Below are 56,606 nucleotides of genomic sequence, written 5' to 3' on the forward strand. Positions count from 1 at the left end.
ACCAGCCAGGTCCGCGCGACCGCCCACGCCCGAAACCCCACCAGCCAGGTCCGCGCGACCGCCCACGCCTGAATCCGCGCCAGCCAGCTCCCCGCGACCGGCCACACCTGAACCCCCGCCCGCCGCGTCGCCCGGCGCCGCAGCCCGGCGCACCACCGCGGGCACGATCAGGCTGCTCCCGGAATCCGGCCGAAACCCGATCGCTCCCACCACAACCGGATCGGCAACCCCCGCCAGCACAGCGGCTTCCAACGCCTCAGCAGCCGCCGCGGCCCGGTTGCCCGGCGTGCCTCGGACGCACGAGTGCACCCCGTCGGCAAGCAGCACCCCGCGGGCCGACGAGTAGTAGAACGACCCCGGCAAGTACGCGGCCAGGAGATCCGCCGCCCGGTGGACCGGCCGCGGACGGGCCGGAGCAGGTGAGGACACGAGGTGAATTCCCTTTCGCACACGCGCAGGCGGCCGAGCCGCCCCGTCCGTTCCTTGAGCAAGGTTCTTTGCGCAAGGTCCAGACCTTGACTGTTCGGTTAGCCTAACCTAATGGACACTAACGTATCCGGACGAAAAGGAAAAGCCGCCCGGAGGGTCGACCCGGGTCACGCGCGAAGCGTGGCCCCGCCGTCGACGTAGAGGTTCTGCATGGTGATGTGCCGCGCCCGGTCGGACGCGAGGAAGAGCACCGCGTCCGCGATATCGGCCGGGTCGGCGATCCGCCCGAGCGGAATCCCGACACGGAATTCCCCCGGATTCCCCGCGATCACCCGGGCTTCGCCGGAGTCGTCCGTCCACAGTAGACGTTGCATGTCGGTGTCCGTCGACCCCGGCGAGACGATATTGCACCGAATCCCCGACCCGGCGAGTTCCAGCCCGAGACAGCGGGTGAGCATGGTCGCCGCCGCCTTCGAAGCCGCATAAGCAGCCATCCCGGTCCGCGGGACACCAGCCGCGTTCGACCCCACAGTCACGAGCGCCCCGCTCCCCCGCGGCTGCATCCGCCGGGAGATCTCGCGCAGCACAGTGAAAACGCCGGTCGAGTTGACCGCGAAGGTCGCCGCCCAGTCCGCGTCTGTGGTCTCGCCGACCGTCCCGGGCCGCAACACCCCCGCGACAGACACACCGATCCCGATCGGGCCCAGCTCCCGTTCAACGTCCGCCACGACCCGCGCGACCGCCTGCGGATCCCCGACGTTCGCCACGAACGGCACCACCCGCCCGACTCCGCCGCCACGCGCCCTGCCATCCGAAGCAGCGCCGACGTCTACCCGACCCGACTCCGCCCCGAGGCCCAACGCGACGCCGCCAAGCGCCCCACCGTCCGAGACACTCCCGGCATCAACCCCACTCGACTCCGCCACGACGCCCGACGCGACGCCGCCGAACACCCCACCATCCGAGACGCCCCCGGCACGAGCCCTACCCGGCTCCGCCACGAAGCCCGACGCCACACCGTCAAGCGCCCCACCGTCCGAGCCGCTCCCGGCACCAGCCCCACTCGGCTCCGCCGCGAAGCCCGACGTGGCCCCGCCACTCGAACCGCCCCAGGTGTCAGCCCGAGCCGGCTCCGCGCCGTAGTCCCGCGCGGCGACCTCCCGCAACCCCTCCTCGTCAATGTCGACCGCGGCCACCACGGCGCCGGCGCGGGCGAGCGCCTCCACGACGGCCGCCCCGATCCCGCGCGCACCGCCGGTGACCAGCGCGACCCGCCCCTCGATCCCGGCTTCCGCGTCCCGCGTCACCGCGCACCTCACCCTCCGTCGCCGAATGATTAGGCAAACCTAACCTAATCGAGTGAGCGACGGCCAGGGTGATCCCGCCCACCTCCGGTTCAGCGGCCGGGCGCGAAATTCCGCAGCCGCAAGCTGTTGGCCACCACCAGCACCGACGACAGCGACATCGCGGCCCCCGCGATCAGCGGATTCAGCAGTCCGCACGCGGCGAGCGGTAATGCGGCCACGTTGTACCCGAACGCCCAGACGAGATTGCCGCGGATCGTGCGCAACGTCCGCTGAGCGAGACGGATCGCGTCCGGCAGCACCGACAGATCGTCACGGACCAGGATGATGTCGGCCGAACGCAAAGCCAAATCGGTACCCTCCGCGACGGCCAGCCCGAGATCAGCGGTCGCCAGCGCCGGAGCGTCGTTCACTCCGTCGCCGACCATCGCTACCCGATGTCCCTTGCGCTGCAACGCGGACACCGCCGCCGCCTTCTCGCTCGGCAAAACCCCGGCGAGCACCTCGGGAATCCCGACCTCCGCCGCGACCGCCTGCGCCGTCGCCTCGTTATCGCCGGTCAGCAGCACCGTCTTCAACCCCAGCCGATGCAACTGCGCGACCGCCGCCTGCGCCGACGGCTTCACCTCGTCCCGCACAACGAGCATGCCCGCGACCTCGCCGGCTTTCGCCACAAGCACGACCGTCGCCCCGCCAGCCTCCGCCGACACCACTTCGGCCTCGACCTCCGGGCCAACCGAAACCCCTTCGCCGACCAGCAACCTCGGCCTTCCGACCACTACCGCCGCACCCTCGACCACGCCGCGCGCACCCAGCCCCGGCAAGGCCTCGAACTCAGCGGCTGCTGGAAGAACCTCCGGCCCACCGGCGACAATCGCTGCTGCAATCGGGTGTTCCGACGATGCTTCCACCGCGGCGGCGAGACGCAGCACGTCCGCCGACGAGTACGACCCGAACGCCCTGATCTCGGCGAGAGTCATCCGCCCCTGAGTCACCGTGCCGGTCTTGTCCAGCACGACAGTGTCGACCGTGCGACTCGCCTCGAGCGCGTCCGGCCCCTTCACCAGAATCCCGAGCTGCGCACCCCGCCCGACGCCGACCATCAACGCCGTCGGGGTCGCCAGCCCCAGCGCACACGGGCACGCGATGATCAGCACGGACACCGCCGCCCCGAACGCGTCCCGCACCGGGTTCCCGGTGAGCAGCCACCCCGCCAGCGTGAGCACCGCGAGCGCCGAGACCACCGGGACGAACACCGCGCACACCCGGTCGGCCAGCCGCTGCACCGCCGCCTTCCGCTCCTGCGCCCGCTCGGCCAGCGCGCTCATCTGCGCCAGCTGCGACCGTGCCCCGACTGCCTCCGCACGCACGACCAGCCGGCCGTTCAGGTTGATGCTCCCGCCGATCACCCGGTTTCCCGGTCCGACCTCCGCCGGAACCGGTTCTCCCGTGATGGCACTGACATCCACTGTGGACAGACCGCTGTCGACAGTTCCGTCAGCGGCGACCTTCTCCCCCGGCCGCACCACGAACCGGTCGCCGACCACCAGTTCGCCGATTCCGACCAGCACTTCGCAGTCCGCGCGCAGAATCCGCACGTCCTTCGCCGCCAGCGCGTCCAGTGCGCCGAGCAGGTCCGCCGCACCTCGCCGGGACCGCGCCTCGAAGTACCTGCCAGCGAGCAAGAACGTCGTCACGCCTGCGGCGACATCGAGGTACACCGAATCCGCGCCCGGCGCGGTCGCGCCGAATCCGATCCAGTAGCCCGCCTCGGTGCCGGATCCGATCAGCACCGAAGCCGCCGACCACAGGTAAGAAGCCAGCACTCCCAAGGAAACGAGAGTGTCCATACTGGACGATCGGTGCCGCAGATTGCGCAGTGCGGCACGGTGGAACGGTGCCGCCGACCAGAACACCGCCGGCGTCGCGAGCAGCAGGCACACCAGCTCCCACAACGGGAATCGCAACGACGGCACGAGCGCGAGCGTGATCGACAGGTTTCCGAGCGGGACCGCCAGCACCGCGGCGACGATCAGCCGGCGGCGCAGATCGCGCACCCGCGCGTCGCGGTTTTCCGGAGTCGTTTCGCCGCGGACAGTCGCGGTGTAGCCCGCCCGCTCGATCGTCGCGATCAGCGAGGCGGGGTCAAGGTCAGGCGGATAGTGGACGGTCGCGCGTTCGGTCGCATAGTTCACCGTGGCGCGGACGCCGTCGAGCTTGCCGAGGGAACGCTCGACGCGCGCCGCGCAAGCGGCACAGGTCATCCCGCCGACGGCAAGATCGAGGTGACGGGTCGGGGTCGCCGCGGGGGCGGCGGTGTGCGTAGACATGGTTCTCCGGTTCCAGGACGGGCACTAAGGCGGTGGCAGTGCCGACGCCGGAAGGCGGACTGATTTCCATAGTACGCCTGGTTTTCCGTCGCCACTCCTTCGGGTGACTTGGGAACCTTTCGGCCCTCCCCGACGACTATCCAGATGGTGGCAGTGCCCGACCCGACCCCGATCAGACAGGAGCGAAGATGTCCGAAACCTTTGCCGCATCAGGAGATCTGCGGCATGTGACCACGTTCTGCGGCAACTGCGACTGCGGCTGCCCGGAGCTGTTCCTCGACGATGCCGCCCCGCCGGAACGTCGCGTCGTCCTGACCGACGACTTCGGGCAGCGTGTGCAGATGAGCTTGGCACAGCTGAAAGTTCTCGTCGCGGACGTCAAGGACGGAGCCTTGGACAAGGTGGTGACAGCCGTGGTTTAGCGACGGAATCGGTGTGATGCACCGAGATCGCGGCTTCCCAAGGTGGGACGCGTGATTGGCGGGCTGCCAGATTTCAGTGTGCGGCGGGCCGATGCCGGTCGAGCGGAACCAGGAGTGACCGAACCTGATTCGCCCAGGCAGGCATCGAGCCTCGGCTACTGCCTTCTGGCCGCCAGGTCGGCGAGCATCGCGTTGTAGGCGGCGAAATCGTCGTCGTCGCCTTGGTCGAAGCGACGGTCCAGCCGTGCGGCTTCGCGGTCGTCGTGGCGGCCCCACTGCACCAGCAGCGCCACGACGACCACGATCATCGGGATTTCCCCGGTGGCCCAGGCGATGCCGCCGCCAAGGCGTTGATCAGAGAGGAGGTCGGGCATCCACGGAAGGGACAAGTAGCGGTAGAACGTCTCGGCGATCACCGTCTGCTTGTTCATCAGGATGACGCCGAAGAAGGCGTGGAACGGCATCACCGCGAACATCATGCCGAGCCGCGCGAGATGCGGCAGCGAGCGCGGCGGGCGGTCGACGCCGATCACCAGCCAGAAGAAAACGTAGCCGGACACGAGGAAATGGAGGTTCATCAGCTGGTGCGCCCAGTGGTAGCGCATCGCCTCGCCGAACAGGCCCGAGAAGTACAGCGCGTAGTACGAGCCGACGAACACCACCGACGCCACCAGCGGGTGCGCGACCAGGCGCGTGAACCGCGAGTGCAGCAGCGCCACCAGCCACTCGCGCGGACCGTCCGGTCGCTTGCCCGCCACTGGCAAGGCGCGTAGCGCAAGGGCCACCGGGCCGCCGAGCACGAGCAGGACCGGGGCGAGCATGGCCAGCGTCATGTGGATGACAATGTGCAGGCTGAAGGTTCCGGACGAGTACTTGCCCAGGCCGGACGACGTCGCGATCAGCACCGTCGCCCAGCCGCAGGTCCACGCCCAGAACCGGCCACGGGGCCAGTCGTCCCCGCGAATGCGCAGACGGCGTGCCCCGACCGCGTAGGCCACGACGGCGAGCACTGCCACGACACCGAGCAGCAAGTCCGGACGCCAATCGAGGAAGAGCCGGGCGAACGTCGGAGGGTCAGGCAGGTCGTAGCCGAGCACGGTCTCGCCGACGGTCGCCGGATCGTCCACGAACGCCGGCGGCACCAGGTGCGCCAGCCCGGCAGAGACGCCCATAGCCCCAGCCAGCACTACGACCTCAACCACGAGAGCCGCTTTCCCGCCGTCCCACCGACGGCGCGTGACGGCGATCAGCACCGCCAACGCCACCGTGATCACGACCTTCACTCCGAGGAGAGAGCCATAGCCATTAGACAATCCAGCCGGACGGGCGAGTGCGAGACCGTCGACTATTCCGGAGGCGGCTAGGACGACGAGACAGCAGGTCGCCAACCGTCGGTACCGACGCAGCGCGACTTCTCGTGCCGAGCCCGAACCGCGGACGTGGAGCAGCAGCGCAACCAGGGTGCCAGTCCACAGTGCTGCCGCGATCACGTGCCACACCAGGGCATTCGTGGCCAGGTCGTGCCACGCGCCAATGGAAACATGCCCGGCGATCGCCCGCGGCAGCAACCCGACGACGGCGAGGCCCAGCCACCACACCGTGGTGCGCCAGGTCAGCGTGCGCCAGACGCCGATCGCTACGGTCGTCGCTACCGCCAGGACGCAGAGCCAGGCTTTGGGTTCCTCCATGGCGTCCACGAGGACGGCGAGGTCCGCCAGGCGCCAGGCCTCGGAAACCGGCCGCCCGGACGCGTCCGCGGCGTCGAACGGCACCAGCACCGCGGCAGCGAGCGCCCAGACGACCGCGGCACCCGCTGCGGTGCGGGTCGCCGCGTAGCCGTCCGGGGAGAGCCGTCCCGATTCGCCTGGCGGGCTCAGGAACGCCGCGAACGCAAGCCCGCCGACGCAGACCACACCGGCCGCGTCGGCGATCAACCGGAGCAAGGAGGTGCCAAAGGACGTCAACGGGCCGGGAGCCGGGTTGCCGACAGCGGCATAGACATCGCCCGCCGCGGCGACCACCGCCACGACGGCGACCGCGGCGAACCCCGCGGCGGCAAGCAAACCCCGCCGGTGCGGGGCCGGAATAGTGCGCACAGCAGAGTGGTCGGGCGGAGACGACCGGGAGTTCCCGCGATCTGGATCACGGTCGAGATCCCGGCGGTCGCCAGCGGGCTGCGGCTGGTTCAGTCCGCACTGGAGCATTCCGTCAGGCACCAGCGGACTGCGCGAACGACACCCCAGGCTCAGACCGAGCTGAAGCACTCCACGAGGCACCAGCGGACTGCGGGAGACAGCCCCTGGTTGAGACCGCGCTGGAGCATTCCGCCAGGCACCAACGGACTGCGCGAACGACAGCCCCTGGTTGAGACCACATTGGAGCATTCCGCCAGGCACCGACGGGCTACTGGAACGACGCCCCTGGTTCAGACCGCGCTGAAGCACGCCACCAGACACCAACGGACCACGCGAACAACACTCCAAGCTGAGACCGAGCTGAAGCACTCCACTAGGCACCAGCGGACTGCGGGAACGACACCCCAGCCTCAGACCACACAGAAACACGCCACCAGACACCAACGGACCACGCGAACAACACCCCAGCCTCAGACCACACAGAAGCACTCCGCCGGTCAAGGCGTACGCGCCGCGGACTGTCGGCAAAGGACCTTTGCCGACAGTCCACCCCAGCCGCCAGCCGGAGGGGGCTGGCCGTGTGACACCCGACCAGCCAGGAGATCCTGCATTCCCTGGTTCGGGAAGCACCTGTGCTCGGCCTGCCCCTCGGCGCTGACGTGGCTCCACGGCCATCGAGGCCTTGAGCCGCTGGTTGCCACCGGCTGGCTCGCTGTCCGTCTGGACGACGGCGGAAGGCAGCGAAAGGCAACGGACAGCTATGGCCTCGCGTCCAGCGGCGGGCGGCACCGGCTCAGCCGCCGTGGTCTGGTCCGGACACGGTGTGGATCGGCAGCAGAGTCAGCGCCGCTGGTGCGTCGGCGGGGACGGCGGGAGTTTTCGGTGCCACGGGTGCGATCCGGACGTAGCCGCGGCCCTGGTCTGGTCTCGGGTCGGTGTCGCCCTTGTTCGGCCAGAGGGCGGCGGCGCGCTCGGCTTGGGCGGTGATCGTGAGCGACGGGTTGACGCCGAGGTTGGCGGAGACAGCGGCACCGTCGACCACGCTGAGGGTCGGGTAGCCGAACACGCGGTGGTAGGCGTCGATGACGCCGTGCTCGCGGTCCGCGCCGATGGTCGCGCCGCCTAGGAAGTGCGCGGTGGTGGGGATGTTGACCAGTTCGCCCCAGGAACCTCGTGCGTCGCCGTCGAGTTCGGTGGCTACGCGGCGGGTGAAGTCGTTGCCTTCTGGAATCCAGGTCGGATTCGGTTCGCCGTGGCCCTGTTTGGAGGTCATTCTGCGGCCGCCGAACAGGGTGCGCCTGGTGTAAGTGGTGAGCGAGTTGTCGCGATGTTGCATCACCAGGGTGACGATGGAACGTTCGCTCATCCGGCGCACGTTCAGCGCGCGCACCAGCCGCATCGGCCGGATCAGCACTGTGAGCAGGAATTTCAGCCAGCGCGGGAGAGTGCCGCCGCCGTCGACCATCACGGTTTGCAGCAGGCCCAGGAAGTTCGAACCCTTGCCGAACCGGACCGGTTCCAGGTGGGTGTCGGGGGTCGGGTGCAGTGACGAGGTGATCGCCACGCCCCGGCACAGGTCGCGGGCTGGGTCGATCTTCTTGCCGACGGCGGCGACCACGGCTTCCGAGTTGGTGCGGGTGAGTTCGCCCAGCCGGTCCGACAGGTTCGGCAGCACGCCTCGATCACGCATGGCGTGCAACAGTTTCTGCGTACCCATCGTGCCGGCGGCGAGCACGACGTGCCGCGCGGTGAGGGTCGTGCGGTGCTTGCGTGTCCAGGCGCCGCTGCGTTCGGTGGTGACCGACCAGGAGCTGTCGGGCAGTTGCCGGAATTCGGTGACCGTGGTCATCGGCAGGATTTGCGCGCCGGCTTTTTCGGCCAGGTACAGATAGTTTTTGACCAGGGTGTTCTTGGCGCCGACCTTGCAGCCGGCCATGCAGTCGCCGCATTCGGTGCAGCCGGTGCGGTCGGGGCCGGCGCCGCCGAAGTAGGGATCGGCGACGGTTTCGCCTGGCTCGCCGAAATAGACGCCGACCGGGGTCCGCACGAAGGTGTCGCCGAAGCCCAGGGTGTCGGCGACCCGGCGGAAAACCTCGTCGGCGGGCGTAACACGAGGGTTCTGGACCACGCCGAGCATCTTCTGCGCCTGCCGGTAAAAGGGCGCTAGTTCGGCCTGCCAATCGGTGATGTCGCGCCACTGCGGGTCCCGAAAGAACGGTTCCGGCGGCACGTAAAGAGTGTTGGCGTAGTTCAGCGAACCCCCGCCGACGCCCGCGCCGCCGGCGATGAGCGCGTCGCGGATCAGGTGGATGCGCTGGATGCCGTAACAGCCGAGCTTGGGAGCCCACAGAAAGGTGCGCAGCCGCCAATTCGTCGCGGGAAGCTCCTCGTCGGCGAAACGGCGACCGGCTTCGACGACGCCCACCGAATAGCCCTTCTCCGCGAGGCGCAGCGCGGTGACACTGCCACCGAAACCAGACCCGATGATCAGGACGTCGAAGTCGGTCATCGAGGTCTCCTGTGCTCGGCAGGCGTCCGCGGACGAGGTGACGGTAGGGCCGGAGAACGGCCGCGCCCAGGACCGGCCCGAGCGTCCGGGGGGACCGAAACGAGCGGCCGGAACCGGAGGACACGATGATGGACGAATAAGCAAAAAGTGTCTAGCCTTCTACTCCGGTGCCAGCGGAAAGCCGCGCTCCCCAGCCCGGGTCAGGAGGACGACATGACGACGCCGTCACGCCGGACAACTCGCGATCAAGTCGCCGCGCGCTTGCTCGGCGGTTCGATCCGGCGATCGCACAACTCGCTGGTCGAGATCGACTGGGACGCGCCCCAGGATCCCGACCTCTTCTACATGCCGCCGGAGACGATCAGCCTCTACGGAACGCCGCTGTGGGAGGAGATGTCCCATCGCGAGCGGGTGGAGCTCTCGCGGCAGGAGGTCGCCAACACGTTCAGCCGCGCGGTGTGGTTCGAGAACACGCTCAACCAGGGCCTGCTGCGGACGATGCTCTATCAGGACCCCACCTCGCCGCACGTGCACTACGCCCTGACCGAACTGGGCGACGAGACCCGGCACATGGTGATGTTCGGCAAGATGGTCAGCGCGATCGGCGCCGAGCCCTACCGGTTGTCCCGCCTGCAAGTCCTGGCCGTCCAGGCGATGCCGTTCCTGTATCGCGGCCTGATGCTCTACGTCGCGGCGCTGTGCGGCGAGGAAGTCATCGACGACGTGCAGCGCAAATACCTCGCCCACCCGGGACTGCAGCCGATCGTGGCCCAGACCATGCGCATTCACATCGCCGAGGAAGCCCGCCACATCCGCTTCGCCCGCGAAGGCGTGCGCCGGCGCATGCAGACCGCGCCTTGGTGGTCACGGACCTTCTGCGCGACCGCGAACGGCGCCGCCGCCTTCATCCTCGACAAGATGTTCAATGACAAGCGCGCGTACGAACGCTGCGGGCTGCCGGTCAGGGAAGCGGTTCGCCAGGCCAAGGCCAACGAGTACAACCGGGCCGGCCGCCGGGCCGCGTTCGCCGACTTCCGGGAATTCCTGGAGGACAACAACCTGCTCAACGTCGTGTCCCGGGCCGCGTGGCGCCGATACGGATTCCTCGCGTGAGCGCGCCGGAAGCGCCCGTCTTCGAAGTCCTGGTCATCGGCACCGGGTTCGGTGGCCTCTGCGCCGCCGTGAAACTTCGCGAGGCGGGCATCGACAACTTCGTGGTGCTCGAGAAGGCCGACGACGTGGGCGGGACGTGGCGCGAGAACACCTATCCCGGCGCGGCCTGCGACGTGATGTCGTTGATGTACTCGTTCTCGTTCGCGCCGAATCCGGACTGGACACGGGGATACGCCCAGCAGCCCGAGATTCTCGGCTATCTGCGCGGCGTCGCCGATTCGTACGATCTGCGCCGCAGCATCGTCTTCGGCGCGGAAGTGGTCTCGCAGATTTTCGACGACGACACCGACACCTGGACAGTGCGGACCGCCAGCCGCGGCACCTTCACCGCCCGGTCCATCATTTCGGGCACCGGACCGCTGCACATTCCCAGCGTGCCTGACCTGCCGGGCGTCGGGCGTTTCGCGGGCACCGCCTTCCATTCCTCGCAGTGGGACCACGATTTCGACTTCGCGGGCAAGCGGGTCGCCGTCATCGGCACCGGCGCCAGCGCGGTGCAGTTCATCCCCGAGGTCGCCAAGCAGGCCGGGCATTTGTCGGTGTTCCAGCGCACCCCCAACTGGTGCCTGCCCAAATTCGACCGTTCCATCGGGATCGTCGAGCGGGCGGCTTACCGGGCGGTTCCGGGCCTGCGCCGGTTGGTGCGCGCCGGAATCTATTTCAGTCACGAGGCGGCGACCGCGGCGTTCCTGAACCCGAAGTACATGCCGATCCTGCGCCGGGTCGCGCAGTGGCATCTGGACCGCCAGGTCCCCGACCCGGCGTTGCGCGCCAAACTTCAGCCCGACTACGAGATGGGCTGCAAGCGCATCGTCATGGACAACGGCTACTTTCCGGCTCTGCAGCGGGACAATGTGGACCTGGTGACCGAGCCGATCCGGGAGGTCGCCGAAGACGGGGTCATCAGCGCGGACGGATCGCGTCATCCGGTCGACGCGATCGTGTACGGCACCGGATTCAAAGTGACCGACGCGGCCGCCGACCTGGTGCTGACCGGCCGGAACGGGCGCACCATCCAGGACCTGTGGGCGGACGGGCCCGAAGGCTATCTGGGAGTCGCCGCCCATGGGCTGCCGAACTACTTCACCCTGGTCGGACCGAATACCGGCGTCGGCAACCAGTCGATCGTCTTCATCATCGAGGCCCAGGTCCGCTACATCGTGCAGCTGCTCGCCGCGATGAACCGCCGCGAGCACACCCGGGTCGAGGTCAAGGCGCACGTGCAGGCGCAGTTCAACCGGCAGCTGCAACGCAAGTCCGAAGGCACGGTCTGGACCGCGGGCGGGTGCAGCAGCTGGTATCTGGACGCCAACGGCGTCAACCGGGCCATCTGGCCGGAAACCACGCTGGCCTACTGGAAACGCACCCGCACCGCCAACCTCGGCGACTTCGAGTTCAGCCGGCTCGACGACCGGGAAGAAGACGAGGACTACTCCGGCCCGGCCGAGCTGATCGCCCAGGACGGAACCCGCCACCCGGTGCAGGTCCACGTGCAGGCGACTTACGAGCCGGTGGAGAACACGATCCGCTGGTACGGCCGGGTCGCGCCGTCGCCGCGGCTGGCAGAGCTGCACGTGCGCAACAACTTGCCGGTCCAGCTGCGCATCGAGGACAACGAGCCGGTCGACGGCCTGCTCGTCGACGTCGACCCGTGGGGCGGCTCGCGGATCCACGGTCGCGGGGCGTACCCGTACCCGCCGCCGATGGACGCCGAACTCGACCTGCTGTTCAACCTTCCCAGCCCCGCCGAGCACGGAGACCCTGATGCGTGATTATCGTGGCCGCGTCGTCGCCATCACGGGTGCTGGCAGCGGCATCGGCCGGGCGCTGGCCTGCCGGCTGGCTTACCAGGGCGCCCGGCTGGCCCTGTCCGACATCAACGCCGACGCGGTCGCCGAGACCGCGCGGGAATGCCAGCTCCGCCGCGCGGCCGACGTCGAGCACTTCGCGCTCGACGTGTCCGATCGAGACGCGGTCTACGCGCACGCCGACGCCGTCGCCAACCGCTTCGGCGCGGTGCATCTGGTGATCAACAACGCCGGCGTGGCGGTGCACGCCGGGGTGCGGGCGATGACCGACGAGGACATGGCCTGGATCATGGGCATCAACTTCTGGGGCGTGGTGCACGGAACCCGCGCGTTCCTGCCGCACCTGATCGCCTCCGGCTCGGGTCAGGTGGCGAACGTGTCGTCGGTGTTCGGGCTGATCTCGGCGCCGAAGGACTCGGCGTACAACGCGTCCAAGTTCGCGGTCCGGGGATTCACCGAGTCGATCCGGCAGGAACTGCGGATCGAACGGCAGCCCGTGTCCGTCAGCTGCGTCCACCCCGGCGGGATCAAAACCGCGATCGCCCGCACCGCGCGAGTCGGCGACGGCGACGACCAGGCGGCGGTGGCGGCGTTGTTCGACCGGGTCTCCCTCACCACGCCCGATTCCGCCGCGCGCACCATCATCGCCGGGCTGCGGCGCGACCGGGCCCGCATTCTCGTCGGCCCCGACGCCTGGGCGATCGCGGCCCTGCCCCGGCTGCTCGGCGCGCGTTATTCCTTCGCTGTCGAGAAAGCCGCTCGCCTGCTCTCGGTGTGACTCCCTTCCCCGGCAAGGATTGACATGGCCTACGTCATCACCCAGAACTGCTGCAACGACGCGTCGTGCCTGGCGGCTTGCCCGATCGGCTGCATCCACCCGGCCCCCGGCGAGCCGGGATTCGCGACCGCGGAAATGCTCTACATCGATCCGGACACGTGCATCGACTGCGGCGCCTGCGCGGACCGGTGCCCGGTCGACGCGATCAAAGCCGACACCGCGCTGACCCCGGAGCAGTCGCCCTACGCGGAGATGAACGCGGCTTATTACGCCGACAACCCGGTCGAGCCGGGCTGGCGCTACCAGGTGCCGCCGCCTTATGTCACCCTCGGCCGGGAGCCGCTGCGCGTCGCGATCGTCGGGGCCGGTCCGGCCGCGTGGTACTGCGCGAAGGAACTGCTTGCCCAGCCGGACGTCCGCATCGCGATGTTCGATCGGCTGCCGACCCCGTTCGGACTCGTCCGGCACGGCGTCGCGCCCGATCATCCGGCGACCAAGCAGGTGGTCGGCCAGTTCCGGTTCGACCGCGAGCAGTCCGAGCGGTTCGCGCTGTTCCTCAACGTCGAGGTCGGCACGCAGGTGAGCCACGCCGAGCTGATGCGCCATCACCACGCGGTCGTCTACGCCTACGGAGCCTCGGCCGACCGCCGGTTGGGCATCGCCGGCGAGGAGCTGCCCGGTTCGGTGGCCGCGACGCGCTTCGTCGCTTGGTACAACGGGCATCCTGACCACTCGTCGCTCGATCCGGACCTGACGGGACGGCGCGCGGTGATCGTCGGCAACGGCAACGTCGCACTCGACATGGCCCGGTTGCTGGTGACCGAACCGGACCAGCTGGCGACCACCGACATGGCCGACCACGCTCTGGAAACGTTGCGACGCAGCACTATCGAGGAGGTAGTGATCCTCGGCCGCCGGGGTGCCGCCGATGCCGCGTTCACGACGCCTGAGCTGCTCGCGTTGACCCAGCTGCGCGGTGTAGACGTCGTCGTCGACTCGCCGCAGCCGGTCGGGGAAATCGCCGCCGACGACGAAACCACGCGGCAAAAGCTGAAACTGCTGGCCGGTCTGCCTGCCGCCCAGCAGCCGCGCGAACCGGGGCGCAAGCGGATTGTGTTTCGTTTCAACACTGTTCCGGTGGAGATCGTCGGTGACGAGCGCGTCGAGGGTGTCGTGGTCGCCGCGACCGAAGTCCGTGTCGACGCCGACGGAACTCGCCGCGCCGTCGCCGGCGACCGCACCGAGACTCTGGAGACCGGCCTGGTCATCCGTTCGATCGGGTTCCAGGGCACCGAATTGCCCGGCGTTCCCTTCGACGCGGCCACCGGCACGGTGCCCAACCGGGCGGGCCGGGTCGTCGACGGCACGAGCGTGCTGCCCGGCGTGTACGCCAGCGGCTGGATCAAGCGCGGCCCCTCGGGTGTCATCGGCACGAATCGCTTGTGTGCACAGGAAACGGTCGCGAATCTGCTGGAGGACTTCGTCGCGGACCGGCTGACCGCGCCTCAGGCCGGGGAAAAAGAGCTGGCGCGCCTGGTTCGCGGACGGCAGCCCGAGGTCGTCGACAGCCGAGGCTGGGCGGAGATCGACGCCGCGGAACGCGCGGCCGCGGCGGTCGGCCGTCCGCGCCGCAAACTGGTCGACCGTTCCTCGATGCTCTCCGCGGCCCGCCCGCGCCGCCTCAGACTGCTGCCCCGCTCTCGCTGACCGCCGCGCGAGTCACTCCGCCCGGCCGGTGCGGTAGTCGATCGGCGCGCTGCCGGTCCATCGGTGAAACGCCCGGCGGAACGCACTGGGCTCGGAATAGCCCAGGCGCACGGCGATGTCCGCGATCGGCTCGGAGCCGTGGACCAGAGCGGTGACCGCGCGGTCGCGAAGGATCTCCTCCTGGATCCGGCGCTGTGCCGTCCCTTCGGCGCGCAGCAGCCGCCGCATGTGCGGGGCGCTGATCGACAGCCGCCGGGCCAGTTCGTCGGCGGCGAGCCACGGCCCGTCCGGGTTTCGCTCCAGGATCGTGCGGACACGTGCCGCGGCGGTAGCCAATTGTTCCTGCGTGTAGAACAGCGCGCCCGGTGCGTCGCGCAGGAGCTGCTTGAGATCGGCCTCGTCCCGGATCACCGGTGCGGGCAGCAGCGAAGCGTCGAAGGACGCGGCGATCCGCGCCGCGCGGAACGTCGGCTGCGCACCGAAAATCAGCGCGTACTCGGCGCCAAGGTGCTCCGCGTCGAACGGGAATTCGAGGGACCGCAGCGTGATCGGCGCTCCGATCAACCAGCCCGCGAACCGTTGCATGCCACCGACCATCGAAAACGCCACGAACGGATCGATGCGGGCGCCCGGGGGCAGGTCGCTGCTGAGGGTGACGACGCCGGCGTCGTCGGTTCGCAGCGTCCACGCGATGCCCGTGCTCACCGTGGACAGCTCCAGCATGCGAGCCAGCGCGGTGCGCAGATCGCGGGTGTGGATGATCGTCAGGCCGGCCAGCCGCAACGTCCCGCGAGGCATCGGCCGCGGCCCCAGGCCCAGCAATTCGTCGTCGGTGTCCGCCCACAAGGCCCGCACCACGCGGGTCGCCTGCTCCGGGGTCATCCGCGCCCGGTCCTCGGCATACAGCTGCCAGTCCAGGCCCGCGCTGCGCAACGCGTGCTGTACATCGATGCCGCGCTTCACCAGCGACTCGACCGTCGCCCGGAAAAACCGCATCGGAATCGTGTACGCCACCTGGCTCCTTCAGCGTCGGAGGTTCGGACCGAACTGTACCTGCGCCGAGGATCGTTTCGGTCCCCCAAGAAGCCCGTCGCGGTCCTCGGTTCGAGCCGGCCGGGCTCCTAGCGTCGAAACCGCCGCCGGAACGGCGGCCGACAGAGAGGAACTGCCCGTGACACGTCGCGTATTCGTCATCGGCGTCGGCATGACGAAATTCGAGAAGCCGGGCCGCAGGCTGAACGACGACGGCAGCGTGTGGGACTACCCGGACATGGCCCGCGAATCCGGCTCCAACGCCCTCGCCGACGCGGGCATCGGCTACGACCAGGTGCAGCAGGCCTACGTCGGATACGTCTACGGCGAGTCCACCTCCGGGCAGCGCGCCGTCTACGAACTCGGGATGACCGGCATCCCGGTCGTCAACGTGAACAACAACTGCTCGACCGGCTCGACCGCCCTGTACCTCGCGGCGCAGGCGATCCGCGGCGGCTCGGCGGAGTGCGCGCTGGCGCTCGGTTTCGAGAAGATGCAGCCGGGTTCGCTCGGCTCCACTTTCGACGACCGCGAGCAGCCGATGGCCAACCACATGCAGGCGCTGGCCGAAATCTCCGAGGTGCTGTTCCCGCCCGCGCCGTGGATGTTCGGCGCGGCCGGTCGCGAGCACATGAAGGAGCACGGGACCACTGCCGAGCATTTCGCGCAGATCGGGTTCAAAAACCACCAGCACTCGGTCAACAACCCGTACTCGCAATTCCGCGACGAGTACACCATGGACGAGATTCTCGGCTCGCGGATGATCTACGACCCGCTCACCAAACTGCAGTGCTCGCCGACCTCGGACGGCTCCGGCGCGGCGATCGTGGCGAGCGAGGACTTCGTGGACCAGCACGGTCTCGCCGGCCAGGCGGTCGAGATCGTCGGCCAGGCGATGACCACCGACTTCCGGTCCACGTTCGACGGCACGGCCAAGAACATCATCGGCTACGACATGAATGTCCAAGCGGCCCGCCAGGTCTACGCGCAGGCGGGGCTGGGCGCGGAGGACTTCCAGGTCATCGAACTGCACGATTGCTTCTCCGCCAACGAGTTGCTGCTGTACGAGGCCCTCGGGATGTGCGCGCCCGGCGAGGCCGGCCGTCTGCTCGACGACAACCAGACCACCTACGGCGGCAAGTGGGTCGTCAACCCGTCCGGCGGCCTGATCTCGAAAGGCCATCCGCTCGGCGCCACCGGGCTGGCGCAATGCTCCGAGCTCACTTGGCAGCTGCGCGGCACCGCAGGCAAGCGCCAGGTCGACAACGTGACCGCCGCGCTGCAGCACAACATCGGCCTCGGCGGCGCCGCGGTCGTGACCGCCTACCAGCGCGCCGACCGCTGACCCTTTTTCCCTGAACAGCACCGAATTCCAGGAGAACGAGCATGGGACACATCGAAAAGTCCGCCACCCTCGCCGCGCCCGCCGAGAAGCTGATGGGCGTCATCACCGACCCGGCCACGTGGGGCGACTGGTTCACCATTCACGAGCGCTGGATGGTGGAGCCGCCCGCCGCGCTGACCGCCGGGGCCGCCCTGACCGCGAAGATCTTCATGCTGGGCATGGCCAACAAAATCGAATGGGTGGTCCAGGAGGTCTCCGACACCAGGGTGGTCCTGTCCGGCACCGGCATGGCGGGAGTGAAGGCGACCTTCTCCTTCGGGCTGACCCCGAACGGCGGCTCCACCGACGTGCAGGTCTCGGGCGAGTTCGAGGGCGCATTGATCAAGGGTGCGCTGGGCAAGGCGGTCGAGAAGGACGGCGCCAAGCAGCTGCAGGCCTCGCTGGACAAGCTCGCCGCCCTCGCCGGAGCCTGACATGGCCGACACGTACGAATTCGACCGCGACGGGCTGAACCTGTGGTCGGACCAGGAACGGTTCGAGGTCACCCGCGAACGGCTGGCCGACTACGCCGCCGCCACCAACGACCCGATCCCGGCGCACCGCGCGGGCGACGTCGGCTCGCCGGTGTTCGCCGTCGTCCCGGCCTTCGACGCCCTGATGGCGCCCGCCGTCGACGTGGTGCCGATGGACATCTTCGGCCGGATCGCCCACGGAGAGCAGGACTTCCGCTTCCACCGCCCGATCAAGCCCGGCGACGTGCTGGTCTCCCAGGGCCGGGTCATCGGCTGGGAGACCAAATCGACCGGCTCGCTCGTGTACATCCACCTCGTCTGCCGCGCCGAGAGCTCCGGCGAACTGGTCAACGAGCAGTACCTGTCCGGCTTCTTCCGGAACGTCGACGCAGGCGAGAAGGTGGGGGACGCGATTCCGGCGATCGCGCCGCACGCCGAGATCAAGCAGACCGCGCCGCTGGCGAAGGCCGCCCACCACGTCGACGACGACCAGACCTTCCGGTACGCGCCCGCCTCCGGCGATCCGGTGCCGATCCACCTGGACGAGGAGGTCGCCAAGGACGCCGGGCTGCCCGGGATCATCGCCCACGGCCTGTGCACGATGGCGATGGCCGGGTGGGGGGTGCTCGCCGAGGTCGCGGACTCCGAGGTGGCGCGCGTCAAGCGATTCGCCGTCCGGTTCTCGAAGTTCGTGTTCCCCGGCGACGATCTGGAGACCCGCATCTGGAAGGCGGGCACCGAAAACGGCGTCACCACTTATGCGTTCGAGACCGTGCGCGGAACCGATGTGGTTCTCAGCAACGGCATCGCCGAGATCGCGGACTGAGGACAGTCCTCGATTCCGCCGCCGCGGCGGCCAAGACAACGAAGGAGTACGCATGGGTACTTTGGAAGGCCGGGTCGCCGTCATCACCGGTGCCGGGCGCGGAATCGGCCGTGAGCACGCGCTGCTGTTCGCCCGGGAGGGCGCCGCGGTCGTGGTGAACGACCTCGGCGGCAGCAACAGCGGCGACGGGACCGACGCCGGACCCGCGCAGGAAGTGGTGAACGAGATCGCCGCCGCCGGCGGCCGCGCGGTCGCCAACACCGACAACGTCGCCGCTTGGGCGGGCGCGGAAGCGCTGATCGCGCAGTCGGTCTCGGAGTTCGGCGGGCTGGACATCGTGGTCAACAACGCGGGCATCCTGCGCGACGGCTTCATCCCCACCCTGTCCGAGTCCGACTGGGACGCAGTGGTCGGAGTGCACCTCAAGGGCCACTTCGCGGTCCTCCACCACGCCTCGGCGTACTGGAAGGCCGAATCCAAGGCCGGCCGGCAGCCGAACGCGGCCGTCGTCAACACCGCCTCGGCGTCCGGCCTCACCGTCCCGAACGCGGGCCAGGCCAACTACGGCGCGGCCAAGGCGGCGATCGCCGCGCTGACCCAGGTCGCGGCCGACGAACTGCAGCGCTACGGGGTGCGGGCCAACGCGATCGCCCCGATCGCCCGGACCCGGCTGACCCTGGCCACCCCGGGCATGGGCGCGCTGATGGCGGCCGAGGCCGCCGAAGCCGAGGCCGAAGGCGGCTTCGACGCGTTCAACCCGGCCAACATCTCGCCGCTGGTCGCCTACCTGGCGACGGAGAAGTGCCCGATCACCGGCAAGGTGTTCGCGGTGCAGGGCGGAGCGATCAGCGAACTCGCCGGCTGGCACGACGTGAAGACCATCGAAACCGACGAGGCGTGGGCGATCGACGACATCGCCGCCCGGCTCCCTTGAACCGCGAATTCCGGAGTGACGACGATGTTCGAATGGTCCGAGACCGACGAAATGATCCGCGAATCGGTCCGCGCATTCATCGAGAAGGAAATCCGTCCGCATCTCGACGAGCTGGAACACGGCGACCTGCCGCCCTACGACATCATGCGGAAACTGTTCAGCCAGTTCGGCATCGATGCCATGGCCGGCGAAGCCGTGGACAAGATGCTGGCCAAACAGCAAGCGCAAGCCGACCGCGTCGCCGCGGGCGAACCGGCGCCGGAGAAGCCGGGCAAGAAGGCCGGCGCCAATCCGCTCGCGGCGCAGGGCAGCATGGCCGCGGTCGTGGTCAGCGAGCTGACCGGGGTGACGCTGGGCAGCGTCGCGGCCGTCGGGGTCAGCCTCGGCCTCGGCGCGGCGACCATCGCCTCGCGCGGCACGCTGGCGCAGAAACAGCGCTGGCTCAAAGACATCGTCACGCTGCGGAAGATCGCGGCGTGGGCGATCACCGAGCCCGACTCCGGCTCGGACGCCTTCGGCGGCATGAAGACCTACGTCAAGCGGGACGGCGACGGCTACCTCCTCAACGGGCAGAAGACGTTCATCACCAACGGGCCGTTCGCCGACACAATCGTCGTCTACGCCAAACTCGACGAAGGCGACGGTGCCGACAAGCGCGAACGCAAGGTGCTGACCTTCGTGCTCGACAAGGGAATGGAAGGCCTCACCCAAGGCAAGCCATTCAAAAAGATGGGCATGCACTCCTCGCCCACCGGCGAACTGTTCTTCGACAATGTGCGCCTGAGCAAAGACCGGCTGCTCGGCGAGACCGAGAACCACACCGGCGGCGACGGCCGCGAAAGCGCCCGGTCGAGCTTCACCGTCGAGCGAGTCGGCTGTGCGATTCTGTCGATGGGAATCATCAACGAGTGCCACCGCTTATGCGTCGACTACGCCAAGTCGCGCACGCTGTGGGGCCAGGAGATCGGCCGTTTCCAGCTGGTTCAGCTGAAGCTGGCCGAAATGGAAGTGGCCCGGCTCAACGTCGAGAACATGGTCTTCACCGCACTGGAGAGTTTCGCGGCGGGCAAGATGCCGACGCTGGCGCAGGCGTCGGCGATGAAGCTGTATTCGACCAGAGCGGCCACCGACGTCGCCATGGAAGCGGTGCAGTTGTTCGGCGGCAACGGTTACATGGCCGAGTACCGGGTCGAACAGCTGGCCCGGGACGCCAAGTCGCTGATGATCTACGCCGGCAGCAACGAGATCCAGGTGACCCACGTCGCCAAGGGCTTGCTGAGCGCTCGCTGACCGTCGCGTCCCGGCGGTCAGCGGGCCACCGCCTCCGGGGCGTTCCCGAGCAGATGATTGCGCACCGGGACCAGGAACTGCCGCGCGAAGTCCTCCGCCCCGCCGGGCGCGTCCAGGTCGGCCAGCGTGCTCGGGATCAGGATGTAGGTGTGGAACATCCGCGCGACGTGCTCGGCGAACAGCGAGCGGGTCTCGGCGGGCAGGTCCTCGGCGCCCATCGTGGACTCGACCAGGGTCCGGCCCAGCCGCAGCGCGTGGCTGTCCCCGAGAATCGCGGGATGCAGGATCTGCGGGTTGATCTCGAGGACGGTGCGCAGCGCCCGGTTGGCGCGCAGCAGCCGGAAAGCGTGGGCGAACCCGAAAATCAGCCGGTCCTCGAGGTCGTCGTAGCGTTCGAGCACTTCCCGGACGTCGCCGAGAAACTGGGCCAGCTGGTCCTCGATCATCGCCGAAACGAGATTTTCGCGACCGGAGAAATGCAGGTACAGCGTGGCTCGCCCGACCTTCGCGGTGCGGGCGATCTCGTCCATCGACAATTTGCGGAGCCCGGTCCTGGCCGCCATGTCGACCGCCGCGTCGAGGATCCGCTGACGGGTGCCTGATCCGGCGGAGCCACTCGGAGTCTTCGGACGCGGTCTCATCCGGCACATCCTAACCTCGCCGCCGCCCGCGCGACGCGGCAGAACCCGGCGTCACATCGCGGTGTCGTTCTCCTCCTGCGCCCGCAGCAGATCGTCGCGGGCGCGGGACACCCGGGAACGCACCGTGCCGACCGGGCAGCCGCAGACCTCGGCCGCCTCCGCGTACGACAGGCCCAGGAATTGGGTCAGCACCAGGGCTTCCCGGCGATCCTCGTCCAGGGTGTCGAGCAGCAGGCCCAGTTCGATGAGGTCTTCGAAGCCCGCTGTGCGCGTCCGGGCCGATTGCTCTTCGACGGCGCGCTGCCAGTCGGCCGTCGTGGATTCGCGGGGGCGGACCGAGCGCGCGCGGATGCGGTCGACGACGACCCGGCGGGCGATGGACAGCAGCCACGTCCGCGACGACGACCGGCCAGCGAAGCGCGGCAGCGAGCCGAACGCGCGCAGGTAGGTTTCCTGGGTGAGGTCGTCCGCGTCGGCCGGGCTGGTGCGGTGGGCCAGGAAGCGCCACGCGTCGGCTTGCGTCGCGCGGACCCAGGCTTCCAAGGCGGCCTGGTCACCGCGGCCTGCGGCGAGGGCCAGCGCGGTGATCCGCTCGTCGTCGTTGTCGCGGCCGGTGGACACGGACGTCACGGTAGTCCATGCCGATCGGCGGCGGTTCCACGACCAGGTACCGGGAAAAATCGCCGAACCCGCCGGGAACTCGGGCGGGCATCCGAGCGACTATGACAGACGTGAGCTGTGAAATCTTCCGCGAAGCGCTGTCCGCGCGACTCGACGGCGAAGCGGGCCCGCTGCCCGAACCGCAGGTCGACCAGCACCTCGAGACCTGCGCGTCGTGCCGGAGCTGGTACGAGCGAAGCGCGGCGCTGCGGCGCACCCTGCTGGTCCGCAGCGCGCCCGAAGTGCCCGACCTCACCGACCGGATCCTCGCCCGAACCCCGGCCCCGCCCCGGGAAAAATGGGGGCTGCGGGTCGCGCTGGGGCTGGTCGGGCTGGTCCAGTGCGGGCTCGCGTTCGCGCAACTGCTCGGCATGGACCACGCTCACGGCGGCGGTTTCATGGAAGGCCACCTCATCAACGAAAGCGCGGCCTGGAACCTCGCGGTCGGCGTCGGCCTGCTGTGGGCCGCGCTGCGCACCCGGGCGGCGGCCGGGCAGCTGCCGATGATCACCGGGTTCGTGATCGTCCTCGCCGTGCTGACGACCAGCGACCTGATCGGCGACCGGGTGACCGTCGCCCGAGTGCTGTCGCACGTTTTCCTCGTCGTCGGGCTGGCGCTGCTCTACGCGGTCCACCGCCAGCACCGGCTCCGGCACCAGCCTGGCCCGGATCTCGCGGACACCGCCGACGATCCGGACCAGACCGCTGTGACGACGCACGGCGCACTCGCCCTGGTCCGCCCGCATCCGAAGCGCGGCCGCGACTCCCAACGTCCGACCGGACGGCACCGCGCCGCCTGACGTCCGTCCCCGCTCACGCGTTCCGGCCAAGCAGCTCACCTGGCCGGACACGCGCGAGCACGGGATCTCGCAGCGCTGCGAATCGCACGCCACGCACTGCTCATTCGCAGCACGCGGCTCAGATCATCGCGACCGCCATCACCGCCATGCCCAAACTCATCACGCCCTCCATCGCCAGCCCGGCCTCCCGCCGTCCAGGCCGGGCGACCGTCCGAGCGTGATCGATCGCCCGGGCCAGCCACGCGACCCCGGCGATCAGAAAGACCACCGCCAGCACAGCCGCGACCACCACCACGTGCGCGGGCGCATTCCCGGTCATCGTCATGCCCGCGTCGCCCATGTCCATTCCGGCGTGCTCGCCGCCCATCGCCGTCGCGGACATCGTCATGCCCGCCATCGCCGACGGCATCACGAACGCCATCCACGCCATCCCGGCCATCATCAGCGCGTGGTGCGCTCCCGGCAGCCGTCCGTGCCCGATGCCGAGCGCCGCGCTCACCGCGAACCATCCGGCCGCCGCCGCGAACAGCACGACCTGCGGCATCCGCGCGAAGGTCATCGTCGCCGGCCAAGCCATCGTGACCATCCCGGCGCACATCGCCGCGTGCAGCGCGTCCGCCACTCGCCCGCTGACGCCGGGCCGCCGCGCGCAGCGGTACAGGCAGAACGCCCCGGCCGCCGCGAACAGCAGCGTGAGAATCCACCGCAGACCCGCTTCGGCGATCATCGCGCGACCTCCCGGCGCAAGCCCAGCAGGCAGTCCACGGCCAGGAACCCCAGCAGCGACACTCCGAACACCGGCAGGAACCACCCCACGACCGCCGCCACGACCAGCACCGGAGCCAGCACTCGTCCAGGGATTCGCCGCCACGCGCCGCGCGTCGGCAACCGGCCGAACCGGCCCCCGCCGCCCGCCGATCGCCCGGAGCGGCCCCGCAGCCACCACATCCGATACCCCCAAGCCACAACACAAACCAGCGCCGCCCCCAGCACCGTCAGCACCACCTGGTTCGCGACCCCGAACAGCAGCCCCATGTGCGCGTCGATCCCCCACCGGCTCAGCTTCGCGGCGAGCGGATAGTCGGCGAATCTCAGCGTCCCCGTGATCGCCCCGGTACCGGGATCGACCGCCATCGAGTCCTGTTTGGACGGCCAGCCCCGCCCGGTCTGCTGCACCACGTAGCCGCTCCCGGAAGGCGGCCGGATCTCCACCGGGTCGGACAATCCGGCCCGCACGGTCGCGTCACGGACAGCCTGCCAGCCGACGTCTCCCGGAGTCCTGGAGGCAGCCGACGAAACCGACGGGGTCGTCCAGTCCAAAGAGGACCGCAGATCGGTGATGTTCGCACCCGCGTGCAGCGACCACGTCAGCCCAGTGGCGGAAAGAAACAGCAGCCCCGCGGCGATCCACAGCCCCGCCGAGCCGTGCCAGGAACGCAGCCGCCGCCGTCCGGGCTTGCCGCCGGAAGGCAGCAGCACGACCCGCAAGCGCCGACGCCGGCCAAGCCACAAAGCCAGCCCGGCAAGGGTGATCACCCACAACCAACTTGCCGCCAGCTCGCTGTACAACCGGCCGAAGTCGCCGAGATGGAGGTTGCGGTGCAGGGTGTCGATCCAGCCGCGGACCGGCATCGCCTGGCCCGAACCGTAGGTCTCCAGCGCGCCGCGGACCTCGCCGTCGTGCGGGTTGACGAACACTGTGTACCGATAACTCGGAGCCAGACCCGGACGGTCGAAGATCACCTGAGTGGAGTCGGTCGCGGACGGCGCCGGGCGGACGCCGATCACCTTCCCGTCCGGCACCTGACCGCGTGCGACAAGAACCTGCTGGTCCAGCGACACCGCGCCAGTGGCGGCCGGGACGTGCAACTCCTGCGAGTAGACAGCCTGCTCCAGCTGCGGCGTCCACGCGTACGCGATCCCGGTCAGCGCGCCGACCAGCAGGAACGGGCCGACGAACACTCCCGCGTAGAAGTGCAGCCGCAACACCAGCGGACGCAGCGCCGCCCATCCGGTCGCCGGTTCTCGTTCGATGCGTGGCGCGTCGTCTGTGCCGATGGCCATCCTGCTCCCTTCGCGTGGTCCGCCTCCTGAGGAGTCGGGCGAGCGGGGCAGTCGGTTCCCGGCGTCCGCGAACACCCATTCGGGTGTCCCGCGCGGACCGGCCATTGCTTCTGGCACTGGGTGACAGTAATCTCGCCGTCACATTCGACACCAAGTGTCAAATATCGCCGAGCGGGACAAGGGAGTCACGATGAGCGAGACGACAGCCGCAGCCGAGACGCAGGCCGAAGAGGTCGTAGCCGACGAATTGCTCGTCGAGGAGGTCTCGATCGACGGAATGTGCGGTGTCTACTGACCGCGACGCCGCGGCGTTCGATCTGGACGGTGCTTGGGAACTGGACAGCCGGGTCTCCATCCGGCCGGAGCGGTTCGGCGCACTGCTGTACCACTTCGGCACCCGCCGGCTGTCCTTTCTCAAGAGCCGCACCATGCTCGCCGCGGTGCAGGCGCTGACCGACCACCCCTCCGCCCGCGCGGCGTGTGCGCAGGCCGGGGTCGCGCAGGCGGAATTGCCCCGCTACCGCGCCGCCCTCGCCGCGCTCGCGGCGTCGGACATGATCCATCCGAGGAGCGTGTGATGCCGCTTGTCGACGAATTCCAGTTCGGGCTCGACGCGCCGATCTGCCTCACCTGGGAACTCACCTACGCCTGCAACCTCTCCTGCGTGCACTGCCTTTCCTCGTCCGGCCGCCGCGATCCGCGCGAGCTGAGCACCGCCGAATGCAAGGCGCTGATCGACGAATTCGAGCGCATGCAGGTGTTCTACGTGAACATCGGCGGCGGCGAACCGACCGTCCGGCCCGATTTCTGGGAGCTGGTCGACTACGCGACCGAGCACCACGTCGGCGTCAAGTTCTCCACCAACGGCGTCAAGATCACCGAGGACGTCGCGAAACGGCTCGCCGGCAGCGATTACGTCGACGTCCAGATCTCCCTCGACGGCGCCACCGAGGAGGTAAACGACCACGTCCGCGGCCCCGGCTCCTACCGCACCGCCGTCCGGGCGATGGAGAACCTTTCCGCCGCGGGGTTCGGGAACTTCAAGATTTCTGTCGTGGTGACCCGGCAGAATGCGGGGCAGCTCGACGACTTCAAAGCCATTGCCGACCGCTACGGCGCCCAGCTGCGGCTCACCCGGCTCCGCCCGTCCGGCCGCGGCGCGGACGTCTGGGACGAGCTGCACCCCACCGCGCAGCAGCAACGGGAGCTGTACGAGTGGCTGGTCGAGCACGGCGAAAACGTGCTCACCGGCGATTCGTTCTTCCACCTGGCGGGCTACGGCGACGGCGGCCTGCCCGGGCTCAACCTGTGCGGGGCGGGCCGGGTGGTGTGCCTGGTCGACCCGGTCGGCGACGTCTACGCGTGCCCGTTCGCCATCCACGACACCTTCCTCGCCGGGAACATCCGGGGCGAGGGCGGATTCACCGGCGTGTGGCGGGAATCCGAGCTGTTCGCCGAGCTGCGCAGCCCGCAGAGCGGCGGGGCCTGCACGTCGTGTTCGGCGTTCGACGCGTGCCGCGGCGGGTGCATGGCGGCGAAGTTCTTCACCGGGCTGCCGCTCGACGGCCCGGACCCGGAATGCGTGCGCGGCCACGGCGAACGCGCGCTGGCCGGAGTCGCTGCGGGCAGCGCGCCGAAACCGTCACTGGACCACTCGCACCGCACACGCAAGCGCGAACCCGTGCCGGTGACCATCGGCATGCGCCGCCCGCCGGACCGGGCCTGCGACGAAAACCCGCTCGCCGGCTTCGCACCGGGCCCGGGTCGCTGAGATGCGCCTGGCCGATCTGTCGTCGCCGGACGTCGCCGAATACGCGGCGTCCGGCGCGATCCTCGCCGCGCCGCTCGGGGCCACCGAGCAGCACGGCCCGCATCTGCCGTTGACCACGGACACCGACATCGCGACGGCGTTGTGCGATCGGCTCGCGGACGAACGTCCGGACGTGCTGGTCGCGCCGGCGGTGCCGTACGGGTCGAGCGGCGAGCACGCCGGGTTCGCCGGGACGCTGTCGATCGGGCAGGCGGCCACGGAACTCCTGCTCATCGAACTGGGCCGCTCAGCCTGCGAAACGTTCCGGCGGCTGCTTTTCGTGTCCGCACACGGCGGAAACGCGGCCTCGGTGACCCGCGCGGTCGCGACTCTGCGCACCGAGTCGCGGGATGTCTCGATGTTCGAGCCGCGCTGGCAAGGCGATCCGCACGCCGGGCGGCCGGAAACCGCTCTGCAGCTGGCACTTCGGCCGGAGGCAGTGCAGATGGAGAAAGCAGTACCGGGCGATAGCCGTCCGCTGGGCGAGTTGCTTCCAGTGCTGCGCAAGGGCGGCGTGCGAGCGGTGACCGACACCGGAATCCTCGGCGATCCCACCGGAGCCACCGCGGAGGAAGGGCGGGACCTCCTCGACGTCCTCACCGCGCAGTTGCGCGCACACGTGCGCGACTGGACTTCCGTGGTGACGCCGTGAAAGTCGCCCTCGTGACCGGCGCGGCGCGCGGCATCGGCGCGGCCACCGCGGCGAAGCTGGCCGAACAGGGCTGGGCAGTGCTCGCGGTCGACGCCGCCGAAGACAACCCCGCCCTCCCCTACCCGATGGGCACCGCCGAAGAACTGTCCACAGTGGTCGCCACGATCCGGGAAAACGGCGGTACGGCGGAGGAATTTCGCGCAGACGTCCGCGACCGCGCTCGACTGGCCGCAGCCGTCGCGGAAGCAGAACAACGTTGGGGCGGACTCGATGCGGCTATCGCGGCAGCAGGAGTGATCGCAGGCGGCGTACCGCTGTGGGAAATGCCGCCGGAGCAGGAAGACGCCGTCCTCGACGTCAACCTCCGTGGCGTCCTCAACCTTGCCCACACGGCGATTCCCGCTATGCTGCGCCGTCCGAAACCGCGCTCCGGACGGTTCCTGGCCGTCGCGTCCGCCGCCGCGACGCGCGGGCTGCCGACGCTCGCCGCGTACTGCGCGGCGAAAGCCGGAGTCGCCGGGTTGATCCGCGCGCTGGGCAAGGAATTGGGTGACTCCGGCGTCACCGCGAACGCCGTCAGCCCCGGCTCGACCGACACGCCGATCCTCGCCGAGAGCGCCCGGCTGTACGACCTTCCGGCGGCGCAAACGTTTGCCGCGCAACAACCTCAGCAACGGCTGCTCGATCCCGCCGAAGTCGCCGCAGTACTAGCCTTCCTCGCCGGGCCGGAAAGCAGCGCGATGACCGGCGCGGTCGTCCCGGTGGACGGAGGGCTGGCGCTGTGACCACCCCGCTGCCCGCCGGATTCCGCCTCGCCGTCGACCCGAGCGTCAAACAGCTCTCCGACAGCCTCCTCTTCGGCGGCTCCCCCGCCCGCGTTTTGCGCCTGACCAAAGCCGGACGAACCGCGTGGGCTCGCCTGGCGGACCACCCCGTCGAGACTGCCGCAGAAGGCGTCCTAGCCCGGCTGCTCACCGACGCCGGGTTCGCGCACCCGTTGCCACCAGCCAAAACCGCCGAGGTCACCGTCGTCATCCCGGTCCGCGACCGCGCCGAACTGCTCGGCCGCTGCCTCTCCGGACTCGACAGCCGATACCCCGCGCTGGTCGTCGACGACGCGTCCGCCGACCCCGCCGCCATCGCCGCGGCAGCCTCCGCGCACGGCGCGAAACTCGTCCGCCGCGACGTCAACGGTGGCCCTGGAGCAGCACGAAACACCGCGCTGGAGCACGTTTCCACCGACCTGATTGCCTTCCTGGACAGCGATTGCGTGCCCTCGCCGGACTGGATCGACCAGCTGGCCGGGCATTTCGCCGACCCGCTCGTCGCCGCCGTCGCGCCGCGCGTGCGTCCGCTCGCTCCGGACACGTGGGCTGGCCGCTACACCCGCGCTGCCAGCAGCCTCGACCTAGGCACTGCTGCCGCCCGCGTCGCGCCCGGCACACGACTGTCCTATGTGCCCACTGCCGCGCTGCTGGTTCGCCGGTCCGCAGTGGAATCCGTCGCCCTCGACGGGGCGGTTTTCGACCCGGCGATGCGCGTCGGCGAGGACGTCGACCTCGGCTGGCGACTCCACGACGCTGGATTCCGGATCCGCTACGACCCGTCCGCGCACGTCGACCACCACGAGCCGACCGCCTGGCGTACGTTGCTCCGCCGTCGCGCCAGTTACGGCACTTCCGCCGCGCCGTTAGCTCTGCGTCGCCCGGCCGCGATGGCCCCGCTCGTCCTGCACCCGTGGCCGACGCTGACCGTCGCCGCGCTTCTGGCCCGCCGTCCGCTTCCGGCTGCCGCCGCCTTCGCGGGCGCCGTGCTGACTATGGCCCGCGTACTACGCCGCAGCGACGTGCCGACAGGCGGTGTCGTGCGCGCGATGGGCACAGCGGTCGGTCAAACCTGGCTCGGCTTAGGCCGCTACAGCACGCAATTCACCGCTCCCCTGCTCGCCGCGCTTTTGGTGCCTGGCGGTCGAAAGCGCTGGGGACGACGGGCTGCGATCGCGTCGCTGCTCGCCGGACCGCCGCTGACCGCCTGGCTGCGGCAACGACCCGACCTAGACCCGCTCCGCTACACCACCGGCGCGATCGCCGACGACCTCGCGTACGGCGCCGGGGTGTGGGCGGGCTGTCTCGACTACCGGACCGCGGTCCCGCTGCGGCCGCGCATCACCTGGCGCCCTCTGCGCGTCGACCCGAAGGGAAAACGATGAGCACCACCTGGTTCGAATCCGTCGCCGAAGCACAGCGGCGGGCGAAGAAGCGCCTGCCCGCGTCCGTCTACTCGGCGCTGATCGCCGGTTCGGAAAAAGGGCTGACGCTGCAGGACAATCTGGCCGCGTACGACGAACTGCGCTTCGCCCCGCGCACCGCCGGCCTGCCCGGCGAACGCGATCTGAGCACGAACGTCCTCGGCCGGGACGTCGCGCTGCCGGTGCTGATTTCGCCGACCGGCGTGCAGGCCGTGCACCCCGACGGCGAGGTCGCGGTCGCCCGCGCCGCCGCCGCTCGCGGGACGTCGATGGGGCTGTCGTCCTTCGCCAGCAAACCCGTCGAGGACGTGGTGGCGGCCAACCCCAACACGTACTTCCAGGTGTACTGGACCGGCAGCCGCGACGACATCCTCCGCCGGCTGGACCGGGCTCGTTCCGCGGGGGCGGTCGGGATCATCCTGACGCTCGACTGGTCGTTCTCGCACAGCCGCGACTGGGGCAGCCCGCACATCCCGGACAAGCTGACGCTGCGCGAACTGATCCGGTTCGCGCCCGAGGGCATGATGCATCCGCGGTGGCTGCTCGCCTACGCACGGACCAAGAAACTGCCCGACCTCAGCGTCCCGAACATGGCTGAGCCCGGGACGCCGGTGCCGTCGTTCTTCGGCGCGTACGGCCAGTGGATGCAGACCGCGCCGCCGAGCTGGGAAGACGTGAGCTGGCTGCGGAAGCAGTGGGACGGGCCGTTCCTGCTGAAGGGCGTGTACCGCGTCGACGAGGCGCGCCGCGCGGTGGACGCCGGGGTCAGCGCGATCTCGGTGTCCAACCACGGCGGCAACAACCTCGACGGCACTCCCGCCACGATCCGCGCGCTGCCCGCAGTCGCGGAAGCGGTGGGAAGCGAAGTGGAAGTGCTGCTGGACGGCGGAATCCGCCGCGGCAGCGACGTCGTAAAGGCGCTCGCCCTAGGGGCACGCGCGGTCCTGATCGGGCGGGCATACCTGTGGGGCCTCGCGGCGGGCGGGCAGGCCGGGGTGGAGAACGTGCTGGACGTGCTGCGCAACGGCATCGACTCGACGCTGCTCGCGTTGGGGCATCGCAGCGTGCACGACCTGAGCCGGGACGACCTGATCGTCCCAGAGGGCTTCGAACGCCGGATCGGCGGTTGATCGGTTTGTCCGTGAGGGGACCCCAGAGGGACTCTGATTCCCTCAGGGTTCCCCTCACGGACAGTCTTCGGGGCGCAACTCGCCTTCATCGCGGCGCGGCGTTGGGCGTGAAGCCGTTACGCCGCAGGGACTTTCGCTATCGGCCGCGCGGTGCCGGGTTCTGCTGGAACTGCCCCTGCCAGCTGGCTTGGGCACCGGTGTCGCCGATCCGCACGATGTCGTAGACCGCTGCCCCGGCAGCCAGGATCGAAAGCACGATCAACGTCACGCTGACCGCTTTCGAGGCAGGCGCGAGAAACACTCGGCGGTTCGCCGCAGCTTTGCTCGCGCTGGCACCGCTCACAGCGGGGCCAGCCTGGCGCGCACCAGCCGCGGCCACACCAGACGCAGCGGCCTCGGGCGACGCCACCACGGAACCGCCAGACACCGCAGCATCAGCGTCCGCCCCGGCACTCCCAGGCGCACCGACACCACCGCGCGCCGACGTCGCGCCGGACGCTCCCGCAGCAGCACCACCGCTTCCGGGCACGCCAGCGCCCGCCGCAGCAACCCGGCCCGAGCCAACGCCACCAGCCCCAGGCTTGGCCGCCGCAGCTCCGCCACCTGTAGCGGCATCAACGCCGCTGGGCACCGCTGGTCCGCCAGGCACTGCCGCACCCGCATCCGCACCGGTCACCGCCGCAACGGAACTGCCAGCCGCCGCAGCACCCGCGCTCACCGCAGACGCACCAGACGCACCAGCCTCTCGCTGTCGCCACCACAGCGCCAAAGCCAGCACCGCCACCGGGATCGCCGCCCAGATCGCCGTGTCGCCGATTTCCGTGTGGGCCCGGACCAGCGGCGTCCGCGCCACGCGCCGTTCCAGCCACTCGCCCGCATTCGTCGTTATCGGCACCAGGATAACCACCAGCACCGACAAAATCGCGTTCGCGCCGGTCAGCCGCCTCCGCACCGAAGGCAAGCAAGCAGTCAGCACCAGCACCAGCGCCGACAACGGCAGCAGCACGACAATCGCGTGCACGAGCAGAATATGAGCGGGCAACCCGTTGACCGTCGTCATGCAGCCTTTCCCATCACCGAACCACAATCGGCCACAACTCTGGCCGAGTCCCGTTAGCCCCGGGCAAGATCAAGGTGTGAATCAGGTAAGAGCCACCGTGAAGCCGACCACCGCGCCGCCCCCGTCGCGCGGTCCGGCGAACGCCTCGCCGCCGTGCGAGAGCGCGACTTCCCGCACGATCGACAGCCCCAGCCCCGACCCGGGCAGGGACCGCGCGGCCGCCGCTCGGTAGAACCGGTCAAAAATCCGGTCAGCGTCCTCGATCCCCGGCCCGCGGTCCAGCGCCTCGACCCGTCCGTCCCGCACGCGCAATTCCACCGGGCCCGAGCTGAACTTCACCGCGTTCTCCAGCAGGTTCGTCATCGCCCGCTCCAAAGCCTTCTCACGGCCGGAGACCGTCGTGCCATCGGCGTCCACGGCAACCGCACGACCGGACCGCCGACGCACCCGCGCGGCAGCTCGCTCCGCAGGCTCGCGCAGTTCGACCGGAACCAGCGGCTCGTCGTCGTACTGTCCGGTCGCCAATTCCACCAGCTCCGTGACCAGGTGCGTCAGCTCGCGCGTCTCGCCGTCGACGTCCGCGAGCAGCCGGTTCCGCGCGTCCGGCGACAACTCCTCGAACCGCCGCAATACGCTCGCGTTGGTGCGCAGGCTGGTCAACGGAGTGCGCAGCTCGTGCGCGGCGTCCTGGACCAGCCGTTCCTGATCATCACGGGCACGGGCGAGCCGATCGAGCATCCCGGCGAACGAGACCGACAGCCGGCCGACCTCGTCTCGGCCGCGGTCCGGGACGCCGAGCCCTGGCCTGCTTCCCGCGCTCACTTCCTCGGTCAGCCGGGTGAGCCGGACGAGCCGCCGGGTGATCTGCCGCGCCAGCAGCCAGCCCGCCAGCGCCGCCCCGGCCAGCACCGCGAGGCTGACCCAGGTCATCCGCTCGGCGAGGTCGCCGAGGACGTGTCGGGTTTCGTCCACGTCGATGCCGAGCTGCAGCGACCCGCGCCCGGAGCCGAGCGCGACAGTGAGCACACGGTAGTCGTCCGGACCGACACTCGCGTCCGCATAGCGAGTGCCGACAACAAGCTCCCGATCAGCAGCAGTGACCGGCAGCGCGACCGGCCGTCCGCCGACCCGACGCACAGTCCCGTCCGGCGCGATCGACTGCGCGACCATCGGCTGTGCTTCGTCGTGGTCGTCGTCCCCCGGACCGCGGGTGAGCGGGCTCGGCGCGAGCAGTTGCACCGCGCCCGCCGACACCTGCGACGCCGTGCTCAGCAGCGAACGGTCGAGTTCCGCGCTGATCCGCTGGGAAGCCGTGTGATAGCCCAGCACGCCCACGAGAATCGCCGCGCCGCCGCCGACCGCGGCGAACGCGATCGCCAGCTTCCCGCGCAGATTCATGCCGGCCGCACCACATAGCCGACGCCGCGCACGGTGTGGATCAGCTCGTCCGCCCCCGCGCTCTCCAGTTTCCGCCGCAGGTATCCGATGTAGACCGCCAGATTCTTCGACTCCGGACCGAATTCGTACCCCCAGATCCGCTGGTGGATCGTGTCGCGGCCGAGCACGATCCCGGCATTGCGCACCAGCAGCTCCAGCAGGTCGAATTCGGTCTTGGACAACGCCACCTCGGTGTCCTGCCACCACACCCGGCGCGCGCCGGCGTCGACCGCCAGCCCGCCCAGCCGCACGACGCGCTGAGCCTGCTCGCCCGGATCCGCGCTCCGCCGCAGCAGTGCGCGCAACCGGGCGAGCAGTTCGTCCAGTTCGAACGGTTTCGGCAGGTAGTCGTCAGCCCCCGCGTCCAATCCGGCGACCCGGTCGGCGGTCTCGACGCGCGCGGTCAGCATGAGCACCGGGGTGCGGTCGCCGCCCGCGCGCAGCACGCGGCACACGCCGAGCCCGTCGACGCCGGGCATCATCACGTCGACGATCAGGACGTCGAACTCCTCGCTCCGCGCGATCGCGAGCGCCTCGACGCCGTCGGCGACCTCGCTGACCCGGTAGCCCTCCAATTCGAGCGCGCGGACCAGCGATTCCCGGATCGCCCGGTCGTCGTCCGCCAGCAGAACGCGGTTCGCCATGCCGCCATCATGCCTCGCGGGCGCCCGCGATCACGGGAGCGGACGCGTCCCCGGCACCACCCATTCGCGGTCCACCCGGCCGTCGACCGCGACCAGCACCGACAACCCGCCGCGCGCGCCGTCCGACCAGATGCCGGCGACGGTTTGCCGCACCGGGTCGAGCACCAGTTCGCCGTGCCACGGGTGCGCATCCGTTGCCAGGGCGCGCAATCCGTCGCGATCCAGGTCGCCTTCGCCCGGTCCGTCCGGCAGCGGCGACCGGCCGTCCGGCGAGGGAATTGTCCAGTTCCGCGCGACTTTCCCGCCGGAGAGGACACACAGGTCGGCTCCGGTGATGACCACGCCGTCGCGGCGGGTGACGTCCCAGGTGAAGGCGAGCCGTTCGGTTCCGTCGATGACGAAGGTGCGCGGGACGAACACATTCCCGACCTCGCGCTGGTACTTCGCGATGAACGCCTCGGCGTCCGCGGGGCCGATCAGCGGGTCGAGGCCGGGTTTGGTGCCGGACCACTGGCGGCCTTCGGCGGTGAGCAGCCGGTGCGCGAGCGAGGCGTCCTCGTTCCACATGCGACACCAGAGGGCGGGGATTTCTTCGGGGTTCAGTTCTTTCGGCATGCGACGACGATCGCGGGCCACGGCGACACCGTCCTGTCGGTGTTTCCGCACCGCGTGGCGCAGGTCACTCGCCGAGCGGACGGGCGGAGATCCGCGCGAGTTCGGCGTCGAGGTCCACCTCGCGGCGCACGACGCGGTCGCCGGTGAGCTCGATGGCGCGGATCCGGTCCAGCAGGAAGCCGCGGACCGCGTCGCGCAGGCGGCACCAGCCGAGCACATACCAGCCCGCCGGGCCCCACAACAGCCCCAGCGGCTCGACGTCGCGTTCCGTCTCCTGGCCTTTGGCGTCCACATAGGACAGCCGGAGGACGCGCCGGGCAGCGAGCGCGGTGAGGATCAGTCCGCTGTGGACGGCAGGCGGTTCGGGCTCGCCGACCCGGTGCAGCCGCGCAGCGAGGTGCTGTTCGGCGTCGCGGACGTCGGAGGGCAGCCGCGCGAGCACCTTGCGGGCCGCCGACTCCGCCGCGCCCGCGAACGGCGAACCAGAGGCGGAGCGCAGCGCGACGGTGATCGCGATGGCTTCCTCCGGGGTGAGAGTGAGCGGCGGCAGGGTCCGCTCGCGGTCGAGACCGTAACCGCCGGTCCGCCCAGTCTCGGTCCAGATCGGCACGCCGGTCTCGCGCAGCGCACCGAGGTCGCGTTCGATCGTGCGCACGCTGACTTCGAACCGGGCCGCGAGCCACGCCGCGGTCCGGGTGCGCGGCGCGACCGCCCGGAGCTCCTCGACAAGCGCGTACAGCCGGTCCGTGCGATTCACCCGGCCAGCCTACGGACCAGCGCTTCCTCACCCGATCGGGTGGCTTTGCGGGCGACCGCCGTCACGAGGGAGCACCTCCGCTGTTCCGTTCGCGGGAGCCGCAACCGGCTCCGGTCCGTGCTGTGGAGGGCGGCGGACCGGCGCGGTCCCCTCGTTCGTCGGGGGACGAGGGGGCCACCGGGTGCGGGTCGGCGCAGGGGGCCGGCCCGTTCCCGGTCCGGCGGGGACACTTGACTCTCACACCGTGTCAGAGCGTGTGCTGGGGAGGTCATGTTCACCATCGGAGAATTCGCCCGCCACGGCCGGGTTTCGGTCCGCATGCTGCGCCATTACGACACGCTCGGCCTGCTCCGGCCCGCCGAGGTAAACCCGCACACCGGCTACCGGCGCTACACCGCCGGGCAGCTCGCCGCGCTGAACCGGATCGTCGCGCTCAAAGACCTCGGTTTCGGGCTCGGTGAGGTCGCCGCGCTGCTGGCCGAGCAGGTCACGCCCGAGCAGGTCCGCGGAATGCTGACGCTGCGCCAGGCCGAGCTGGCCGAACGGGTCGCCGCCGACCGGCTCCGGCTGGCCGAGGTCGAGGCGAGACTCCGCACGCTGGAAAGCGAGCACGCCATGCCGGACACCGAGATCATCGTCAAAGACATCCCCGCGACGCGCGTCGTGCGGCTCACCGCGACCGTCGAAAGCTTCTCCCCCGAGGCGATCAGCCCGGTCCTGCGCCCGCTGTGCGCGGAACTCGGCCAGCGGCTCGAAGGATCCGACGCCGCCCCGGCCGGACCGCTGACCTGCTACTACGAAAAGCCCGCCAGTGAGGACGATCCGGTCGTCGTCCACGCCGCGCTGCCGATCTCCGGTGCGGTCGCCGCGCCGAACGGCCTCGAGGTGGCCGAACTGCCCGCCGCCCGCGCCGCGACGCTCGTCCACCGCGGCCCGGCGAGCGGATTCCTCTCCGGTTACCAGCAACTCGCCCGGTGGACCGACGAGCACGGCTTCCGCGCGGACGGCTTCCCGTGCGAGGTCTACCTGCACACCTCCGGCGACGAGCGCGAATGGGTCGCCGAACTGCGCGAGCCCTTCGTCGAGCAACCGCGCTGACCGGCCAAGACCCGACCTTCGACGGTTGCGCCGCCGCCCGCTGAAGAGGCGAATGGGTGGGGACGACCCGAGGAGGACGCAGGTGTTCTCGACAGGTCCCGGCACCCAGCCGGACCGGCTCGCCGACGCGCTGGCGGACGGGCCGTTCAGCCGCGCCCTGACGCTGGCCATCGACCGCAGCGGGCTCGGTCTCGACCGGCTGCGCGACCGGCTCGCCGCGTCGGGCGCGGCGGTCAGCACCACGACGCTCAGCTACTGGCGCACCGGCCGCACGGTGCCCGCCCGCGCCCGCTCGCGCGTCGCGGTGCGGATCCTCGAGGGCGTACTCGAACTGCCGCCGGGCTCGCTGACCGGGCTGATCGAGCGCGATCCGGAGCCGCCGCCGGTGCCCGTCGTGCGCTGGGAACGGCTGTGGGGACGGCGGAACGCGGTGCTGCGGGTGCTGAACTCGTTCGAGACCGCGTACCGGACGTCGCTGGTGGTCGTCAGCCTCCACGAGGCCGTGCACGTGGGCCCGGACCGGCGGCTGCACCGGCTGGAAGTGCGCGAGGTGCTGCGCGCGACGGAGGACGACACGCACATCCGGCTGGTCACCGCGCACGGCGTCGGCCCCGGCAGCCCGCCGAAGCTGGTGCGCACCCGCTACTGCTCGCCCGGGCGCACGGAAACCCTCGACGAGGAGGGGTTCACGGTGGCCGAACTCGTCCTCGGCCGCGGACTGGACCGGGGCGAGACCGCGATCGCCGAGTACGAGTTCGAGTTCACCGACGACCGTCCGGACTTCTCCTACGAGCGCCGGTTCCGCAACGCCGTGCACGAGCACGTGCTGGAACTGCATTTCGCGCCCGGTTTCGAACCGCAGGCCTGCCACGCCTACCGGCTCGACTCCCCCGCCGGGCCGGAGACGACGGTCGCCGAACTGCCGATCACCCAGGGCCTTCCCGCGCACGTCGTGTCCGCCGCGGTCACTCCGGGGATCCTCGGCCTGCGCTGGCACTGGGACGCGCCATGATGGACGCATGGAATCGACGCGGATCGACCGCTGGCTCTGGGCGGTCCGGCTGACCAAGACGCGCGCCGACGCCGCCGCTGCCTGCCGCGGCGGGCACGTGCGCGTGAACGACCGCCCGGCGAAACCCGCGACGACGGTGGTTCCCGGCGACGAGGTGCGCGCCCGGATCGGGACGACGACCCGCGTGGTCGAGGTCGTGGAAGTGATCCAGAAGCGCGTCGGCGCCGCGGTCGCGGCCACCTGCCTGATCGACCGCACGCCGAAGCCGCCGCCGGAAGCGGCCATCCCGGTCGCCCGCCGCGAGCGCGGGGCGGGCCGCCCGACGAAGCGGGAACGCCGGGTGCTGGACGAATTCCGCCGCCAGCAGAGCTGAGCAGCGCCCGGATCAGGCGTCAGATTTCTCCCGCGACCGACGTCCCCAGTGGATGTGCTGCTCGTCCCGGATCCGCTCCACCGCCGCCGGATAGTGCAGTTCGAAAGCTGGCCGTTCGGAGCGGATCCGGGGCAGTTCGGTGAAATTGTGCCGCGGCGGCGGGCAGGACGTGGCCCATTCCAGGGAATTGCCGAATCCCCACGGGTCGTCCACGTCGACCCGCTCGCCGTACCGGTAGCTCTTCACCACATTCCAGATGAAGGGCAGCACCGAAGCGCCGAGAATGAACGCGCCGATCGTGGAAATGGTGTTCAGCAAGGTGAATCCGTCGCTGCGCAGGTAGTCCGCGTACCGCCGCGGCATCCCTTCCGCACCGAGCCAGTGCTGCACCAGGAACGTCGTGTGGAAGCCGATGAACGTCGTCCAGAAGTGCCATTTCGCGAGCGATTCGTCGAGCATCCGGCCGGTCATCTTCGGGAACCAGAAGTAGATCCCGGCGAACGTGGCGAACACGATCGTGCCGAACAGCACGTAGTGGAAGTGCGCGACCACGAAATAGGTGTCGGTGATGTGGAAGTCCAGCGCGGGCGCGGCCAGCAGCACACCGGTCAGGCCGCCGAGCAGGAACGTGACCAGGAATCCGACCGACCACAGCATCGGCGATTCGAACGACAGCGTGCCTTTCCACATCGTGCCGATCCAGTTGAAGAACTTCAGCCCGGTCGGCACCGCGATCAGGAACGTCATGATCGAGAAGAACGGCAGCAGCACCGACCCGGTCGCGTACATGTGGTGCGCCCAGACCGTCGCGGACAGCCCGGTGATGCCGATCGTCGCGAACACCATCAGCCGGTAGCCGTAAAGCGGTTTCCGGCTGAACACCGGAATGATCTCGGTGACGATCCCGAAATACGGCAGCGCGACGATGTACACCTCGGGATGGCCGAAGAACCAGAACAGGTGCTGCCAGAGGATCGCGCCGCCGTTGGCGGGATCGAAAACGTGCGCGCCGAGCCGCCGGTCGGCCTCCAGCGCGAACAGCGCGGCGGTGAGGATCGGGAACGCGATCAGCACGAGAATCCCGGTGAACAGGATGTTCCAGGTGAAAAGCGGCATCCGGAACATGGTCATTCCCGGCGCGCGCAGGCACAGGATCGTGGTGGTCATGTTGACCGCGCCGAGAATGGTGCCGAGACCGGACACGATGAGGCCCATGATCCACAGGTCCCCGCCGGTGCCGGGACTGTGCACGGCGTCCGACAGCGGCGTGTAGGCGGTCCAGCCGAAATCCGGGGCGCCGGCCGGCGTGAGGAACGCGCTCAGCACGATCAATCCGCCGAAAAGGTACAGCCAGTAAGAAAACGCGTTCAACCGGGGGAACGCCACGTCCGGCGAACCGATCTGCAGCGGAAGCACGAAATTGGCGAATCCGAACACATTCGGCGTCGCGTACAGCAGCAGCATGATCGTGCCGTGCATGGTGAACAGCTGGTTGTACTGCTCCTGCGACAGGAATTGCAGCCCCGGCTGGGCCAGTTCGCCGCGCATCAGCAGCGCCATCGCGCCGCCGACGAGGAAGAAGGCGAACGACGTGCCGAGGTAGAGCAGCCCGATCTGCTTGTGGTCGGTGGTGCGCAGGATGCCCAGCAGCACCGAGCCCTTTTTGCCTCGCGGGCGCGCCTCGGCGATCACCACTGGCCGCGGCTTCAGCTGCGTCATGACCGACCTCCCGCACCCGGCGATCGCCGGGCAGCCGAAAGCAGCCCGGCCTCACGCGGGCCGGGTAACCGGCCGCCGCCCGCGGCAAACCCCTTTTTTCAGCGGGACGGCAATTGCCCGTTCGCCAGCGCCGCGCCGAACACGACCGCCGCGCCGATCACCAGGAACACCGCCCCGGCCGCGGGGGCGGACGCCCACCACACCACGCCCGAAGCGGCCACCAGCCAGGCGCCGACGAGTGCCTCCTTCCGGACCGGCGGCGCCGCCTTAAGCACGCGCAATCCCGCGCCGCCCAAGGCGAGCACGCCGATCGCCAGCACCGTCAGCACTGGCCAGTACATCTCCTCACTCCCGGAACTCGCCGCTGTGCCTGCGGTAGGCGACAGTCACCGAGATGACGGCGAAAATCGCCAGCAGCACGCCGACGATCAGAGAATTCGTGCGGATCGCGTCGCGATGCCCGTCGACCGGGTAGCCGAACGCGAAGGGCGCGGCGATGAGCCAGAACCCGATCGCGACGTTGACCAGCCCCAGCCAGCGCGCCCGTTCCGGCAGGCCGATCCGGACCAGCGCGACCGCCGCCACGGCGGTCCCGCACGCCAGGCTGTTCCAGAACCCGGCCGTCGCGGACAGCGTGAACGAGTAGCTGTACGCGAAAGCCGCGAACACCAGCCACGCCCCGGCCAGGAACTCGGCGGTGAGCGGAAGCCTGCTTTCCCGCAGCTTCCGGTCCTGCGGCGTCAACGCGGTGAGCGCCATGCTCGTCTTCATCCGTGGTCACCTCCTCGCCGGGCTACTGCCCGGCCCTGATTCCCGGCTCTCCGTGGTCGAACTGGATCGCCTGGTGCAACGGCACCGTCGTGGTCCGGGCGGGCCGCGGCGCGCGCACGCCCATCGGCAGGATCACCCGGTGGTGCGCCGCTTCGAGCACCATCGCGCTGCACGCGTACCAGGCCAGGACCGCGGACGCGAGCAGGAAGTACGCGGCGATCGTGCGCACCACGCCGACGTCGCCGACCAGTCCGATCGCCAGCAGCGTGGCCCCGGCGGCGAGGACCGCGAGCAGCGTGCAGAGCACCAGGCTTTCCGCCAGCGCGGCGAGCGCGCCGGTCCAGGTGATCGCCGCGAGCCCGATGAACCAGAAGCCGATCGCGGCCGCCGCGACCGGGCTCGCCGTCGTCGAGGGCAGTCCGCCGAGGCCGACGAACAGCTGGTAGACCCCGTAGCCGAGCCAGAACGCGCCCCACGCGCCGTGCACGACCGTGGCGAGCGCGTCGCGGGCCCGGTAGGACCACATCCCGGCGAGGAACTGGGCGACGCCGCCGAAAGCGAACGCGAACGGGGCCAGCAGCAGAGGCGTCGACGTGCTGTCGCCGAACCAGCCGGCCAGGTTGGCCGCCACCATGAACGTCGACACCGCGAACCCGGCGAGTCCCAGGATCGACGGTGCGGCCACCGGGCTCAGGTTGATGTGCGTGTGCTCGCGCCAGAACGAATACTCCGCGCCGTCGCCGCCTGCCGGCATCGCGCGGTCGGCCATCTTCATTTCGCGGGTCATCTCCGGCTCCTTTCCGCGCCGACCACCCCTGTGCGCCGCGCGTACCCCGCCGCCGACCTGCGGAACCCTGCAGGTGCTAGGCCGAACGAGTGAATTTCGCGCCGGGCCGCGCGACCGGCAGTGTCCATTTCGGACGCGACACTCCCCCGCGAGGACGGCATGGCAGGCGACGAAGGGTCCGATATGCCAGGGTGTGCGCATGGCGAGCGTCCGCGGTTATCTGTTGTCCTGGACCACTTTGCTGCCGTTGATCTCCCTGGTCCTGCTGGCGCTCACGTGGGGCCGCACGCTGGGACCGGTGCCGGTCGCGCTGGTGGCGATCGCGCTGGCGGGCACGGTTCTCGCCGCGGTGCACCACGCCGAGGTGGTCGCGCACCGGGTCGGCGAACCGTACGGCTCGCTGGTGCTCGCGGTCGCGGTGACGGTGATCGAAGTCGCGCTGATCGTCACGATGATGGCTTCCGGCGGCGACAACGCGGACACGCTGGCGCGCGACACGGTGTTCGCCGCCGTGATGATCACCACCAACGGCATCGTCGGCCTGTCGCTGTTCGTGGGCGCGCGCCGGTACGGGGAAACCCGGTTCAATCCCGAAGGAAGCGGCGCGGCGCTGGCGACGGTCGGCACGCTGGCGACGCTGAGCCTCGTGCTGCCGACCTTCACCACAAGCACCCCAGGTCCGGGGTTCTCCGCACCGCAGCTGGCTTTCGCGGCCGGTGCGTCGCTGGTCCTGTACGCCACGTTCGTGGCGACTCAGACCGTCCGCCACCGCGACTTCTTCCTCCCCGTCGATTCTGAGGGCGAGACCCGTGAGGAAGAGCACGCGGAACCGCCGAGCCTGCAGAAGACTTGGGTGAGCGTCGGCCTGCTGCTGGTCGCGCTGGTCACCGTGGTCGGGCTGGCGAAGGTCGAATCCCCGGCGATCGAGGCCGGCGTGCGGGCGGCCGGGCTGCCGCAGTCCTTTGTGGGCGTGGTGATCGCGCTGCTGATCCTGGCCCCGGAAACGCTCGCGGCGGTCCGCGCGGCCCGGCGCGACCGGATGCAGATCAGCCTCAACCTCGCGTACGGGTCCGCGATCGCCAGCATCGGCCTGACGATTCCGGTCATCGCGCTCGCGTCGGTGTGGCTGAAGGGCCCGCTGCTGCTGGGTCTCGGGCCGACGCACATCGTGCTGCTCGCGCTCACCGTGGTGGTCAGTGTGCTGACAGTGGTGCCCGGGCGGGCTACTCGGCTTCAGGGCGGGGTGCATCTGGTGTTGCTGGCGGGATTCCTGGTGCTGGCGATGAATCCGTGAGGTTGTCCGGCGGCGGGTGTGCTGACGGCGGGCCCGGTTCTCCTGATTCCGGTCTGGTGACGGGTGTGCTGGCGAGGTTTCCCGGCAGGCACGGTTTTTCTGGCTCCGGTCTGGCGGCTGCCCCGGCGACTCCGGGCTGAGTGCGCCCGGCCCGCGAACGAGATTCTTTTCATGGTCTCTCGATCAGCCGTCCGGCCGCTGGTCGGGACGCTTTTTCCGCCACCGGCCGAAGCGCGATTCCCCGTACTGGCGCGGGCCGCAGGAGGAAAAGGACGCCGGTTTTGTCGGTGCTCCTCCGTATCCTGGCCGGGTGAAGATCCAGCAGTCCCCTACTCCGTCCGCAGCGGCCGGTGAAGCCGCGCGAAGAGCTTCCCCCGGCAGCCGCCCGACAGTCCCCGGCCGTCCGTCGGCCGATGCCCGCGCCGTCCGCGCGGCCGACCTCGCATCCGTCGCTTTCGCGAGCGCCCGAGGCGCCGCCGCCCGGCTCGCGACCCGTGCATTCGTCCGCGCCTCTGTCAGCGAGGTGCGCGCATGAGCGGCATCTCGTCTCCCACTCCGGAGGCCCCCGCGCGGCCGCCCGCCAAGCCCGGGCTGCTGATCGGCGTCCTCGTGCTGTCGGCGTTCGTGATGATCCTCAACGAGACCATCCTGAGCATCGCGCTGCGCGACCTCACCGTCGACCTCTCCGTGCCGACCACCACGATCCAGTGGCTCACCAGCGGGTTCCTGCTCACCATGGCAGTGGTGATCCCGACGACCGGGTTCCTGCTCGAACGGTTCACGCCGCGGCAGGTGTTCGTCTTCTCGCTCGCCTCGTTCAGCCTCGGCACGCTGCTGTGCGGCGTCTCGCCCGGGTTCGGCCTGCTGATGGCGGGCCGGGTCGTGCAGGCGTGCGGCACCGCGGTGATGATCCCGCTGCTGATGACCACCGTCATGCGGCTCGTGCCGGCGCAGCGCCGCGGCGCGACGATGGGCACGATCAGCATCGTCATCGCGGTCGCGCCCGCGATCGGCCCGACGATCGGCGGCGCGGTGCTGTCCTCGCTCGGCTGGCGGTGGATGTTCTTCATCGTGCTGCCGCTGTCGCTGGCCGCGCTGGTCACCGGGATGCTGCAGCTGCGCATCGAGAGCGAAACCCGCCCGGTGCCGCTCGACGTCCTCTCCGTGATCCTGTCCGCTGTCGGTTTCGGCGGAGTGCTGTACGGCCTGTCGTCGGCGGGCGAGTCCGCCGAGACAGCGCTGGTGCCGCCGTGGCTGCCGATCGTCGTCGGAGCGGTCTCGCTGGCGGTGTTCGGCTGGCGGCAACTCCGCCTGCAGCAACGAGACCGCGCGCTGCTGGATCTGCGCCCGTTCACCCACCGCAGTTTCGTGGTCGCGCTGGCGCTCAGCGCGTTGCTGTTCATGTGCCTGATCGGCGTGGGCGCGATCCTGCTTCCGCTGTATCTGCAAACCGTCCTGCACAAGTCCACGTTCGTCAGCGGCCTGGCCGTCCTGCCCGGCGGCTTGGTGCTGGGCTTGCTCGGCCGACCGGTCGGCGCGCTGTTCGACCGCGTCGGCGCGCGCCCGCTGGTGCTGCCCGGCGCGCTCGCGATGACGGTCTCGCTGTGGCTGTTCTCGTTGCTGAGCCCGGATTCGCCGCTGATCGCCGTGATCGGCATCCACATCGTCCTGATGGCCGGCCTGGGCCTGATGATGACGCCGCTGATGACCGAATCGCTGGCCGCGCTGCCGGACCACCTCTACTCGCACGGCAGCGCGATCCTGTCCACTCTCCAGCAGGTCGCCGGCGCGCTGGGCACCGCGGTGTTCGTCAGCGTCGCGACCGTCAGCAGCGCCGAACACGCCGACGTCAGTCCCGATGCCAGCGGCCTGCAGATGGCCTTCGTCGTCGCCGGCTGCATCGGGCTGGTCGCAGTGGCCGGGGCGTGGTTCGTTCGGTCGCCCCGCCCGGAACCGGCAGCGACGGAGGCCTGACGCCGGTGGACCCAGAACGGCTAGACGCCGTCGCCAGCGCCTACACCGCGTCGATGACCAGCATCCGAGGCCGGCGCGTGCATCGCCTGGTGCTGCGCTGGCTGGCCGGTTACGACCACGTCCTGCCGGCCGTCACCGCCGACGGTGCCCCGGCGTTGCTGGCGCTGTCCTCCGACGGCCGAGCCGCCTTCTGCCACAGCGACGGCCGCGGCCCGTCCGCGGACGTGGTCACGTGCGGGCCGACGCCCGGGGTCACCGTGACGTCCGCGCACGATCTCACGAAGGATTCGCTGCCGGTCTTGAGCTGGACGGTTCGGCATCCGGGTTTGCTGGAGGTCGCGGGCCCGCTGACGATCACCCCTGGCGACGAGGATCGAGAGGAGATCGAGGCGGCGCTGCGTCCTCGGTAACCAGTGGGTTGCTGGAGTTGCGCGCTGAGGCGGGCGGCTCGGAGTCTGCGCCTGAGCGGTGCGAGGCCTGGCTTCGGGGCGCTCGCTTCGGCGGCGGACGATCGACAGCCGGGCAGCGACGGTGAAGCGCGGCCCGGTCGGAGCCCGTCGTTCGACGAACCAGCCACACGCAGATCCGTTAGCCCGTCGCCGGGGTAGCTGAGTCCAGCTCGCCAAGCATCAGTCTCGTGCGAGCCAACCCGATTCTGCTGTGCTCGTCGTCCAAGACTGGCCAGCGGCGCTTCGCCAGCCAGACTCAGGAAGCTCGGCGGACATCAGCGCGGCCGCGGCAGGCACGTCCACTGGCCTCCCCGGCCGGGCGTCCCGGCCTCACCGGCCGAACGCGCTCCGCCACCGCTCCACGTTCCACACCCCGTCGTCCGGCGCGGACCAGCAGGCCTGGAGCAGGTCGTAACCGTCGTGGACCAGGGCCGCGTGGGCGGGCCAGCGCTCGGCGGCCCAGCCGGGTTCGTTGTGCACCGAATCCACCCCCGCCCGGGTCGCGCCTTCCAGCTCGAACTGGAGGTCCCGCCGCGCAACCGCGCGCGGAACCGGCGCGCCGGCCAGCACCGCGCGGGCAGCGGCGCGAACGCGAGATCCGGTCCAGGCCAACGTCTTCCGATGCGCTCGCGGTGCCACCGCGTACTGCACGACGACCGCCATCGCGACCCCGATCGCCGTCTGGGCGAAGCGGTCCGCCACCGCGGGCCACACCGGACCCGGCACGCTCGCCACTCCGGCGGCGAGCAGGGCGAGCGGCGTGATGACCACCGTCGCCACCGCGTAATTCCGCGGCACCACCAGCTCCACGCAGAACTGCAGCACCGCCAGAATCACGATCAGCACGACTCCGGACGGCGCGACCGTCATCACCAACCCGAACAGCACCAGCCCGGCCGCGGTCCCGACGAACCGGTGCAGCGCACGCACGTTCGCCCGCCGCCGGTCCAATCCCTGCTGCAGCACCACCAACGCACTGAGCACCGCCCAATGCGGCCGTCCGATCCCGACTGCCACCGCCAGTTCCCCAGCGACCACGCAACCCGCACCGACGCGCAACGCCGTCAGCGCGGCATGCGACCGCAACGGAACCGCGCGCCGCAACCGATACCCGATGCTCGGTCGCGGCAACGGCAACTTCCCCGGCGGCAACTCGACGGACTCGCCCGGCGAAGCGTCCGCAAACCTCCGGTGCGCGGCAAGCAAGGCCGCCACCAGCTCCGGCTTCGTGCCCCGGCGCGGATGTCCCGCGTCATGCAGCGCAGTCCACGCCGCCGACACCGCAGCACCTGCGGCGTGCCGAGCCTCCGCTGTCTTTCCCTCCGCCGAGGCGAACGCGTCAACCGCGCGAACCGCACGTTCGACGGCTGTCCGCTCCGGCTTCGTCCGATCGGCCAGCACCCCGGCCATCGACACCACGACCGACGACCCGACCCCAGCCGCAGCACACCCCAGCACCACCCACGGCCGGGCCCCAGCCTCGACCGCCGCCTGCGCCCCCGCACAAACGAGCGCGAAGAACAACGGCCCCGGCGGCCCGAGCCGCAACGCGTCGACGACGTACGTCGCCAGCACCGCGACCACCGAAACCACCAGCACGGACACCGGCCCCGGCGGAACCACAGTCCCCACCGAAGCCCCCAACGCGGCCGCCGCGAGCAACCCGGCCCCCGCAGTCGCCACCACGCCCGCCCGAACCCGATACGGCCGCCCCTCGCCGTACAAGACCGCGAACGTCCCGAGCGTGACGAACAACGCCGAGGCCGACGCCCCCGCCAGCACCAGCGCAACCCCCGGAACCGCCACCGCCGCGGCGGCCCGCAACCCCGCCGACCACCGCCTCCCGACCGGCGGCAAAGCGAACATCAGCGCCCGGAACCCCGCCACGCGAGGCACCTGCTCAACCGGCTCGGGCGATCCCATCCGCCCATCCCAACACGCCGCCGCCCACCCGGAAACCCCGCCCACACCAGCCAGAGACGGCGGGCACACCGATGATGGGAAGCGCGCCTCGTTTCTGCCCACTCGAACGCCTCGCCTTCGGCAGGCAGGCGGCTGCCGACCCAGCCAGTGCCGCCGCCACAGCCTGAACGCTCGTCCCGGGGCTTACCTCCGGGGCACTTCCCGGCCAAGCATCAGCAGCACACCGCAGGCGCGAAGTCCGCCCCGTTCCCACTCCGCAACCGAGACGCCCCACCTCCAACCGGACGGGCAACTGCCGCCACAGCCTGAACGCTCATCCCGGGAACTACTTCCGGGGCACTTTCCCGCCAAGCATCAGCAGCACACCGCAGGCGCGAAGCCCGCCCCGTTCCCACTCCGCAACCGAAACGCCCCACCTCCAGCCGGACGGGCAACTGCCGCCACGGCCTGAACGCTCGTCTCCGGAACTACCTCCCGAGCACCTCCCCGCCAAGCATCAGCAGCACACCGCAGGCGCGAAGTCCGCCCCGTTCCCGCTCCACAACCGAAACGCCCCACCTCCAACCGGAGGGACAGCCGCCGCCCCGACCGGCGCAGCCGCATTCAGCCGCCACAACCTGAACGCTCGTCCCTCTAACTAGCCCCGGCCGACCACGGGCGGCACCGTCAGCCGCAGGCCGCGCGACCGCCTGGACTCCGCCGCGCCCTCTCCCTTGTCCTCCGGCCAGTGCAGGTCAGTCACCGCGATGTTCACCTCCACCGCCTCCAGCCCGGTCATCTGTTCCGTCCTGGTGACCACCCGGCGGCGAACCGAGCGGGACATGTCCGCGGCCGAAGCCCGGATTCGACCACTGCCCGCAGGTCGACGACCGTCTGCTTTCCCCCACCTCGACCCGACGCACCCTGGGCCGCCGACGTCGTGGTCTGGCCCTGGCCGGTCGTCAGCCATCGTCGGAGGAACCCGCCGTCCGGGAAGCTCACGCGCTGCGGGGGTATTCAGCGCGCGCGGCCGCCTCGCCCACGGTCACCGGGTCCAGGTCGGGGTGCGCGGCCTCGGCTCGTTCCCACAGCGAGGCAGCCTCTCCCTCGATCCCTTGCGCCGCAGCGACATTTCCCAAACCCAGGTAGGCCCGCGCGGCTTCATGGGTGCTCCCGCAGGATTCCGCGCGAGCCGCGGCTTCCCGGTAGGACGACTCGGCGCCGGGGTGGTCCCCGAGGCGGAACCGCGCCCAACCGAGGCAGTTCAATCCCATCACGACATCCAGTTCCAGCCCCAGTTCTTCGAACACTGCCAAGGTTTCCTCGACCGCTTGAGCAGCTTCGGCCGGACGTCCCAAGGCTGTCAGGACCAGCGCGACACCTCGCATCGTGATGGCGCCGCTGCGTCGATTGCCGGTCAGGTCGTAGAAATCGGCCGCGGAGCGCAAGTCCCGCAAGGCCTGTTCGTGGTTGCCTCGGTAGTGCTCCGCCCAGGCGGAGTGCGCCAGCGCGGTCGCTTCGCCGTGCCGGTCGCCGATTTGCCGGTACTCGGCCAAAGCCTGGCTGTAGCAACGGGAAGCCTCGTCCAGATCGCCGCGGTCGACGTAAGCGATGCCCAGGTTCGCGGTGGTCGTGGCCGCGGCCCAGCGGTTGCCGACGGCCTCGGCGGCGGCGCGCGCCCAGCGGTGCGTCGCGATCCACGGATCCCACAATTTGGTCAGGTAGAAGAAACCGCGCAGGAAGAACGCCAGTTGCCAGCATCGGTCGGTCTCCCCCGTCCGGCGGCAGAGCGCGACCAGGGTGGGCCATTCCGCGCGGAACCAGGCGATCGCGCTGTCCTGGTCCGGGAACTCGACCTCCGGCAGGCCCGGCGGATAGACCACCTCCGGGCGGTACCGCGGGCCGCTCATCGCCCGGTCGGCGCGTTCCGCGGTGGCGACGGAGAAATCGGCCAGGCGGCGGAAAGCGTCCTCGTCGGACGCTCGGGAGGCGGCGAAAACCCTGACCAGGTCGTGGAAACCGAACCGGCCCAGTTCCGGCTGGGTGAGCAGGTACGCCTGGTGCAGGCGATCCAGCAGGCGTTCTGCCTCCACCGAATCCAATGAGCCCAGCGCCTGCGCGGCCGTGACGTCGAAGTCCGGGCCGGGGTGCAGGGCGAGCAGGCCGAACAGCCGCGCTTCCGGCTGGTCCAGTTGGCGCACCGACAATCGGAACGCGGCGGCCAGGCTTCGTTCGCCGTCGTCCAGTTCGCCCAGCCGGCGGGTCTCGTCGGCAAGGCGGCGCTCCAGTTCCGCGACGTCCCACGCCGGGTGGGCGCGCAGGCGAGCGGCGGCGATCCGGATGGCCAGCGGGAGACGGCCGCAGCGGTCGGCGATCCGCAGGGCGGCGCCCGGGGTCGCGCCGGTCAAAGCCGTGACCAGTTCAGCGGCGGAGGCGGAGGGGAGGACGCCCAGCGAAACGTGCTTGGCTTCGTCCAATGCGGGCAGGCGGGAGCGGCTGGTGATCACGACGCGGCATTTCGGTTCGGCGGGCAGCAGCGGGCGCACTTGCCCGGTGCTGCCCGCGTTGTCCAGCACCAGCAGGAAACTCCGGCCGCGCAAGCAGGTCCGGAAGAGCGCGGCACGGTCGTCGGGATCGGCCGGGATCCGTTCCGCGGGCACCTCCAGGATCCGCAGCAGACGGTCGTGCGCCTCGGCGGGCGTGACCGGATCGTCGGAGGTGCCGCGCAGATCCAGGAAGAGGCTTCCGTCGGCGAAGGACGCTTCGTGCCGGTACGCGCATCGCACCGCCAGCGCCGTTTTCCCCGCCCCGCCCATCCCCGAAATCACGCAGACGCCGCCGTCGGACTCGAGGATCTCGCGTACGGCTCGGGATTCGGGGTCGCGGCCGGCGAAGTCGGCGGTCACCGGGGGAAGGCCGGACGGGCGGACGTCCGGCCGGGTCCGGCGTTTCCCGGTTTCCGCGGGAACTAGTGCAGTGAGGGCTCCGGGGGTGCCGAATTCTGATTCGCATAAGGCCGCGAGTGCGAAATTCGGAGAAGCAAGACCGGTTTCGACTTTGCTCAAGTAGCCCTTGCTGTAATGCACCCGTCCGGCCAGATCAGTGAGCGACAGCCCGGCCGAAGTGCGCAGCCGCCGCAGTTCCGCCCCGAACGTCGCGCGCGCTGTCATCCGCCTCCACCCTCTTCTCGCTCCCAGTATGACGATCCGGCAGACGCCGGGCCGTGGTTTCGTCACGGCGCGGTCCGCGCCGAGACCGGCGGCACGGTCGGCGCGGGCCCGCCCGGATGGCCGAGCGCGACCCCGGACACGAGCGCGACCCCGGCCAGCCACAACGCCGCCCGCACCAGCAGAGAAAACGAACAGATGACCTTCACGGCAGCTCCTTCAACGGATTTCCGCCCGCCTGATCGGCGGCTTGTCCCGAGAATGCGGGACCGCGCGGCAATCGGGGAAGGAGTTTCCCGTTTCCGCCTTAATCGCGTGAACGGGGAACAAGAGGCGACACCGGCGCGCATTACCCCGGGCAAGCCCGGCCGCCGGGGACTGGGGCGAAAGGGCATATTCAGCTTCGGCGAACCGGGAGCCAGCCAGCACAGTAGCCCCAAGGCGCCCGCGGGCGCAGCTTACGAGATCGAAAGCCGCGCCGGCTGACCGTCCGCCAGCAGCGCGGACGAACCGCCCGCCGCCAATAGGGAGCAGTCACCCGCCGTTTCGGGAAGGCGCCATCCGAGCGAATTTCCGGCGCGGATAAACCCGTCCGCACCAGCCGGACGCGGGAATGGGAAATCATTCCGGTCACAGTCCGTGCGCCGATGCCGGGCAAGGCTGGACATCCCCGGCCGCATTGCGGAACAGTGGCTGCGGGCGGGGAGACGCGAGGGAGGAACGGGTGGAACCGAACGCGGCGGACTTGGTCGCGGAATTGAAAGTTCTCCGGAAGGGGCGCGGCGTATTCACCACTCCGCTCGGGATTCGGGTCGGCCCGGTCCTGCGCGAGGTGTGCGGGATTCCCGACAACGCGGAAAACGTCGAGATCCGCGACCGCCTCGCGCACGTGCTGGAGCCGCTGGCCAAGACGCTCCCGGACGACCTCCGGATCGCCGTGCTCGCCGCGTTCGCGATGCACGAACCGGCGCGCAAGCCGTTCTACCAGGAGCGGGTGCACTGGGCGGCGCGGGAACTGGACCGCGACGACCGCACGATCCGGCGGCGCATCGACGAGGGGATCGAGCACGTGGCGCACCTCGCGCTCGCCGGTCCGCGCGAGGGCGGCGCGAGGCCCGCGCCCGACGGCAGCTGGCACACCGAACTGCTGCGCGTGTCCCTCGCCCTCGACCAGGATCGGCCGGAGGTGTTCGAGTTCCGCCGGATCGTCGCCGACGCCGACGAGATCGCCGAACTGGACCTCGCGCTCACGCTCACCACCACGTCCGCGACCGCCGGGCCGGTGCGGGAAAGCGATCTGGACGTCGACGTCTTCCACGGCGGCACGCTCGTGCGCCGCGCGATGGAGTCGAACGACCGGGTCGGCCTGGCGCTGCAGCTGGCCGATCCGCTGCCGCGCGGGAAAACGCACGACCTCGCGCTGCGGTTCCGCGCGGAATTCCGGCATCCGCACTACGTGTGCGTGCCGCGGCATCCCGTCGACCGATTCGACCTGCACGTGCGCTTCCCGGCCGCGCCGCCGACCGAAATCGTGCGGCTGGACCGCGTGTTCCAGGACGACGCACGCGATCCGGGCGCACGCGGCGCCGTGGTGAGCCCGGACGGCTCGGGCGAGGTGCACCTGCGGTTCGACCACCTCGCGCCCGGTTTCGCCTACGGCATCCGGTGGAACCCGGCCGGCTGAACCTCGCCGGCCGGGCCCGCGCGGCCTCGGTCAGTGCGTGATCATCGCGATTCCCCTTCCCGATCGGGACAACTCTCCGACCGCACCGGGATCGCCGCCGCGCCCGGACGCGCTACCGGCGGGGCGAAGCTGTCCAAGATCTGTCCAGGTCCAGGCGAAACTCGTTGCCGCGCAACGGACAGAAGCTGGACAACACCTGCGCATGCGCAACATCGGGGGCCAGGCCGCCGACTCCCGGATCGAGCGGGCGAGACCACCGCGGCCGCCCGTACGAAAGGACCGACCCCTATGCCCACCGCCACCGTGCCCGAACCGGTCGAAGGCTACGTCCCGCTCGCCGCGCTGCCGCGCCCGTCCGGGCTGGCCGAACGCCTGGAGACCGTGGTCCGCGCGGCCCGCGACGGCGTCCCCGGCGCGGCTCCGGAACTGCTGGCGCTGCTGAAACCGGTGATCGCGCGCTACTGCCGGGCCCGCATCGGCGGACGCGACCTGTCGTACCTGTCGGCCGACGACGTCGCGCAGGAAGTGTGCATCGCGGTCCTGCAGGCGGTCGCCGGCTACGAGGACCGCGGCGGATCGTTCCTGCACCTGGTGCGCGCGATCGCGGCGAACAAGGTGGCCGACGCTTTCCGCGCGGTGTCGCGGGACCGTTCGCGGCCGGTGTCCGACGTGCCGGAGAACCCGGATCTGCGCGAGGGCCCGGAATCGCACACGCTGACCGCCGACCTCGGCGCGTCGCTGGGCAGGCTGCTGGCCGGGATGCCGAAGCTGCAACAGGAAATCCTGACGCTGCGCGTGGTCGTCGGCCTCACGTCGGCCGAAACGGCGAAGGCGCTGGGGATCTCGCCGGGCAACGTCCGGGTGACGCAATGCCGCGCGCTCGCGAAGCTGCGCGAGTCGATCCAGGAGCAGGGGCTCGCCGAAGCGTTGCTCGCGTGAACTCGCAACATCGCCGCACTGGTATGGACCACTCGCGAAAAAAGTCCGGGAAGTTCACCCGCTCGGGCCACCTCGGCGCTTCGGCCGGACCCGAAACGCCCGGCTCCGGACCGGCTCAGCCCGCGTCGAGGCGCCGTTTCATCCGGCGCAGGAACGCGATCCGGTCGGTCTCGACGCGGACCGCGGTGCGGTCCGGATAGATGTCGAACACCCCGGTCATGCCGGTTTCGGCGAGCCGACGGCCCGCCTCTCCGGACGGGTGCGCGAGCAGCCGCAGCACCACGCCCTCGGCGGCCGCGCGGTCCTGCGCGGCCCGCAGGACGTGGACGCCCGCGTCGCTCAGCTGGGTCAGCCCGGTCAGGTCCAGCACCAGCGCCATCGGGCGCTTAGCCAGCGCGAACGTCACCGCGCGCACCACCACCAGCGCGGTGCCGGCGTCGAGTTCCCCCGCCAGCAGCAGCGTGAGCACGTCGAGGTCGTCGTAGCGGTACGACGACTTCAGCCGTGCCGATCCCTGTGAGCCGGCTTCCATCCTCGTGCTGCGCTCCCTGTCCAGGCGGGGCCCGTCGCGCCCGCTCGTCCACCCGACACCATTCTGGACCTCGGGGCACGGTGACCGCGCTCACAGTCCGCCTCCGCACACCGCGAACGGGGGCTGCTCCGCTTGTCCTACGACGAAAGTCGGGAACTGTGTCAGCCCGACCTTCGGCGGGTTCCGTCATTTACCGACATTCACGACGGTGGGTCAGTACCTGACCACTCACTCCCCGTACCCACCGGAGATGATCACCCGTGCGAATCGCGCGTACCGCCGCAGTCCTGTCCGGCCTGGCCTTCGCCGCCGTCGCCGCGGCCTCCCCGGCCGCGGCCGCTCCCGCCCAGCCCGCCATCATCGACGGCAGCACCGCCGACTCCCTGCACTCCGCCGCCCGCATGTTCGCCGGCGGCCAGGAACTCTGTTCCGCCACGATCGTCGCGCCCGACTGGATCCTCACCGCCCGCCACTGCACCCAGGGCGCGGGCGGCAAGCAGATCACCTTCCACGTCGGCAGCCTGGACCAGACCCAGGGCACCGAGGTCTCCGCGACGTCGGTGCACGACTCCCCCGACGCCGACATCTCGCTGGTCCAGATCGACCAGAAGGTGCAGACCGAGTACGCGCCGCTCGGCACCGCGAGCGACGTCAACGTCGGCGACACCGCGCAGGTCTACGGCTGGGGCGCGACCTGCACCGACCAGCCCGAGATCAACTGCCAGTCGCAGGTGCTGAAGGTGGCGAACGTCTCGGTCACCTCGGTCAACTGCCCGGACGGCGCGGCGGGCGTGTCGGTGTGCGCGAACCGCGGCGACGGCATCACGGCCGGCGGCGACTCCGGCGGCCCGATGTACGCGAACGGCAAGCAGGTCGGCGTCGCCTCCACCAGCGACCGCCAGTCCTACACCGCCTACATCAACGTCACCCAGTACCGCGACTGGATCCAGTCGGTCGCGGGCGTCTGATCCGGAGGCGGCCCGGACCCGGACGGATCCCCGGGTCCGGGCCGCTTTCCTCATCCCTCCCCTTTTCCCTCCCCCGTCCTGGCCCGCGCGAGCACCTCCTCGAGACGCAGCGGGCTCGCCGGGTGGTGGCTCAGGCAGAGCGGCGTCGACACCCGCCGGAACCCGAACGCCTCGCCGGACACGTAGAACTGGGCCCGTTCCAGCCGCGAGATGTCCGCCACCGGGCTCCCTTTCGCCCGCGCCATCTCGTTCGCCGCGGCGATCTGCGCCGGGCTGTTGAGCCGCCCGAAGAACTGCGTCATCGCGTTGCCGGCGATCTGGTTGTGCAGGCCTTTCGGCGCCTGCGTCGCGAACAGCAGCCCCAGCCCGTACTTCCGGGCCTGCGCGGCCAGCACGATCGTGCTGCGCGTGCTCGCGGTGAGCGAACCCGACGCCGCGAGCGTCTGCGCCTCGTCCATCACGAACAGCGCGCCCAGCGGCCGGTCCCCCGCCGGATTCCGCTTGATCCACGCGAACAGCTCCATCTGCAACTGGTTCACGAAACTCTGCCGCTGCGCTTCGGACGGCAGCCCGGCGAAGCTGATCACCGATATCCGAGCACGTTTGCCCTCCGCCGGAGTGAGCAGCAATGCCGGATCCACTGGTGTTCCGGTTCCGGCGAACAGCGGGTCGTTCACCATCGCGGCCTTGAGCAGCTCCGCGACTTCGGCGGCGATTTTTCGGCCGCCGTTGAGATTCGTGACGCCCTCGGGAAGATCTCCGAGGATGTCGATCAGCTCCGGCAGGCTTCGCGACCCGGTGCGGGCGTGGTGCACGATCGTCTGCCGCAGCACGGCCAAGCCGATGTCGGCCTTCGCGGTGCTGCCGGTGAGGCGTGCTTGCGGCGCGAGGGCCGCTACGGCCACCTCTACTGCTGCGGAGAACTCGTCCTCGTCGTCGAGCACCCCGGCGAAGTCCGGCAGCGGCTCGAACCCCAGCGGACGCCCGGTGGCGCGGCCCGGCGTCCAGACGACGACGTCGGTGCCTTCGAGGTAGCGCTCGGCCAGCTGGGCGTCTTCGGGTCCCCAGCCGCTCGGCGGGCTCGGCCAGGCGTCGCCGAGGCGGGCGAGGTCGTTGTTGGGGTCCAGCACGATGGACGAGACACCGAGCAGGGCGCATTCCTCGATGATCCGGCGCAGGAGCACGGTTTTTCCCGACCCGGAACCGGCGAAGACGGCGGCGTGCTTGCGGAGGGCGGAGAGCTCGATGCGAATCGGCTTGCCGGAGCCGGTTTCGGTGCCGAGGGTGAGGGTGCCGTCCGGAGGCGGGTGGGTTCCGTCGGAGCGAGGGGCCTGTGCGCTGCCAGTGCGGTGGGATCGCGGGGTTTGTGCTGGTGAGGGAGCAGGCTGGGCGAAGAGGGACGGTTGGGGTGCTGAGTTTGCCGGCCGCTGGGCCGCGGGCTGGGGTGCCGGGTTCGGCCGCTGAGCTGCGGGTCGTGGGGCTTCCGGTGTTCGGGTCGCCTGCCCGGTGCCGTCGGGACGTGCGGCGTCGGGCAGAACTCCGGACAGCAGCTGGGAACGCCGGGCGGGCCTGCGGTCGATGAGCCACTCGTGGACGTCCGGGCCGCCCTTGACGAACATCTCGTCCAGCGCCCAGAAGGTCCGGACGTCCGCTTCGGACATCTTGAGCCGCTTCCCGCCCGCGGCTTCGAACGCTCGCAGCTCGGCCTGGGTTTTTTCTCCTTTGGACCACGAGGAGTTCCGGATCAGCACCAGATGCCGGTTCCCCGCGCCCGCCCGCAATCCCGCCGCCGACCGGGCCTTCCGGAAGCGGCTCAGCACGGCGATCGGGTTCTTCGCCGAGATCGCGCGGAACGCCCAGTGTTCTTCGAGATCCGAGGCCTCGTCGAGGGTGTGGGTGAGCCAGGCGTGGAGTTCGTCCTCGCTGACGCGGGTGTCCCACTCCATTTCGTCGTCGCCGACCTCGGTGATCCAGCCGCGCAGCGCGGCCGACAGCAGCCGGGGCATCACCTCGTCCTCGACCTTGTGGTCGAGCAGCGCCGACGGATCCGCGTCCGCGCGGAGCTGGTCGAACCAGTCGTCGAGTTCGGCGAAGCGGTCGGGTTTCGGTTCCGGGCGCGCGGGCAGCACCGAGGGCGTGTCCGGATTGAACGTCGTCAGTTCCTGCACGCGTTCCGCGCGCACGCAGGCGTCGATGTGCGCGCCGATCCGCTTCAGGATCTCCCGCGGCGTGTTCTCCTCCCACGGCCCGTCGAAGGCCGAGGCCGCCACTGGCCAGGTCTGGTGCGGCGGGGTGAAATCCATTGCCGCGTAAGCGAATCCCAGCCGCCGTTCCACCAGCTGCCTGCCCACCTCGGCGTCCAGCACCCGGCCGAGCGTGAGCGTTTCCCGGAACCGGTCGGGCACCGTGTCCGCGGCCTTCCCCTTGATCTGCTGCCAGGTCGCGGGCAGGCAGGCGAGCACGGTGAGCGTCCGCCGGGTGATCTCGCGCAGTTCCATCAGCCCGTCGGCGATCTGGGCGACGAGCAGGTTGTTGTCCTCGCGGCGGCCGACCTCCTTCGCCTGCAGATCGGAAACGGCCAGCAACGTGTCGAGCTGGTCGACGCCGATCACCACCGGCCCGGTGAGCGCGAGCAGCCGGGTGATGTCGTGCACCTGGTCCGAGGCGGACTTCGGCTTCGCCCTGATCCCCCACTTGCGCCGGGCCCCGGATTTCGATTCCTCGAAGCGGCCGAGGTAATCGTCGCCGACCTCGTTCTGCGTCAGGTCTTCGGCGGCGTACAGCACCAGCGCGCGGGCGGTGTCCGCGCATTCGACCGCGACCTGCCGGTCCAGTTTCCGCAGTCCCATCAGGAACGCGTCGACGTGCGACCGGCTCAGTCCGCG

Annotated in this window: 51 protein-coding genes and 2 pseudogenes (1 of these 53 only partly in view); 27 read left to right on the top strand and 26 right to left on the bottom strand. The window is 70.2% G+C overall.

Annotated features, from left to right (window positions below; translation table 11 throughout):
• The 4 genes and pseudogenes from ACFXI3_RS06230 to ACFXI3_RS06245 form a co-directional block, all read right to left on the bottom strand.
• Window positions 1-429, bottom strand: a pseudogene (locus ACFXI3_RS06230) (hypothetical protein); the annotation flags it as partial.
• Between the two features lie 167 nt (window positions 430-596).
• Window positions 597-1,355, bottom strand: coding sequence for a 2,3-dihydro-2,3-dihydroxybenzoate dehydrogenase (locus ACFXI3_RS06235; protein ID WP_378398514.1), 759 nt, complete (start codon window positions 1,353-1,355; stop codon window positions 597-599).
• Window positions 1,356-1,589: 234 nt separating this feature from the next.
• Window positions 1,590-1,748, bottom strand: a pseudogene (locus ACFXI3_RS06240) (SDR family NAD(P)-dependent oxidoreductase); the annotation flags it as partial.
• A gap of 77 nt (window positions 1,749-1,825) precedes the next feature.
• On the bottom strand, window positions 1,826-4,063 hold the full coding sequence (locus ACFXI3_RS06245) for a heavy metal translocating P-type ATPase (protein WP_378398365.1): 2,238 nt from the start codon (window positions 4,061-4,063) through the stop codon (window positions 1,826-1,828).
• Between the two features lie 188 nt (window positions 4,064-4,251).
• Here ACFXI3_RS06245 and ACFXI3_RS06250 point away from each other — a divergent pair, with 188 nt between their 5' ends.
• Complete coding sequence (locus ACFXI3_RS06250) at window positions 4,252-4,485, top strand: hypothetical protein (protein WP_116199915.1); 234 nt, start codon at window positions 4,252-4,254, stop codon at window positions 4,483-4,485.
• Between the two features lie 155 nt (window positions 4,486-4,640).
• Here ACFXI3_RS06250 and ACFXI3_RS06255 read toward each other — a convergent pair whose 3' ends face one another.
• Window positions 4,641-6,581 (bottom strand): cytochrome c oxidase assembly protein, encoded by a 1,941-nt coding sequence (locus ACFXI3_RS06255; protein ID WP_378398366.1) that lies wholly within the window; start codon window positions 6,579-6,581, stop codon window positions 4,641-4,643.
• Between the two features lie 832 nt (window positions 6,582-7,413).
• A complete protein-coding gene (locus ACFXI3_RS06260; protein WP_378398367.1) occupies window positions 7,414-9,129 on the bottom strand; it encodes a GMC family oxidoreductase N-terminal domain-containing protein in 1,716 nt (571 codons plus the stop codon).
• Between the two features lie 213 nt (window positions 9,130-9,342).
• Between ACFXI3_RS06260 and ACFXI3_RS06265 the strand changes: the two genes are divergently transcribed.
• From ACFXI3_RS06265 to ACFXI3_RS06280, 4 genes are read left to right on the top strand one after another with little or no spacing between them, the layout of a single operon-like run.
• A complete protein-coding gene (locus tag ACFXI3_RS06265) occupies window positions 9,343-10,242 on the top strand; it encodes a diiron oxygenase (protein ID WP_378398368.1) in 900 nt (299 codons plus the stop codon).
• Entirely contained in the window at window positions 10,239-12,074 is a 1,836-nt protein-coding gene (locus tag ACFXI3_RS06270; protein ID WP_378398369.1) for an NAD(P)-binding domain-containing protein, read from the top strand. Before ACFXI3_RS06265 ends, ACFXI3_RS06270 begins: the two co-directional genes overlap by 4 nt.
• On the top strand, window positions 12,067-12,888 hold the full coding sequence (locus ACFXI3_RS06275; protein ID WP_378398371.1) for an SDR family NAD(P)-dependent oxidoreductase: 822 nt from the start codon (window positions 12,067-12,069) through the stop codon (window positions 12,886-12,888). The genes ACFXI3_RS06270 and ACFXI3_RS06275 overlap by 8 nt, the downstream gene beginning before the upstream one ends.
• A 24-nt stretch (window positions 12,889-12,912) precedes the next feature.
• Window positions 12,913-14,595 (top strand): FAD-dependent oxidoreductase, encoded by a 1,683-nt coding sequence (locus tag ACFXI3_RS06280; protein WP_378398372.1) that lies wholly within the window; start codon window positions 12,913-12,915, stop codon window positions 14,593-14,595.
• Window positions 14,596-14,607: 12 nt separating this feature from the next.
• Here ACFXI3_RS06280 and ACFXI3_RS06285 read toward each other — a convergent pair whose 3' ends face one another.
• Window positions 14,608-15,609: an AraC family transcriptional regulator gene (locus tag ACFXI3_RS06285; protein WP_378398373.1), complete on the bottom strand. Its 1,002-nt coding sequence runs from the start codon at window positions 15,607-15,609 to the stop codon at window positions 14,608-14,610.
• A gap of 157 nt (window positions 15,610-15,766) precedes the next feature.
• Here ACFXI3_RS06285 and ACFXI3_RS06290 point away from each other — a divergent pair, with 157 nt between their 5' ends.
• Genes ACFXI3_RS06290 through ACFXI3_RS06310 form a run of 5 tightly spaced genes read left to right on the top strand, consistent with a single transcriptional unit; the run spans window position 15,767 to window position 20,534 of the window.
• Window positions 15,767-16,972 carry a lipid-transfer protein gene (locus ACFXI3_RS06290; protein WP_378398375.1) on the top strand — a complete coding sequence of 402 codons (1,206 nt, stop codon included), beginning with the start codon at window positions 15,767-15,769 and terminating at the stop codon, window positions 16,970-16,972.
• A 41-nt stretch (window positions 16,973-17,013) separates the two neighbouring features.
• Window positions 17,014-17,445 carry an SRPBCC family protein gene (locus ACFXI3_RS06295; protein WP_378398376.1) on the top strand — a complete coding sequence of 144 codons (432 nt, stop codon included), beginning with the start codon at window positions 17,014-17,016 and terminating at the stop codon, window positions 17,443-17,445.
• 1 nt (window position 17,446) lies between these two features.
• Window positions 17,447-18,310, top strand: coding sequence for a MaoC/PaaZ C-terminal domain-containing protein (locus ACFXI3_RS06300; RefSeq protein WP_378398377.1), 864 nt, complete (start codon window positions 17,447-17,449; stop codon window positions 18,308-18,310).
• A 52-nt stretch (window positions 18,311-18,362) separates the two neighbouring features.
• Entirely contained in the window at window positions 18,363-19,244 is an 882-nt protein-coding gene (locus ACFXI3_RS06305; RefSeq protein ID WP_378398378.1) for an SDR family oxidoreductase, read from the top strand.
• Between the two features lie 24 nt (window positions 19,245-19,268).
• A complete protein-coding gene (locus ACFXI3_RS06310) occupies window positions 19,269-20,534 on the top strand; it encodes an acyl-CoA dehydrogenase family protein (protein ID WP_344279527.1) in 1,266 nt (421 codons plus the stop codon).
• A 17-nt stretch (window positions 20,535-20,551) separates the two neighbouring features.
• Here ACFXI3_RS06310 and ACFXI3_RS06315 read toward each other — a convergent pair whose 3' ends face one another.
• Together ACFXI3_RS06315 and sigC are read right to left on the bottom strand one after the other, a co-directional pair.
• Entirely contained in the window at window positions 20,552-21,175 is a 624-nt protein-coding gene (locus ACFXI3_RS06315) for a TetR/AcrR family transcriptional regulator (protein WP_344279524.1), read from the bottom strand.
• Window positions 21,176-21,226: 51 nt separating this feature from the next.
• The gene (gene sigC / locus ACFXI3_RS06320) at window positions 21,227-21,796 is read right to left on the bottom strand and encodes an RNA polymerase sigma factor SigC (RefSeq protein WP_378398380.1); all 570 of its coding nucleotides are present in this window, start codon (window positions 21,794-21,796) and stop codon (window positions 21,227-21,229) included.
• A gap of 101 nt (window positions 21,797-21,897) precedes the next feature.
• On the opposite strand from sigC, the gene ACFXI3_RS06325 reads away from it, so the two are divergent.
• Complete coding sequence (locus tag ACFXI3_RS06325) at window positions 21,898-22,635, top strand: zf-HC2 domain-containing protein (protein ID WP_378398381.1); 738 nt, start codon at window positions 21,898-21,900, stop codon at window positions 22,633-22,635.
• Window positions 22,636-22,753: 118 nt separating this feature from the next.
• On the opposite strand, the gene ACFXI3_RS06330 is transcribed toward ACFXI3_RS06325, so the two are convergent.
• Both ACFXI3_RS06330 and ACFXI3_RS06335 read right to left on the bottom strand, forming a co-directional pair.
• On the bottom strand, window positions 22,754-23,362 hold the full coding sequence (locus tag ACFXI3_RS06330) for a DUF5134 domain-containing protein (protein ID WP_378398383.1): 609 nt from the start codon (window positions 23,360-23,362) through the stop codon (window positions 22,754-22,756).
• A complete protein-coding gene (locus tag ACFXI3_RS06335) occupies window positions 23,359-24,699 on the bottom strand; it encodes a PepSY-associated TM helix domain-containing protein (RefSeq protein ID WP_378398385.1) in 1,341 nt (446 codons plus the stop codon). The genes ACFXI3_RS06330 and ACFXI3_RS06335 overlap by 4 nt, the downstream gene beginning before the upstream one ends.
• Before the next feature lie 190 nt (window positions 24,700-24,889).
• Here ACFXI3_RS06335 and mftA point away from each other — a divergent pair, with 190 nt between their 5' ends.
• The 7 genes from mftA to mftD are packed head-to-tail and all read left to right on the top strand — an operon-like array spanning window position 24,890 to window position 30,539.
• Window positions 24,890-24,994 carry a mycofactocin precursor MftA gene (mftA, locus tag ACFXI3_RS06340; protein ID WP_344279510.1) on the top strand — a complete coding sequence of 35 codons (105 nt, stop codon included), beginning with the start codon at window positions 24,890-24,892 and terminating at the stop codon, window positions 24,992-24,994.
• Complete coding sequence (gene mftB, locus ACFXI3_RS06345; RefSeq protein WP_344279507.1) at window positions 24,984-25,277, top strand: mycofactocin biosynthesis chaperone MftB; 294 nt, start codon at window positions 24,984-24,986, stop codon at window positions 25,275-25,277. The genes mftA and mftB overlap by 11 nt, the downstream gene beginning before the upstream one ends.
• Window positions 25,277-26,470 (top strand): mycofactocin radical SAM maturase, encoded by a 1,194-nt coding sequence (mftC, locus tag ACFXI3_RS06350; RefSeq protein ID WP_378398386.1) that lies wholly within the window; start codon window positions 25,277-25,279, stop codon window positions 26,468-26,470. Before mftB ends, mftC begins: the two co-directional genes overlap by 1 nt.
• Before the next feature lies 1 nt (window position 26,471).
• Window positions 26,472-27,161 (top strand): mycofactocin biosynthesis peptidyl-dipeptidase MftE, encoded by a 690-nt coding sequence (gene mftE / locus ACFXI3_RS06355; RefSeq protein WP_378398387.1) that lies wholly within the window; start codon window positions 26,472-26,474, stop codon window positions 27,159-27,161.
• On the top strand, window positions 27,158-27,946 hold the full coding sequence (locus ACFXI3_RS06360) for a mycofactocin-coupled SDR family oxidoreductase (RefSeq protein WP_378398388.1): 789 nt from the start codon (window positions 27,158-27,160) through the stop codon (window positions 27,944-27,946). The genes mftE and ACFXI3_RS06360 overlap by 4 nt, the downstream gene beginning before the upstream one ends.
• Window positions 27,943-29,370: a mycofactocin biosynthesis glycosyltransferase MftF gene (gene mftF, locus ACFXI3_RS06365; protein WP_378398389.1), complete on the top strand. Its 1,428-nt coding sequence runs from the start codon at window positions 27,943-27,945 to the stop codon at window positions 29,368-29,370. The genes ACFXI3_RS06360 and mftF overlap by 4 nt, the downstream gene beginning before the upstream one ends.
• On the top strand, window positions 29,367-30,539 hold the full coding sequence (gene mftD / locus ACFXI3_RS06370; RefSeq protein ID WP_378398390.1) for a pre-mycofactocin synthase MftD: 1,173 nt from the start codon (window positions 29,367-29,369) through the stop codon (window positions 30,537-30,539). The genes mftF and mftD overlap by 4 nt, the downstream gene beginning before the upstream one ends.
• Before the next feature lie 136 nt (window positions 30,540-30,675).
• Here mftD and ACFXI3_RS06375 read toward each other — a convergent pair whose 3' ends face one another.
• The 5 genes from ACFXI3_RS06375 to ACFXI3_RS06395 form a co-directional block, all read right to left on the bottom strand.
• Window positions 30,676-31,599: a hypothetical protein gene (locus ACFXI3_RS06375; RefSeq protein ID WP_378398391.1), complete on the bottom strand. Its 924-nt coding sequence runs from the start codon at window positions 31,597-31,599 to the stop codon at window positions 30,676-30,678.
• Window positions 31,600-31,680: 81 nt separating this feature from the next.
• On the bottom strand, window positions 31,681-32,997 hold the full coding sequence (locus tag ACFXI3_RS06380; protein WP_378398393.1) for an ATP-binding protein: 1,317 nt from the start codon (window positions 32,995-32,997) through the stop codon (window positions 31,681-31,683).
• Entirely contained in the window at window positions 32,994-33,680 is a 687-nt protein-coding gene (locus ACFXI3_RS06385) for a response regulator transcription factor (RefSeq protein ID WP_344279483.1), read from the bottom strand. The genes ACFXI3_RS06380 and ACFXI3_RS06385 overlap by 4 nt, the downstream gene beginning before the upstream one ends.
• A 30-nt stretch (window positions 33,681-33,710) precedes the next feature.
• Window positions 33,711-34,295: a nuclear transport factor 2 family protein gene (locus ACFXI3_RS06390; RefSeq protein ID WP_378398395.1), complete on the bottom strand. Its 585-nt coding sequence runs from the start codon at window positions 34,293-34,295 to the stop codon at window positions 33,711-33,713.
• A 64-nt stretch (window positions 34,296-34,359) separates the two neighbouring features.
• Window positions 34,360-35,052: a helix-turn-helix transcriptional regulator gene (locus ACFXI3_RS06395; RefSeq protein ID WP_378398397.1), complete on the bottom strand. Its 693-nt coding sequence runs from the start codon at window positions 35,050-35,052 to the stop codon at window positions 34,360-34,362.
• A 270-nt stretch (window positions 35,053-35,322) separates the two neighbouring features.
• Here ACFXI3_RS06395 and ACFXI3_RS06400 point away from each other — a divergent pair, with 270 nt between their 5' ends.
• From ACFXI3_RS06400 to ACFXI3_RS06410, 3 genes are all read left to right on the top strand, one after another.
• A complete protein-coding gene (locus tag ACFXI3_RS06400; protein WP_378398399.1) occupies window positions 35,323-36,150 on the top strand; it encodes a MerR family transcriptional regulator in 828 nt (275 codons plus the stop codon).
• A gap of 82 nt (window positions 36,151-36,232) precedes the next feature.
• Window positions 36,233-37,162, top strand: a complete 930-nt coding sequence (locus ACFXI3_RS06405) for a hypothetical protein (protein ID WP_378398400.1) — start codon at window positions 36,233-36,235, stop codon at window positions 37,160-37,162.
• 7 nt (window positions 37,163-37,169) lie between these two features.
• A complete protein-coding gene (locus ACFXI3_RS06410) occupies window positions 37,170-37,535 on the top strand; it encodes an RNA-binding S4 domain-containing protein (protein WP_378398402.1) in 366 nt (121 codons plus the stop codon).
• A gap of 12 nt (window positions 37,536-37,547) precedes the next feature.
• Here ACFXI3_RS06410 and ctaD read toward each other — a convergent pair whose 3' ends face one another.
• The 4 genes from ctaD to ACFXI3_RS06430 all read right to left on the bottom strand — a co-directional run bounded on the left by ctaD (window position 37,548) and on the right by ACFXI3_RS06430 (window position 40,812).
• On the bottom strand, window positions 37,548-39,254 hold the full coding sequence (gene ctaD / locus ACFXI3_RS06415) for a cytochrome c oxidase subunit I (RefSeq protein ID WP_378398404.1): 1,707 nt from the start codon (window positions 39,252-39,254) through the stop codon (window positions 37,548-37,550).
• 98 nt (window positions 39,255-39,352) lie between these two features.
• A complete protein-coding gene (locus ACFXI3_RS06420) occupies window positions 39,353-39,595 on the bottom strand; it encodes a hypothetical protein (RefSeq protein WP_344279463.1) in 243 nt (80 codons plus the stop codon).
• 4 nt (window positions 39,596-39,599) lie between these two features.
• The gene (locus ACFXI3_RS06425) at window positions 39,600-40,025 is read right to left on the bottom strand and encodes an SPW repeat protein (RefSeq protein ID WP_378398406.1); all 426 of its coding nucleotides are present in this window, start codon (window positions 40,023-40,025) and stop codon (window positions 39,600-39,602) included.
• Between the two features lie 22 nt (window positions 40,026-40,047).
• Window positions 40,048-40,812 (bottom strand): acetate uptake transporter family protein, encoded by a 765-nt coding sequence (locus ACFXI3_RS06430; protein ID WP_378398408.1) that lies wholly within the window; start codon window positions 40,810-40,812, stop codon window positions 40,048-40,050.
• Between the two features lie 199 nt (window positions 40,813-41,011).
• Between ACFXI3_RS06430 and ACFXI3_RS06435 the strand changes: the two genes are divergently transcribed.
• The 3 genes from ACFXI3_RS06435 (at window position 41,012) to ACFXI3_RS06445 (ending at window position 44,490) form a co-directional block, all read left to right on the top strand.
• Window positions 41,012-42,106, top strand: a complete 1,095-nt coding sequence (locus ACFXI3_RS06435; protein ID WP_344279455.1) for an ionic transporter y4hA — start codon at window positions 41,012-41,014, stop codon at window positions 42,104-42,106.
• A gap of 531 nt (window positions 42,107-42,637) precedes the next feature.
• The gene (locus ACFXI3_RS06440) at window positions 42,638-44,080 is read left to right on the top strand and encodes an MDR family MFS transporter (protein ID WP_378398410.1); all 1,443 of its coding nucleotides are present in this window, start codon (window positions 42,638-42,640) and stop codon (window positions 44,078-44,080) included.
• A 5-nt stretch (window positions 44,081-44,085) separates the two neighbouring features.
• A complete protein-coding gene (locus tag ACFXI3_RS06445) occupies window positions 44,086-44,490 on the top strand; it encodes a hypothetical protein (protein ID WP_378398412.1) in 405 nt (134 codons plus the stop codon).
• 369 nt (window positions 44,491-44,859) lie between these two features.
• Here ACFXI3_RS06445 and ACFXI3_RS06450 read toward each other — a convergent pair whose 3' ends face one another.
• The 4 genes from ACFXI3_RS06450 to ACFXI3_RS06465 form a co-directional block, all read right to left on the bottom strand.
• Entirely contained in the window at window positions 44,860-46,416 is a 1,557-nt protein-coding gene (locus tag ACFXI3_RS06450; protein WP_378398413.1) for an FUSC family protein, read from the bottom strand.
• A gap of 673 nt (window positions 46,417-47,089) precedes the next feature.
• Complete coding sequence (locus tag ACFXI3_RS06455; protein WP_378398414.1) at window positions 47,090-47,230, bottom strand: hypothetical protein; 141 nt, start codon at window positions 47,228-47,230, stop codon at window positions 47,090-47,092.
• Window positions 47,231-47,429: 199 nt separating this feature from the next.
• Entirely contained in the window at window positions 47,430-49,601 is a 2,172-nt protein-coding gene (locus tag ACFXI3_RS06460) for a tetratricopeptide repeat protein (RefSeq protein WP_378398416.1), read from the bottom strand.
• Window positions 49,602-49,663: 62 nt separating this feature from the next.
• Window positions 49,664-49,807 (bottom strand): hypothetical protein, encoded by a 144-nt coding sequence (locus tag ACFXI3_RS06465; RefSeq protein WP_344279441.1) that lies wholly within the window; start codon window positions 49,805-49,807, stop codon window positions 49,664-49,666.
• A gap of 515 nt (window positions 49,808-50,322) precedes the next feature.
• Between ACFXI3_RS06465 and ACFXI3_RS06470 the strand changes: the two genes are divergently transcribed.
• Both ACFXI3_RS06470 and shbA read left to right on the top strand, forming a co-directional pair.
• Window positions 50,323-51,282 (top strand): hypothetical protein, encoded by a 960-nt coding sequence (locus ACFXI3_RS06470; protein WP_344279438.1) that lies wholly within the window; start codon window positions 50,323-50,325, stop codon window positions 51,280-51,282.
• A gap of 288 nt (window positions 51,283-51,570) precedes the next feature.
• Window positions 51,571-52,221, top strand: a complete 651-nt coding sequence (shbA, locus tag ACFXI3_RS06475; protein WP_344279435.1) for an RNA polymerase sigma factor ShbA — start codon at window positions 51,571-51,573, stop codon at window positions 52,219-52,221.
• Window positions 52,222-52,336: 115 nt separating this feature from the next.
• Here the strand turns inward: shbA and ACFXI3_RS06480 are convergent, their stop codons facing one another.
• The gene (locus ACFXI3_RS06480; RefSeq protein WP_344279432.1) at window positions 52,337-52,753 is read right to left on the bottom strand and encodes an STAS domain-containing protein; all 417 of its coding nucleotides are present in this window, start codon (window positions 52,751-52,753) and stop codon (window positions 52,337-52,339) included.
• Between the two features lie 260 nt (window positions 52,754-53,013).
• Here ACFXI3_RS06480 and ACFXI3_RS06485 point away from each other — a divergent pair, with 260 nt between their 5' ends.
• A complete protein-coding gene (locus tag ACFXI3_RS06485) occupies window positions 53,014-53,721 on the top strand; it encodes a trypsin-like serine protease (protein WP_344279430.1) in 708 nt (235 codons plus the stop codon).
• Window positions 53,722-53,771: 50 nt separating this feature from the next.
• On the opposite strand, the gene ACFXI3_RS06490 is transcribed toward ACFXI3_RS06485, so the two are convergent.
• Window positions 53,772-56,606, bottom strand: the 3' portion of a protein-coding gene (locus ACFXI3_RS06490) for a helicase HerA domain-containing protein (protein ID WP_378398419.1). Its footprint extends 435 nt past the window's final position; the window shows 2,835 of its 3,270 coding nt (coding positions 436-3,270); its start codon lies beyond the right edge, outside the window; it ends in the stop codon at window positions 53,772-53,774.

Origin of the sequence: Amycolatopsis sp. NPDC059235 (genome assembly GCF_042754125.1) — a bacterium.
GTDB lineage: Bacteria > Actinomycetota > Actinomycetes > Mycobacteriales > Pseudonocardiaceae > Amycolatopsis > Amycolatopsis albidoflava.

What these genes read in the sequence shown, in the direction of transcription:
- mftE (WP_378398387.1), top strand. Translation starts at nt 26,472, where the DNA reads ATGCGCCTGGCCGATCTGTCGTCGCCGGACGTCGCCGAATACGCGGCG.
- ACFXI3_RS06455 (WP_378398414.1), bottom strand. Translation starts at nt 47,230, where the DNA reads ATGACCGGGCTGGAGGCGGTGGAGGTGAACATCGCGGTGACTGACCTG.
- mftD (WP_378398390.1), top strand. Translation starts at nt 29,367, where the DNA reads ATGAGCACCACCTGGTTCGAATCCGTCGCCGAAGCACAGCGGCGGGCG.
- mftC (WP_378398386.1), top strand. Translation starts at nt 25,277, where the DNA reads ATGCCGCTTGTCGACGAATTCCAGTTCGGGCTCGACGCGCCGATCTGC.
- ACFXI3_RS06300 (WP_378398377.1), top strand. Translation starts at nt 17,447, where the DNA reads ATGGCCGACACGTACGAATTCGACCGCGACGGGCTGAACCTGTGGTCG.
- ACFXI3_RS06480 (WP_344279432.1), bottom strand. Translation starts at nt 52,753, where the DNA reads ATGGAAGCCGGCTCACAGGGATCGGCACGGCTGAAGTCGTCGTACCGC.
- ACFXI3_RS06245 (WP_378398365.1), bottom strand. Translation starts at nt 4,063, where the DNA reads ATGTCTACGCACACCGCCGCCCCCGCGGCGACCCCGACCCGTCACCTC.
- ACFXI3_RS06315 (WP_344279524.1), bottom strand. Translation starts at nt 21,175, where the DNA reads ATGAGACCGCGTCCGAAGACTCCGAGTGGCTCCGCCGGATCAGGCACC.
- ACFXI3_RS06425 (WP_378398406.1), bottom strand. Translation starts at nt 40,025, where the DNA reads ATGAAGACGAGCATGGCGCTCACCGCGTTGACGCCGCAGGACCGGAAG.
- ACFXI3_RS06460 (WP_378398416.1), bottom strand. Translation starts at nt 49,601, where the DNA reads ATGACAGCGCGCGCGACGTTCGGGGCGGAACTGCGGCGGCTGCGCACT.
- ACFXI3_RS06375 (WP_378398391.1), bottom strand. Translation starts at nt 31,599, where the DNA reads ATGACGACGGTCAACGGGTTGCCCGCTCATATTCTGCTCGTGCACGCG.
- ACFXI3_RS06385 (WP_344279483.1), bottom strand. Translation starts at nt 33,680, where the DNA reads ATGGCGAACCGCGTTCTGCTGGCGGACGACGACCGGGCGATCCGGGAA.
- ACFXI3_RS06400 (WP_378398399.1), top strand. Translation starts at nt 35,323, where the DNA reads ATGTTCACCATCGGAGAATTCGCCCGCCACGGCCGGGTTTCGGTCCGC.
- ACFXI3_RS06325 (WP_378398381.1), top strand. Translation starts at nt 21,898, where the DNA reads ATGACAGACGTGAGCTGTGAAATCTTCCGCGAAGCGCTGTCCGCGCGA.
- ctaD (WP_378398404.1), bottom strand. Translation starts at nt 39,254, where the DNA reads ATGACGCAGCTGAAGCCGCGGCCAGTGGTGATCGCCGAGGCGCGCCCG.
- ACFXI3_RS06305 (WP_378398378.1), top strand. Translation starts at nt 18,363, where the DNA reads ATGGGTACTTTGGAAGGCCGGGTCGCCGTCATCACCGGTGCCGGGCGC.
- ACFXI3_RS06330 (WP_378398383.1), bottom strand. Translation starts at nt 23,362, where the DNA reads ATGATCGCCGAAGCGGGTCTGCGGTGGATTCTCACGCTGCTGTTCGCG.
- ACFXI3_RS06280 (WP_378398372.1), top strand. Translation starts at nt 12,913, where the DNA reads ATGGCCTACGTCATCACCCAGAACTGCTGCAACGACGCGTCGTGCCTG.
- ACFXI3_RS06335 (WP_378398385.1), bottom strand. Translation starts at nt 24,699, where the DNA reads ATGGCCATCGGCACAGACGACGCGCCACGCATCGAACGAGAACCGGCG.
- ACFXI3_RS06380 (WP_378398393.1), bottom strand. Translation starts at nt 32,997, where the DNA reads ATGAATCTGCGCGGGAAGCTGGCGATCGCGTTCGCCGCGGTCGGCGGC.
- ACFXI3_RS06310 (WP_344279527.1), top strand. Translation starts at nt 19,269, where the DNA reads ATGTTCGAATGGTCCGAGACCGACGAAATGATCCGCGAATCGGTCCGC.
- ACFXI3_RS06390 (WP_378398395.1), bottom strand. Translation starts at nt 34,295, where the DNA reads ATGCCGAAAGAACTGAACCCCGAAGAAATCCCCGCCCTCTGGTGTCGC.
- ACFXI3_RS06275 (WP_378398371.1), top strand. Translation starts at nt 12,067, where the DNA reads ATGCGTGATTATCGTGGCCGCGTCGTCGCCATCACGGGTGCTGGCAGC.
- mftA (WP_344279510.1), top strand. Translation starts at nt 24,890, where the DNA reads ATGAGCGAGACGACAGCCGCAGCCGAGACGCAGGCCGAAGAGGTCGTA.
- ACFXI3_RS06435 (WP_344279455.1), top strand. Translation starts at nt 41,012, where the DNA reads ATGGCGAGCGTCCGCGGTTATCTGTTGTCCTGGACCACTTTGCTGCCG.
- ACFXI3_RS06250 (WP_116199915.1), top strand. Translation starts at nt 4,252, where the DNA reads ATGTCCGAAACCTTTGCCGCATCAGGAGATCTGCGGCATGTGACCACG.
- ACFXI3_RS06420 (WP_344279463.1), bottom strand. Translation starts at nt 39,595, where the DNA reads ATGTACTGGCCAGTGCTGACGGTGCTGGCGATCGGCGTGCTCGCCTTG.
- shbA (WP_344279435.1), top strand. Translation starts at nt 51,571, where the DNA reads ATGCCCACCGCCACCGTGCCCGAACCGGTCGAAGGCTACGTCCCGCTC.
- ACFXI3_RS06410 (WP_378398402.1), top strand. Translation starts at nt 37,170, where the DNA reads ATGGAATCGACGCGGATCGACCGCTGGCTCTGGGCGGTCCGGCTGACC.
- ACFXI3_RS06295 (WP_378398376.1), top strand. Translation starts at nt 17,014, where the DNA reads ATGGGACACATCGAAAAGTCCGCCACCCTCGCCGCGCCCGCCGAGAAG.
- ACFXI3_RS06430 (WP_378398408.1), bottom strand. Translation starts at nt 40,812, where the DNA reads ATGACCCGCGAAATGAAGATGGCCGACCGCGCGATGCCGGCAGGCGGC.
- ACFXI3_RS06265 (WP_378398368.1), top strand. Translation starts at nt 9,343, where the DNA reads ATGACGACGCCGTCACGCCGGACAACTCGCGATCAAGTCGCCGCGCGC.
- ACFXI3_RS06260 (WP_378398367.1), bottom strand. Translation starts at nt 9,129, where the DNA reads ATGACCGACTTCGACGTCCTGATCATCGGGTCTGGTTTCGGTGGCAGT.
- ACFXI3_RS06440 (WP_378398410.1), top strand. Translation starts at nt 42,638, where the DNA reads ATGAGCGGCATCTCGTCTCCCACTCCGGAGGCCCCCGCGCGGCCGCCC.